Annotated in this window: 39 protein-coding genes and 7 pseudogenes (2 of these 46 only partly in view); 16 read left to right on the forward strand and 30 right to left on the reverse strand. The window is 68.6% G+C overall.

What is annotated here, in order from left to right:
- The 3 genes from ACF1BN_RS09120 to ACF1BN_RS09130 all read right to left on the reverse strand — a co-directional run.
- Positions 1-285, reverse strand: partial view of an FG-GAP repeat domain-containing protein gene (locus ACF1BN_RS09120; RefSeq protein ID WP_392330934.1) — the beginning only. It extends 1440 nt beyond the left edge of the window; the window shows 285 of its 1725 coding nt (coding positions 1-285); it begins with the start codon at positions 283-285; its stop codon lies beyond the left edge, outside the window.
- A 389-nt stretch (positions 286-674) separates the two neighbouring features.
- Positions 675-1079, reverse strand: a complete 405-nt coding sequence (locus tag ACF1BN_RS09125; RefSeq protein ID WP_392330935.1) for a RidA family protein — start codon at positions 1077-1079, stop codon at positions 675-677.
- Between the two features lie 660 nt (positions 1080-1739).
- Entirely contained in the window at positions 1740-2426 is a 687-nt protein-coding gene (locus ACF1BN_RS09130; protein ID WP_392330936.1) for a hypothetical protein, read from the reverse strand.
- A gap of 134 nt (positions 2427-2560) precedes the next feature.
- Here ACF1BN_RS09130 and ACF1BN_RS09135 point away from each other — a divergent pair.
- The 4 genes and pseudogenes from ACF1BN_RS09135 to ACF1BN_RS09150 form a co-directional block, all read left to right on the forward strand.
- Positions 2561-3037, forward strand: a pseudogene (locus ACF1BN_RS09135) (flavoprotein); the annotation flags it as partial.
- Positions 3038-3048: 11 nt separating this feature from the next.
- On the forward strand, positions 3049-3174 hold the full coding sequence (locus ACF1BN_RS09140; RefSeq protein ID WP_392331023.1) for a hypothetical protein: 126 nt from the start codon (positions 3049-3051) through the stop codon (positions 3172-3174).
- A gap of 7 nt (positions 3175-3181) precedes the next feature.
- Positions 3182-4333, forward strand: a pseudogene (locus tag ACF1BN_RS09145) (MFS transporter).
- A gap of 82 nt (positions 4334-4415) precedes the next feature.
- A complete protein-coding gene (locus ACF1BN_RS09150; RefSeq protein ID WP_392330937.1) occupies positions 4416-4661 on the forward strand; it encodes a tyrosine-type recombinase/integrase in 246 nt (81 codons plus the stop codon).
- A 168-nt stretch (positions 4662-4829) separates the two neighbouring features.
- On the opposite strand, the gene dgoD is transcribed toward ACF1BN_RS09150, so the two are convergent.
- The 5 genes from dgoD to ACF1BN_RS09175 form a co-directional block, all read right to left on the reverse strand.
- Positions 4830-5975 carry a galactonate dehydratase gene (gene dgoD, locus ACF1BN_RS09155; RefSeq protein WP_392330938.1) on the reverse strand — a complete coding sequence of 382 codons (1146 nt, stop codon included), beginning with the start codon at positions 5973-5975 and terminating at the stop codon, positions 4830-4832.
- A complete protein-coding gene (locus ACF1BN_RS09160; protein WP_392330939.1) occupies positions 5972-6724 on the reverse strand; it encodes an SDR family NAD(P)-dependent oxidoreductase in 753 nt (250 codons plus the stop codon). The genes dgoD and ACF1BN_RS09160 overlap by 4 nt, the downstream gene beginning before the upstream one ends.
- 101 nt (positions 6725-6825) lie before the next feature.
- Positions 6826-7767 carry a sugar kinase gene (locus ACF1BN_RS09165; protein WP_392330940.1) on the reverse strand — a complete coding sequence of 314 codons (942 nt, stop codon included), beginning with the start codon at positions 7765-7767 and terminating at the stop codon, positions 6826-6828.
- A complete protein-coding gene (locus ACF1BN_RS09170; RefSeq protein ID WP_392330941.1) occupies positions 7764-8402 on the reverse strand; it encodes a bifunctional 4-hydroxy-2-oxoglutarate aldolase/2-dehydro-3-deoxy-phosphogluconate aldolase in 639 nt (212 codons plus the stop codon). The genes ACF1BN_RS09165 and ACF1BN_RS09170 overlap by 4 nt, the downstream gene beginning before the upstream one ends.
- Positions 8399-9319: an SMP-30/gluconolactonase/LRE family protein gene (locus ACF1BN_RS09175; protein WP_392330942.1), complete on the reverse strand. Its 921-nt coding sequence runs from the start codon at positions 9317-9319 to the stop codon at positions 8399-8401. Before ACF1BN_RS09175 ends, ACF1BN_RS09170 begins: the two co-directional genes overlap by 4 nt.
- 122 nt (positions 9320-9441) lie before the next feature.
- On the opposite strand from ACF1BN_RS09175, the gene ACF1BN_RS09180 reads away from it, so the two are divergent.
- Together ACF1BN_RS09180 and ACF1BN_RS09185 are read left to right on the forward strand one after the other, a co-directional pair.
- Positions 9442-10701 carry an ROK family protein gene (locus ACF1BN_RS09180; RefSeq protein WP_392330943.1) on the forward strand — a complete coding sequence of 420 codons (1260 nt, stop codon included), beginning with the start codon at positions 9442-9444 and terminating at the stop codon, positions 10699-10701.
- 92 nt (positions 10702-10793) lie between these two features.
- The gene (locus ACF1BN_RS09185; RefSeq protein ID WP_392330944.1) at positions 10794-11720 is read left to right on the forward strand and encodes a hypothetical protein; all 927 of its coding nucleotides are present in this window, start codon (positions 10794-10796) and stop codon (positions 11718-11720) included.
- 282 nt (positions 11721-12002) lie between these two features.
- Here ACF1BN_RS09185 and ACF1BN_RS09190 read toward each other — a convergent pair whose 3' ends face one another.
- The 6 genes from ACF1BN_RS09190 to ACF1BN_RS09215 all read right to left on the reverse strand — a co-directional run bounded on the left by ACF1BN_RS09190 (position 12003) and on the right by ACF1BN_RS09215 (position 22079).
- A complete protein-coding gene (locus ACF1BN_RS09190) occupies positions 12003-13034 on the reverse strand; it encodes a LacI family DNA-binding transcriptional regulator (protein WP_392330945.1) in 1032 nt (343 codons plus the stop codon).
- A 518-nt stretch (positions 13035-13552) separates the two neighbouring features.
- Positions 13553-15190 (reverse strand): DUF5597 domain-containing protein, encoded by a 1638-nt coding sequence (locus ACF1BN_RS09195; protein ID WP_392330946.1) that lies wholly within the window; start codon positions 15188-15190, stop codon positions 13553-13555.
- A gap of 70 nt (positions 15191-15260) precedes the next feature.
- A complete protein-coding gene (locus tag ACF1BN_RS09200) occupies positions 15261-16523 on the reverse strand; it encodes an ABC transporter substrate-binding protein (RefSeq protein WP_392330947.1) in 1263 nt (420 codons plus the stop codon).
- 67 nt (positions 16524-16590) lie between these two features.
- Complete coding sequence (locus tag ACF1BN_RS09205) at positions 16591-17436, reverse strand: carbohydrate ABC transporter permease (protein WP_392330948.1); 846 nt, start codon at positions 17434-17436, stop codon at positions 16591-16593.
- A gap of 5 nt (positions 17437-17441) precedes the next feature.
- On the reverse strand, positions 17442-18365 hold the full coding sequence (locus ACF1BN_RS09210) for a carbohydrate ABC transporter permease (RefSeq protein ID WP_392330949.1): 924 nt from the start codon (positions 18363-18365) through the stop codon (positions 17442-17444).
- Positions 18366-18593: 228 nt separating this feature from the next.
- Positions 18594-22079: a discoidin domain-containing protein gene (locus ACF1BN_RS09215; RefSeq protein ID WP_392330950.1), complete on the reverse strand. Its 3486-nt coding sequence runs from the start codon at positions 22077-22079 to the stop codon at positions 18594-18596.
- 916 nt (positions 22080-22995) lie between these two features.
- Here ACF1BN_RS09215 and ACF1BN_RS09220 point away from each other — a divergent pair.
- Positions 22996-23395, forward strand: a pseudogene (locus ACF1BN_RS09220) (cupin domain-containing protein); the annotation flags it as partial.
- A gap of 248 nt (positions 23396-23643) precedes the next feature.
- Here the strand turns inward: ACF1BN_RS09220 and ACF1BN_RS09225 are convergent.
- Positions 23644-24675, reverse strand: coding sequence for a LacI family DNA-binding transcriptional regulator (locus tag ACF1BN_RS09225; protein ID WP_392330951.1), 1032 nt, complete (start codon positions 24673-24675; stop codon positions 23644-23646).
- Positions 24676-25115: 440 nt separating this feature from the next.
- Between ACF1BN_RS09225 and ACF1BN_RS09230 the strand changes: the two genes are divergently transcribed.
- Positions 25116-25598 (forward strand): ATP-binding protein, encoded by a 483-nt coding sequence (locus ACF1BN_RS09230; protein ID WP_392330952.1) that lies wholly within the window; start codon positions 25116-25118, stop codon positions 25596-25598.
- Between the two features lie 483 nt (positions 25599-26081).
- Here the strand turns inward: ACF1BN_RS09230 and ACF1BN_RS09235 are convergent, their stop codons facing one another.
- A complete protein-coding gene (locus ACF1BN_RS09235) occupies positions 26082-29825 on the reverse strand; it encodes a discoidin domain-containing protein (RefSeq protein WP_392330953.1) in 3744 nt (1247 codons plus the stop codon).
- A gap of 465 nt (positions 29826-30290) precedes the next feature.
- Between ACF1BN_RS09235 and ACF1BN_RS09240 the strand changes: the two are divergent.
- Positions 30291-30875: pseudogene (locus ACF1BN_RS09240) on the forward strand (transposase); the annotation flags it as partial.
- Between the two features lie 221 nt (positions 30876-31096).
- A pseudogene (locus ACF1BN_RS09245) lies at positions 31097-31576 on the forward strand (hypothetical protein); the annotation flags it as partial.
- A gap of 258 nt (positions 31577-31834) precedes the next feature.
- Here ACF1BN_RS09245 and ACF1BN_RS09250 read toward each other — a convergent pair.
- Positions 31835-32098 (reverse strand): annotated as a pseudogene (locus ACF1BN_RS09250) (IS5/IS1182 family transposase); the annotation flags it as partial.
- A gap of 103 nt (positions 32099-32201) precedes the next feature.
- On the opposite strand from ACF1BN_RS09250, the gene ACF1BN_RS09255 reads away from it, so the two are divergent.
- The 3 genes from ACF1BN_RS09255 to ACF1BN_RS09265 all read left to right on the forward strand — a co-directional run bounded on the left by ACF1BN_RS09255 (position 32202) and on the right by ACF1BN_RS09265 (position 37811).
- Positions 32202-32699 (forward strand): helix-turn-helix domain-containing protein, encoded by a 498-nt coding sequence (locus tag ACF1BN_RS09255; protein WP_392331020.1) that lies wholly within the window; start codon positions 32202-32204, stop codon positions 32697-32699.
- Positions 32700-33076: 377 nt separating this feature from the next.
- On the forward strand, positions 33077-34246 hold the full coding sequence (locus ACF1BN_RS09260; protein WP_392331021.1) for a tyrosine-type recombinase/integrase: 1170 nt from the start codon (positions 33077-33079) through the stop codon (positions 34244-34246).
- Positions 34247-34511: 265 nt separating this feature from the next.
- Positions 34512-37811: a hypothetical protein gene (locus ACF1BN_RS09265; RefSeq protein ID WP_392330954.1), complete on the forward strand. Its 3300-nt coding sequence runs from the start codon at positions 34512-34514 to the stop codon at positions 37809-37811.
- 244 nt (positions 37812-38055) lie between these two features.
- Here the strand turns inward: ACF1BN_RS09265 and ACF1BN_RS09270 are convergent.
- Together ACF1BN_RS09270 and ACF1BN_RS09275 are read right to left on the reverse strand one after the other, a co-directional pair.
- A pseudogene (locus ACF1BN_RS09270) lies at positions 38056-38316 on the reverse strand (IclR family transcriptional regulator C-terminal domain-containing protein); the annotation flags it as partial.
- A gap of 7 nt (positions 38317-38323) precedes the next feature.
- Complete coding sequence (locus ACF1BN_RS09275) at positions 38324-38623, reverse strand: hypothetical protein (RefSeq protein ID WP_392331024.1); 300 nt, start codon at positions 38621-38623, stop codon at positions 38324-38326.
- Between the two features lie 1075 nt (positions 38624-39698).
- Between ACF1BN_RS09275 and ACF1BN_RS09280 the strand changes: the two genes are divergently transcribed.
- Positions 39699-41081, forward strand: coding sequence for a flavin monoamine oxidase family protein (locus ACF1BN_RS09280; protein WP_392330955.1), 1383 nt, complete (start codon positions 39699-39701; stop codon positions 41079-41081).
- Between the two features lie 274 nt (positions 41082-41355).
- On the opposite strand, the gene ACF1BN_RS09285 is transcribed toward ACF1BN_RS09280, so the two are convergent.
- A complete protein-coding gene (locus ACF1BN_RS09285) occupies positions 41356-42057 on the reverse strand; it encodes a TetR/AcrR family transcriptional regulator (RefSeq protein WP_392330956.1) in 702 nt (233 codons plus the stop codon).
- Positions 42058-42661: 604 nt separating this feature from the next.
- On the opposite strand from ACF1BN_RS09285, the gene ACF1BN_RS09290 reads away from it, so the two are divergent.
- The gene (locus tag ACF1BN_RS09290) at positions 42662-43351 is read left to right on the forward strand and encodes a DUF1345 domain-containing protein (protein WP_392330957.1); all 690 of its coding nucleotides are present in this window, start codon (positions 42662-42664) and stop codon (positions 43349-43351) included.
- Between the two features lie 85 nt (positions 43352-43436).
- On the opposite strand, the gene ACF1BN_RS09295 is transcribed toward ACF1BN_RS09290, so the two are convergent.
- Positions 43437-44498, reverse strand: coding sequence for a zinc-binding dehydrogenase (locus ACF1BN_RS09295; protein ID WP_392330958.1), 1062 nt, complete (start codon positions 44496-44498; stop codon positions 43437-43439).
- 252 nt (positions 44499-44750) lie between these two features.
- On the opposite strand from ACF1BN_RS09295, the gene ACF1BN_RS09300 reads away from it, so the two are divergent.
- Positions 44751-47966 carry a bifunctional cytochrome P450/NADPH--P450 reductase gene (locus ACF1BN_RS09300; protein WP_392330959.1) on the forward strand — a complete coding sequence of 1072 codons (3216 nt, stop codon included), beginning with the start codon at positions 44751-44753 and terminating at the stop codon, positions 47964-47966.
- Between the two features lie 64 nt (positions 47967-48030).
- Here ACF1BN_RS09300 and ACF1BN_RS09305 read toward each other — a convergent pair whose 3' ends face one another.
- The 9 genes from ACF1BN_RS09305 to ACF1BN_RS09345 all read right to left on the reverse strand — a co-directional run.
- Positions 48031-48675: a TetR/AcrR family transcriptional regulator gene (locus ACF1BN_RS09305; protein ID WP_392330960.1), complete on the reverse strand. Its 645-nt coding sequence runs from the start codon at positions 48673-48675 to the stop codon at positions 48031-48033.
- A 51-nt stretch (positions 48676-48726) separates the two neighbouring features.
- Entirely contained in the window at positions 48727-50916 is a 2190-nt protein-coding gene (locus ACF1BN_RS09310) for a SpoIIE family protein phosphatase (protein ID WP_392330961.1), read from the reverse strand.
- Positions 50917-50964: 48 nt separating this feature from the next.
- On the reverse strand, positions 50965-51831 hold the full coding sequence (locus ACF1BN_RS09315; protein WP_392330962.1) for a phytanoyl-CoA dioxygenase family protein: 867 nt from the start codon (positions 51829-51831) through the stop codon (positions 50965-50967).
- Positions 51832-52083: 252 nt separating this feature from the next.
- Complete coding sequence (locus ACF1BN_RS09320) at positions 52084-53736, reverse strand: transporter (RefSeq protein ID WP_392330963.1); 1653 nt, start codon at positions 53734-53736, stop codon at positions 52084-52086.
- Positions 53733-53966: a hypothetical protein gene (locus tag ACF1BN_RS09325; RefSeq protein ID WP_392330964.1), complete on the reverse strand. Its 234-nt coding sequence runs from the start codon at positions 53964-53966 to the stop codon at positions 53733-53735. Before ACF1BN_RS09325 ends, ACF1BN_RS09320 begins: the two co-directional genes overlap by 4 nt.
- 315 nt (positions 53967-54281) lie before the next feature.
- Complete coding sequence (locus tag ACF1BN_RS09330; protein WP_392330965.1) at positions 54282-55361, reverse strand: phosphotransferase family protein; 1080 nt, start codon at positions 55359-55361, stop codon at positions 54282-54284.
- Positions 55362-55381: 20 nt separating this feature from the next.
- Positions 55382-56620: an acyl-CoA dehydrogenase family protein gene (locus ACF1BN_RS09335; protein WP_392330966.1), complete on the reverse strand. Its 1239-nt coding sequence runs from the start codon at positions 56618-56620 to the stop codon at positions 55382-55384.
- Between the two features lie 29 nt (positions 56621-56649).
- Positions 56650-57426 (reverse strand): SDR family oxidoreductase, encoded by a 777-nt coding sequence (locus ACF1BN_RS09340; protein ID WP_392330967.1) that lies wholly within the window; start codon positions 57424-57426, stop codon positions 56650-56652.
- 3 nt (positions 57427-57429) lie between these two features.
- Positions 57430-57671: the end of a class I adenylate-forming enzyme family protein gene (locus ACF1BN_RS09345; protein WP_392330968.1), read on the reverse strand. It continues 1438 nt past the right edge of the window; 242 of the gene's 1680 nt are visible here — the last part of the coding sequence; the start codon falls outside the window, past its right edge; it ends in the stop codon at positions 57430-57432.

The raw sequence follows: 57671 nt of genomic DNA on the forward strand, positions 1-57671 counted from the left end.
CGTCGGGAAGACGCCGCTGTCGAGCTTGAAGGAGACGCCGGGGCCGAATCCGCCCCTGCCGTCGCCGAGCGCGGCCACCAGGGTGTTCGATCCCTTGACCGCGGTGACGAGGTCGGCCCTGCCGTCGCCGTTCAGGTCGCCGAGCGCGACGGCGGTGCCCTTTCCGGAGCCCGAGGGCAGCGGGACGGCGGTCGCTCCGCCGAAGGAGACGGTGGGATCCGGCGCGGCCTGGGCGGCCGGTGCCAGACACAGCCCGGCCACGAGCGCGACCGCGGAGCCGAGCACGAGCCCGGCTCCGCGTGATGTGGATGTCTTCAACGTACCTGTCCCTTGGGGATGTTGAGGCACGCCGACGGGAGGAGTCGACCTGCGGTGGTGTGAGGGGAGCCAGATGCAGTCAACACCGCCGCAGTGCGCGTGATCAGTGGATGTCCCACCAGTTCCGAGGCCGCTCCACGGGCGTGGCCCGGTGTTTCCTACGACCGCCCGGCCGAACGGGCCGAACTGACGAGGCGAGCCCCTCGTCCCTGGCGTGGCGATTCCACTCACCACACCGGCGACCGAAGGGCCCGGGCCCTGAAGGTTTCCGTGTCCCGACCTGCTCGACGCCCCGCACGAGCTCGTCGAGCAGGTCGCCCGGCCGCTGCACGAACACCACCGGCGCCGCTTCTCACCTACGGCTTCACGTCGAGACGCACGAGCGCGCCGATCTCCACGAGTTGGTCCGGCAGGGCCAGGTCGGAGACCCCCATGACCGTGCTGGTGGGCCGGTGCTCCCCGAAGTACTCGGCGTGAAGACGTGCTGTCGTGTCGAAGTTCTCCCGCAGGCTCCTCACCAGAACCGTGGTCTCCACTATCTGGCTGCGCTCGGCTCCGAACTGCCTCAGCACCAGGTCCAGATTCTCCAGTGTGGTGCGGACCTGCAGTTCGAAGTCACCGGCACCCACGAAGTCGCCGTGACGGTCATGAGACAGCTGCCCCGATACGTAGACCGTGTCACCGACCTGGGTGGCCTGGCTGTACCCGTACAACGACTCCCACGGCATGCCGAACCCGAATACCTTCACCTGAGAACTCATGACCCACTCCCTTGATTCAGCGCGGGACCGTAGTCGCACGCAGGCCTCTTGCCTGGAGAAGTTATGGGTCCGTGCAAGGCGGTGCTTGTCCGGTAGCGCCGCCCGAGTGCTCTCTGCGCGCACGAAATCCGCCGCAGCCGTACCAGTGCGTACCCGTGTGTCGCGCACCGGGCGTCGGCTCTCGGGGGCCTCGCTCTCGTACGATCACGCTCTGTTCTCCGCCCCTCGGCGGGGCGAGCGGTTGCCCCCGGATGCGCGAGGGCTCTCCACCGTCAAGGTGGAGGACAACCCGACCCACGTCGCGGCGGCGCTCCTGGTGCTGGACCTCGCGCCCGACATCGTGACGGTCACTCCGAGCTGAGCTGGGCTCACGAAGACGGCGCCGCGGTCGGCACGCCGGGCAGCGTCGCCGAGGATCGGCCCTGGACCGGTCGTCGGACCAGGGCGCCGTCTTGCGTCGACTGGCGCGACACCGGTGCCGACAGGTCCGTGGTGTGTGGACGGGCGGAGAAGCTCGATCAGTGGACGAGCAGATAAATTCCCGTGGTTGACGGATCGTCAGGTAGGTCGCCCTGCGGTCGGCACGAGCCGCAGGGCGTTCCCGGAGAACCGCCCGGACAGCCGTCGGTGACGGCGCAGGGGGGGCGAGGGCGCCCGTTCTCAGGCGAGGACGTTGACGGCGCGGGCGACCACCAGGCCGAGGATGAGCAGCGAGACGAGCGACTGAACGCCCATGGCGATCTTGGCCCAGGGTGCCAGGGGCATCACGTCGGTGGGGCTGAACGCGGTGGCGTTGGTCAGCCCGAGGTAGAGGTAGTCGACGTAGCGCGGGCGCCAGTGGGCGCTCGCCAGCTCGGGGTTGAGCTGCTGGGGGAAGGCGAGCGCGGGCGCGCGGGGGAGCCGGTGGGCGCGGGCGGCGGCCCCGCCGCCGTCGAGTTCGAAGTACAGCAGCGAGAAGGCCAGGACGGTGCAGGCCCACACGGTGCCGCCCGACTGCAGCAGACTGGTGGCGGAGGCGGTCTCCTCGCCGTTCCCGAGGATGTCGTCGACCAGTTGCCCCGTGGACCAGACGGCGCTGAGCGCGAGCACGCCCACCAAGGCGATCGACAACGTGCGCAAGGCCGTCGACCGCCGGTCGATCCTGCCGGGGTCGCCGGCGATGAGCGCGAGCAGCAGCAGGCCCTCGACGGCCGGGATCAACCAGCGGGGCGCCAGACGGAGGGCGTCGGGGAGCAGGACGGTCAGCACCATGGCGGTGACGACGGCCATCGCCATCGGCCAGCGGGCCTCGCCGAGGGGCTCCGGCCCGTTCGGGCCCTCGGCGGGTTCGGGGGTGTGTCCGGTCACGGTGGAGAGCCCCTCACGTCGGGTGCGGAAGGGCGTCACGGCCCTGCTCCCGAAAGCTATAACCGGCCGGTGCGCGAACGGCGGATCTCACGCTCCGCGCCGTGCCCCGGGGCGCCGCCGCCCCGTCCGGCCGCGTCCTGGTCGCCGAGGACGGCCGTCGGCTCGACCCCGTCGACGAGGTCATCGTCCTGACCGGCTTCCGTCCCGACCCGACGTTCCTCGACGAACTGCGCCCGGCGCTCGACGAGCGGCTCCAGACCCCCGTCGAGCCGGCCCCGCTCATCGACCCGAACCAGCACTCCTGAGGCACCGCCCACCCGCACGGCGTGGAGGAGTCGACGCACCCGGAGGAGGGCCTCTACCTCGTCGGCATGAAGTCCTACGGCCGCGCTCCGTCCTTCCTCGCCCTCACCGGCCACGAGCAGGTCCGCTCCGTCGTCGCCGCCGTCGCCGGTGACCGTTAGTCCGCCGAGCGCGTCGAGCCCGTCCTCCCCGAGATCGGGGTCTGCGGCGGCGCCGGCCTCTTCGGCCAGCCCGCCGACACCACGACCGACGGCTGCTGCTGCGCGCCCCCGACGGCGCTCCGGATCGGCGTCGGAGCCCCGGCCGCGAACCACGGGAGGTGTACGTCGTCAACGCCGACGCCGACACCCTGCCCAAGCAACAGGGCAGCACCTGTTGCGCCGACCCGGCCCCCACCACCGACAGCGAGGCGGGTGAACCGGTCGCCGCCGGCGGATGCCGCTGACCTCTCGATGACCGAACTCCACGCCTGCGGAGCTGCGACCGGAGCAGAGGACCGGTCGCGGCCCCGCGCCGTCCCGCCCGCGCTCTGCGCCACCCAGATCACCAGCCGGGGCATCGTCCACTACGCCTTCCCCGTCCTGAACCCGCAGATCACCGCCGACAGCGGCTGGTCCACCGGCGCCACCACGGCCGCGTCCTCACTCGCCCTGGTCGTCTCCGGCCTCACCGGAATCCGGGTCGGCCGGATCATCGACCGCCGCGGCCCCCGCAGGGTCATGACGGCAGGCTCCATGGCCGGGGTCCTGAGCCTGACGATCGTGGCTCTGGCACCGAACCTGCCGGTGTCCTCCGTCGGCCGGCTGCTGGGCTGCTTCGCCATGGCGGCCACCTTCTACCAGCCCGCGTTCGCCGCCGCCCTGGCTGCCCACCTGTCGTGGCGCGAGACCTACCTCGTGCTGGCGGTGATCCTCGCCGCCGGCACGATCCCGGTCCACGCGATCGCCCTCAAAGCTCCCTGGCCCCCGGCAGCACCCTCATCCGTCGATACCGCCGAGAGCCCGAGAGCCCGAGAGCCCGAGAGCCCGAGAGCCCAGGCGCCGTAGCCCGAAGCCGACCGTTACTCCTGCTCACGATCGCGTTCACGCTCTCGGCCTTCGCGATGTGCGCCGTCGTCACTCTTGTCCCGCTCCTCCTCGAACGCGGCTACACCCCAACCCAAGCGGCCTGGGTTCTCGGCCCCGGCGGCGCGGGCCGAACCCTCGGCCGCACCCTCTACGCGCCACTGGCCCGCCACCCAGGCACGACAGCCCCGCACCACGACCCTCATCGCCCTCGGCGCCCTGACCACCGCTGCCCTCGCCGTCACACCTGGCCCCTACAGCCTGGTGGCCGCGGTGTCGATCGCGGCCGGCATGGTCCGCGGCAACCTCACCCTCCTCCAGGCCACCGTCATCACCGACCGCCGGGGCACACAGCACTACGGCCGGCTCTCCGCCCTCCTCAGCGCCCCCGCCATGACAGCCTCCGCTCTCGCGCCCTTCGCGGCAGCCACCCTCGCCTCAATCCTGGGCGGCTACCCGGAGTTGTTCGGAGTGCTTGCCGGCCTCGCGGTGGCGTCCGCGATCGTGGCAACGGCGAGATCCGTACGAGAAAGGAAGTGATTCCGATTGTCGAGGCCGACGATCTCGGCACAGTGTCGGCGTCTTTGCCCGCCTCGCTCGTGAGTCCCACGCCACCAAGGGCATGGAGCGGCGCCGGGTGAAGCGGCTCTTCGAGAACCTGCCGCCGGAGACCGGTGTGGGGATGTACGGCTTCCGGCACTACTTCGCCTTGAACGCCCGTGGCAACGGGATCCCGATCACCGACGTGGCGGAGTGGATGGGCCACAAGTCCATCGAGGAGACGTACCGGACCTACCGGCACCTGATGCCGGGCAGCATCACCAAAGCCGCCCGGATCCTCGACGCCGTCCTCTGGCAAGCAGCCTGATTGCGCCTCGGGGAGAGCCGTAGGGGGTGAGGCATCCGCGTAGCGTGAAGAACGGTCCATGAGCCGTCTCCGTTGGGTGGCCGGTAGGGGACTGCGGTGCCGCCGGTATGGGCACCGGCGGCTTGAAGGTCCTGTTGCCGACGAACGGAGCCTTTCGCGGGCCTGGCGTCACCACTCCGCGAAGGAGCCGTCCTTGTGACGCCAGACCGGGTTGCGCCAGCGGTGGCCGGTCTCGGCGGCCCGTTCCACGGCCTTCGTGTCGACCTCGATGCCGAGGCCGGGTGCTGTGAGGAGTGCGACGTGCCCGTCCTCGTAGCGGAAGACGGAGGGGTCGACGAGGTAGTCGAGGAGGTCGGAGCCGGTGTTGTAGTGGATACCGAGGCTCTGCTCCTGGATGAGCAGGTTGGGCGTGGCGAAGCCGACCTGGAGGCAGGAGGCGAGGGCGATGGGCCCGAGGGGACAGTGAGGGGCGAGGGAGACGTCGTACGCCTCGGCCATGGCGGCGATCCGGCGGGTCTCGGAGATGCCGCCCGCATGGGAGAGGTCGGGTTGGGCGACGGCGATGCCGGACGTCAGCACGGACTTGAAGTCCCAGCGGGAGTAGAGGCGTTCGCCGGTGGCAATGGGGATCGAGGTGGAGCGGGTGATCTCGCCGATGTGGTCGCTCAGCTCCGGGACGACGGGCTCCTCCACGAAGAAGGGCAGGTGGGGCTCCAGGAGGGGCAGCACGCGACGGGCCATGGGGATGGTCAGTCGGCCGTGGAAGTCGACCGCGATGTCGAAGTCGTCGCCCACCGCCTCCCGGATGCTGGCGACCCGTTCGACGATGCCGTGCACGGCCGCGGGGGTGTCGATGAACTCCAGCTGTGGCGATGCGTTCATCTTGATCGCGGTGAAGCCCTCGGCCTTCCTGGCGAGCGCCTGCTCCACGACGTCCTCGGGGCGGTCGCCGCCGATCCAGCTGTAGACGCGCACGCGGTCGCGGACGTTGCCGCCGAGGAGCTGCCAGACGGGGACGCCGAGGGCCTTGCCCTTGATGTCCCACAGGGCCTGGTCGATGCCGGCGACGGCGCTGGAGAGGACGGGGCCGCCCCGGTAGAAGCCACCCTTGGTGAGGACCTGCCAATGGTCCTCGATCCGCATCGGGTCCTGGCCGACCAGGTGGTCCGAGAGCTCGTCGACGGCGGCGGCGACGGTGTGGGCGCGGCCCTCGACGACGGGCTCGCCCCAGCCGGTGATCCCCTCGTCGGTGTCGATCCGCAGGAAGCACCAGCGGGGAGCGACGAGGTACGTGCGCAGAGAGGTGATCTTCACTTCGACTCCTTCTTGACCGACCAGCCGCCGTCGACGACGAGTTCGGTACCGGTGATGTAGGCGGCGTCCGACGAAGCGAGGAAGGCCACCGCGGAGGCGACCTCGTCCGCCGCGCCGAGACGGCGCAGCGCGGTGGCGTTCGCGGAGAGCCGTCGGTCCTCCTCGGACACGGTGTCCCACACCTCGGTGAGGATCGGGCCGGGAAGGACGGAGTTGAACCGCACGTCGGGTCCGTACTCGACGGCGAGCTGACGCATCAGCGCGCACGCCCCGCCCTTGGACGCCGCGTACGCGGGGTACCCGGGCAGGCCGAAGTGGGCGTGCACGCTGGAGGTGGCGACGAACGCGCCGTTAGTCTCGCGCAGGTCGTCCAGGAAGGTGCGGACGGCGAGGAACAGCGCCTTCAGGTTGACGGCGAGTTCGCGGTCCCACCCGTAGCCGTCCAGTTCCTGTGCCGCGGCGTCACGGTGCATGAAGGCGTTGCTGTGCAGGATGCCGACCTGGCTGGGGACGGCCCGGGTCCGCTCACGCAGCCGGAGCCAGTCCGTCTCCGAGGAGACGTCGCAGTGGACGTAGAGGGCGGAGCCGCCCGACCGGCGGATGCCGTCGGCGACCTCTTCTCCGGCGTCGTCGGAGATGTCGGCCAGGACGACCGTGGCGCCCTCGGAGGCCAGTCGGCGCGCGCTGGCCGCGCCGATGCCGGAGGCGGCGCCGGTCACGACCGCGGTGGTGCCTGCGAAGCGTTGCATGGGATGGTCCTTTCTGGTTCCGGACCGGGGCGGACGGAAGGCTCCGTCAGCCCATGGGATGGTCCTTTCTGGTTCCGGACCGGGGCGGACGGATGGCTCCGTCAGCGCCGGATGTCGTCTCCCGTGAGGAGGGAGCCCTCCGCGCGGCGGGGGAGCCCCTCCCAGTCGCCGGGCACGGATACGGAGAACGCGCCGCAGATCGCGGCGGTACGCAGCCTCTCGGTCGGGTCGGCGCCGTCCAGGAGCCCCGACAGGTAGCCGGCGACGAAGGAGTCGCCCGCTCCGATGGGGTCCACGGCCGTGACCGGGACGGCTGCCTGGACGAAGACCTCGTCGTCGACGAGGGCGAGGGCGCCGTCGGCGCCGAGCTTGATCACGCACTGCCGTGGGCCGAGCTCCGCGAGCGCCCGGGCGGTGTGGGCGGCGCCCGCGGCGTCCACCAGCAGCCCTGCCTCGTCGAGACCGGCGAAGACGAGGTCCGCCTCCTGTGCGAGCGGCCGGAGGGCCGCTGTGGCTTCTGCGGGAGACCACAGCATGCCGCGGTAGTTGACGTCCAGCGAGACAGTGGTCCCCGCGGCCCGGGCGACGGCCACCGCATGGCGGACCGCTTCCAGCGGGCCGGGTCCCAACGCCGGCGTGATGCCGGTGACGTGCAGGATCCGGGCGTCGGCGATGAGGTCCGGGTCGATGTCGTCGGGGCCCAGGCCGACTCCGGCCTGGCCCTTGCGGTAGTAGGAGGCCAGGATGCGGTCGGAGGTGCGGCGCTGGCGGAGCATCAGACCGGTGGGCAAGGAGGTGTCGACGCGCGCGCGGCTGGCGTCGACGCCCTCGGCGCGCAGGGCGGTGAGGATCATCGTCCCTGCCGCGTCCGCGCCGACGACGCCGGTCCAGGCGGCGCGGTGGCCCTGGCGGCAGACGCCGATGGCCACGGTCGCCTCGGCCCCGGCGAACGACAGGCGAGCGGACGCTCCGGGGAAGAGGGGGCCCGCTTCGCTGAGGGAGACGGCGAGCATCGCCTCTCCCAGAGTCACGAGGTCGGTCATCGCCGGGCTCCCGCGAGGGACGAGACGAGGCGGGCGGCGCGCTCCCGCAGGGCGTCGAGTCCGCCGCCCTCGCAGGCGTCGCCCACGAGGGGGCTGCCCATGCCGACGGCCTGGGCGCCGGCCGCGATGTAGGCGGGCGCCTCCTCGACCGATATGCCCCCGGTGGGCACGAGCGGTACGTGGGGCAGCGGAGCCCGGAGAGCGCGGATGTACGCGGGGCCGCCGGTGGAGGAGGCCGGGAAGAGCTTGACCATCGTGGCGCCCTCCTGCCAGGCGCCGAGTATCTCCGTCGGGGTGACGGCTCCCGGGAGGACCGGTACACCGAGGTGGCGGGCCTCCCTGATGACGTCGGCGGAGACGGTGGGGGTGATGAGATAGCGGGCGCCGGCGGCGACGGCCTGTTCGGCCTGCCGGGGTGTGGTGACGGTGCCGGCCCCCAGGGCGAGTCCCTCGGGGAGGTCCTGGGTGAACTCCCGCAGCACGTCCAGGACGCCCGGGGTCGTGAGGGTGAATTCCACGGCCCGCACGCCTTGTGCGCACAGGACTTCGGCGACTTCCGGGAAGCGGGCGGCGGAACCGGACCGGAGGATCGCGACCACGGGAGTCGTGGCGAGGGCGGTCGTGAGCGAGGTCATGGGGTGTGCTCCGTCGTGAGGTCTTCGTACAGGTGCGGGGTCTGCCCGACGGCACCCGGCCGGCAGACGAAGAGGCGTCCGGCGTCCCGCTGTGCGCGCAGTTGGTCCGGAGAGAGTTCCTCCCGCGCGGTGGTGATCACGAGAACGTCCAGCCCGGGTCCGGCGAAGGCACAGCTGGAGACGTTCGAGGCGGGGACCTCGACCACCGTGAGGAGGGCACCGTCCGGGGCGAAAGCACGGACCTCACCGGCACCCCAGACCGCCACCCAGACGTTTCCGCGGGCGTCGACGGTCAGCCCGTCGGGCACACCGCGGTCGAGATGTGCGAACGGCCGGCGGTTCGAGGGGGTACCCGTGACGAGGTCGTAGTCGTACACGTCCACCCGGCGGGTCGGGCTGTCGGCGTAGTAGAGGAGCCGGCCGTCGGGGCTCCACCCCAGACCGTTGGAGATCGTGACCGGGTCGACGACGGGGGTGAGTCCGGTCCGGTCGAGGCGGTAGAGCGTCCCCGCGCCGGGGTCGGCGCTCAGTGCCATGGTTCCGGCGAAGAGCCGGCCCAAGGGGTCGCAGGCGGCGTCGTTGAAGCGCCGCCGGACGTGGTCTGTGCGTTCCGGCAGCGTGGCGATCGTCGCGGTCCCCTCCGGCCCCACGTCGAGGATCGAGGCGCCGGCCGGGGCGAGCAGCGAGCCGTTCCAGGAGGGAAGGACGGCGCCCACGGTGACGCCGAGGTCGAGGGAGGCGCGGACAGCGATGTCCGGCAGACCACTGTCGTCGCCCCGCTGCGTGAGGACCCCGCGGTGGACGAGCCCGGCGGTGATGTCGACCCAGAGGAGTTCTTGCGAGCGGTGGTCCCAGACCGGGCCCTCGGACAGCCGTCCGGGGGCGGGGGCGCAGGGCAGGGCTGTTGTTCGGTGCATGTGAGGAGTCCCTTCTGCAGGAAAAGCTAACGGTTCCTCTAACTGTTGTAAATAATGGATGGAGTACATTGTGCAACCGTTGCAGGAAGGCCACGAGGGCGTGGCCCCGGAGAGGGAGGGTCGTGGCCAACCGCAGTGCTCAGGACATCAGACGCCGCAACCGATTCGAGGTGCTGCGCCGGTTCCACGCCTCCAGTGGGCCTCGGACGCGGCAGGACCTGGCCTCCGAGACGGCACTCTCGTTCGCGACCGTCTCCAATCTCACCTCCGAGCTGATCGGCGAGGGCGTACTGGTCGAGGCGGGACACGCGCAGTCCGGCGGTGGCCGCCCGCGTGCGCTGCTCACCCTCAACGCGGGGCGGGGCACGCTCATCGGCGTGGACGTCGGCGAGACCTCCGTCCGCACCGAGCTGTTCGACCTGGCGCTCGGGAAGATGGCCGTCGACGAAAGGCCCGTCACTTCCGAGGACGTGACCCCCGATCAGATCGCCGATCTGATCGAGGCGGGCGTGGGCGCCGTCCTCGCCGCTGCGGAGTCCCCCCGCTCCCATGTCCTGGGGGTCGGCATCAGCCTCCCCGGGCTCGTCGAGCGGGAGCGAGGAGTCTCGACCTACTCCCCCTACTGGGCCTGGCGGGACGTGCCGATGCGGGACCGTCTGGCTGAACGCCTCGAACTCCCGGTCCACCTGGACAACCCGCTCAAGGCCAGCGCCCTCGCCGAGATGTGGTTCGGCGCCGGGCGAGACGTCGACAACCTTGTCGTCGTCATGCTCCGCTCCGGAGTCGGGGCAGGTCTCGCCCTGGACGGCACGCTCTACCGCGGCGCCACGAACAGCGCAGGCGAGTGGGGGCACAGCTGCCTGGTCTTCGAGGGCCGACGGTGCCGCTGCGGCAACCTCGGCTGTGTCGAGGCGTACGTGGGGACCGCGGGCATCGCCGAGACCCTCCGTGCGCTGGCCCCCGACGACCCCCTCCTCGCCCAGGCCGACGGCGTCGCGGCGGCACTGCTCACCGGCCTCGCCGCCCGGGCGGCCGAGGGTGATCCGATCGCTCTCGCCGTGATCGGGCGGACCGCCGCCTATCTAGGGGCGGCACTCGGCAACCTGGTGAACCTCCTCAACCCCGAGACCCTCGTCCTCGGCGACCAGGTGGCCGCGCACCTCGGTGAACGTCTCCTCGCCGAGACGAGGGCGACTCTGGCCGGCCACACCCTCGCCCAGCCCCTCCGTGCCGTCACGCTTCGGCTCAGCTCGTTGCCGCACGACGCGGTGAGCCGGGGCGCGGCCGCCCTGGCCTTCGAGGGTTTCCTCAACGACCGTGAGGTCTTCGGCCCGGTGAGCCGCGCCCGTGGGGCCAAAGCCCGCGCCGAGGCGCGCGGGTGACGGGCGGGCTCCCGGCCGCTCCCGCCGACGCCACCCGGCGTCGGCGGGGCGTGCCACGGCCTCCGGCTTGAGGTGCACACCACCGGCGTCCGATGGCGGCGGCCGTCCTGGGACTGACCACCGTCCTCGCGCTGGCGTCCTGTTCCAGCGGCCGGCAGGAGGCGGGTCCGGGCGGCGGCGGGGACGTCGCCGAGGTCGACGGCAAGATCGCCCTGACGTACCTTCAGAAGCAGGGCGACCAGGAGTACTTCGTCGGGGAGGCGGCCGGCGCCAAGGCCAGGGCGGACGAGCTCGGCATCGACCTGAAGGTCGTCAACCTCGGCACCGACGCCAACAAGACCATCAGCGAGGCCCAGTCGGCGATCTCGCAGAAGAGCAACGGCCTGATCGTCGTCGTCCCCGACCCGGCCGTCGGCCCCCAGGTCGCCCAGATCGCCAAGGACGCCAAGGTCGCCCTGCTCACCTCCGACGACCAGATCTGCACGACCGGACCGGACCCGTCCACCTGTTCTCCCGACGCTCTCGTGCCCCGGGTCGGCTTCAGCGGAGCCCAGATGGGAGGCGAGGTCGGCAAGCGCGCCGCCGCCGAGTTCAAGAAGGCCGGCTGGAACGCGGCGGAGACCCGCACCATCTCCGCCTGGACGAGAACGTCCAGGCGAGGTGACCGCGCTGGAGAACGCCGGCTTCACGGGCGACGACGTCATCGGCGTGGGCCTCGGTGCCTACCTCGCCTGCAAGAACTGGAGCTCGGGCAAGCCGTCCGGAATGAAGGCCGCGCTGTTCATCGACGGCGAGGACGTCGGCGCCCCGGCCGAGACGAAGAAGGCCCCGCCGGCGGCGCGCAAGCACTCCCCGCCCCGCTGGCCGCCCTCGGCGGGCAGAACCTCAGCCTCATCGGTCCGCTCGTCGTCGTCCCTGCTCATCCGGGGTCAGAGCCTCGGGGTCCACTGCAACGAGGGGTCCGATCTCCTCGACCACCTGGCGGATCGCACGGTGCTCCAGTCACGTCATGTTGTTGACCGAACCCGGCCTCGGGATCCAGGTCGACGAGAGGGCTGTGTAACGGGCGGCGGAGTCCGCCGCAGTCGCGCGTCGCGCAGCCCGATGAGTTCCTCGGTCGTCCGCAGCCGAGCGGTCCCGCACCCGGCGGGGCCGTTTCGGTCCTGCCGGTCCACGTGGGGGACCACCGGGCCGAGCGCCGCCGCCGACACCAGGAGCAAGCGCCACTCCCTCTTGCGACCCCTTGCCCAAGCCCTGCCTCAAGGCTTTTACGTGCCGAAGCGGAGCTCGGGCGGCCCTGGTCAAGTGGACCTTCGGATCACGAGTTCGTGTGCCGCGTATTTGCGTAGCTGGGGGAGCGGTCCGTCCGTCGGAGCGTCGTACATCTGCCTGACGCTGTCGAAGGCCATCTGCACGAAGGCTGCGAAGTCCAGCCGCAGCGTGGTGAGTTCGGGTTCGACGAAAGCTCCGATCTTCAGGCCGTCGATGCCTACGACAGCGCACATGTCCGGCACGCTGACCCCACGCACCTTCAGCTCCTTGAGGGCGCCGAACGCCGACAGGTCGTTGAACGCGATGATGGCATCGGGCGGGTTCGGTGCGTCCAGAGCGATCTCCACCGCGCAACGCCCGACGGAGAGGTCGTCGTCCTTCGACTCGATGGTGATCACATGTGGCTCCAGGCCGCGTTCGCGCATCAAGCGGGTGTAGACCGCGTTCCGCACCGACTTGCCCATGGGGTAGGCGATGTCGACGAGCGAGATTCTCGAACGACCGCCGGCGACGAGGTGGTCGATGGCCTGTGCCAGACCGGGTTCGAGGTCGATGCTGAGGGCACTGCGCGGGTGCGCGGGGGACAGCGCGTCCAGAGTCTGCTCGAACGTGTCGAGCAGGACGAGCGGGAGGCTGCCGAAGACGCTGTCGATGTCCGGCGCGGTGAGGTCGGCGTAGGCGATGACCGCGTCGACCTGGCCGGCGAGGGCCCGGAGCTCCCTCTTGCCCGCCTCGGGACCCGGGTGCTTCTCCATCACGATCAAGGACCAGCCATTCGCTGCCGAAATCTTTGCCACTTCGGATGCAAGTTCCGAAAAGTAGGGATTTGCGAGATCAGATACGACAAGGCCGAGTGACCGTGTGGACTGCTGGACCAATTCGCGACCGAATCTGCTCGGCCTGTAGCGCAATTTCTCTGCGGCCTCGAGCACCCGTTTCTTGGTCTCCGCGCTGATCCCCGGCATGTCGTTCATCGCCCGGGTCACTGTTTGGCGGGAGACGCCCGCTAGTTCCGCTACTTCGATAATGCTGGCCCGCTTGGCTGCTACCCGCTTTTCCACGGGGTCAGGATACATGAGTGGTTCAAGCGTGTTGCCAGGACTTTCGTAGGCGCTTCCCCGGCATACGTCTGCCGGAGGGCGCGGTCCGGGGGTGCAGGCTTTTGGTGTCGATGCTCCGCTGGCGCCGGAGATGAACCCGCCTGTGGCGGTACGTACGGGCTTAGTTGGACGGTAAGGGTGAGTGCGGTGAGGAGTACTGCCAAGAAACAGGGAGGCGGGAACATTTCAGTGGTGCGTGCGGGAAGCGATGGCGCTCCTCTCTTTCGCCTGCTTGCTTGTTTCGATATCACTGAGATTGTTTTCGTGCCGCGAATAACGAACTGCCGTCGGGCATGAGGAGAGGAGACGCCACGACCGCCCCGGAGCGGTCGTGGCTGGTCCGGGGCGGAGCCGTGCGCGTGGCCGAGGGAGGACGAAGTCCGGCAGTTCCCTGGGCCACGTCTCCGTCTGCGCGTCACCGATACCACGCGAACGTCCCGTACCGGTCGGGCCCGCAGAAGCAGGACCCCGAATCACGCTCAGCGACGGTGCTGAGCCGTCACAGGGACGCTGCTGGTCCGTGCGGCCGTCGCCGCCGTCCGGGAGTACAAGGAGAAGCGGACGACGCCGGACAGGGTTCCGGTGGTGAGCATGAAGCCGTGCATCGGCGCAGGCGTCTCCGCGACCCTGATGCGGGTGCCCGCGAACGTCTCGTCGCCGTTGAGCCGTCGCTGCGGCGACAGTCGACCGTCCCCGATCACGAGGTCCTCGGCCCGGAGGATGGCCACGGGGTGTCCGGCGCGCGGCAGCGGATCCACGGTGAAGTTGTGGCCGGCGGCGATGAAGGTGTCGTCGTCGAGTTGGATGAGGAGGCCATGGCCGGAGGGCTCACCGGCGTCCCGCTCCGTATGGACGCGGACGGCGAACTCGTACGGGGCCAGGCAGACGGTCTGCTCCTCGCCCGGCATCACCCGGAAGCCGCAGACGCGCCCCCGGGCCTGGGCGATCAGGACCTCCGACTCGAGAGCCGCGAGCTGGCCGTAGACGCGGCGCAGGTCGAGAGTGCCGCTCTCGGGCAGGGAGTCGAAGCCGAACGGGGCGACTCCGATGGCGCCGTGTCCGCCGATCGCGAGGAAGGCGTGGGAGACGCCGTGGCCGTCGGCCCTCATCTCGGGTACGAAGAGAGTGCGATTGGTGTCGGCATAGGCCTGGAACGGGATGCCGAAGTCTCCGAAGTACACGTCCGGGGCGAGGAACGAGATCGACGGCGCGGCGAGCTTCCAGGCGATGTCGACGTGCGGCAGGGGACCGCCGCTCGGGTACACACCGGGCACCTGGCCGCCGGCGACCGCCGCGTCGGAGGCCCCGGCCTCGTCCGGCACGATCGAGTCCAGCCACGCGTTGACGAACAGCGGGACGTCGTGATGGGCTCGGCCGGCGGCGGCGACGTGCTGGACGTAGGCCGCGTAGTGCCAGGCCATGAAGAGCTCGGCCTTGCGGTCGGCGTCGCCGACGAGTTCGTCCCAGCTCGGGGACGTGGTGTGGCCGGGGGCGGAGACGTGGGGGGATCCCCCGTCGCGGAGGGCTCCCACGAGCACGGCCGGTACGGGAGCCTCCCAGGCGGCGAGGGCGTCCGCTCCGTAGGACCTGGCGGCACCGAGAAGACCGACCTCGTTCTCCACCTGCACCATGATCACCGTTCCGTCACGGCGGTCCACGATCGACAGGTGCTCCATGAACGCGGCGAACGCGGCGGTGTCCGCGTCGCGGTTGGTGTCGCTGAACGGGCTGAGGTTGTCCAGCGGGGTGCCGGACGCGTCGGTCTGGAGCGGGAAGCGTTCGGGATCGAGTTTGACCCAGGAGGGCGTGTAGCTCGACGAACCGTTCTTCCAGCTGCCGAACCAGAGGAGGACCAGCTTCAGACCGTGCCGGCGCGCGCCGGCGAGCATCGCGTCCACGAGGCCGAAGTCGAAGGTCCCCTCCTGCGGTTCCGCGAGTTCCCAGCTGACCGGGGCGAGCACGGTGTTGACTCCGGCGTCGACGAAACGCCGCCACAGCGGCTGGAGGTACTCCGCGCTGGACGAGGTGGAGTTGTGCAGTTCGATGCCGCGGATCAGGTATGGGCTGCCGTGGACGTGCAGCTGTCCGGAGGCGTCATCGATGTAATGCTGAGTCAAGGGTCTGTTCCCATCAATGTTCCGGGCCGGGACGACTGACCCGTCGCCCCCGGCCCGGCCCTGGTGTGTGTTACTTGCCGAACTGCTGGGTGGCCTTGTCGACCGCGCTGTTGTATGCTTTCGAGGCGTCCGCGCCGTTGCTCGCGGCGTCACGGATCGCCTGCTGGAAGATCGCGTTGATCGAGTCGGTGTCGGGTCCCTTCACGATCTTCGGCGCCTTCTTGGAGATCCCGGCGAGAACGGACGCGGCGGGCTGGCCGCCGTAGAAGGGCTGCGGCGCGGTGAACTCGGGCGCGACGTACGCGCCGAGCGCCGACGGGAAGAGACCGTTCTTCACGTACCCGTTCGCCTGGTTCGTGGCGTTCGTCAGCCAGATCGCGACCTTCGTGGCGAGCTCCGGGTCGGTCGAGGTCTTGGGGACCATCAGCATGGAGCCGTCGGCGGAGGCGTATCCATCCGGGGTCGCCGTGGCGACGCGCCACTGGCCCGACTGCGCCTTGACGGCGGTCTGGAGAGAGCCGCTGCCGACCCACGGCGGCTGGAGGAACCCGATGAGGGTGCCGCGGTTCAGCGCGGAGTTCCAGTCGTTGGTCGAGGACGGGACGTTCAGACACAGGCCGCTGGTCTGGAAGTCCATCGCCCGGTCGAACGCGGTCCTGCCGATGGTGTTGTCGATGTCGGGGACGAGCTTGTCACCGTCCTTCTTGTAGAACCCGAACGCCTTCGACCAGGTCTCGTAGTAGAACAGCTGCGCCGGGTCGTCACAGGCGAACTTGCCCTTGTCCTTGGCCTTCTGTGCGAGCGACTTGTAGCCGTCCCAGGTCGACACGAGCTTGCCGACGGTCTCGGGGTCGGTGGGGAGGCCGGCCGCCGCGAAGGCCTCGGCGTTGTAGTAGTACGCCAGGGGGCCCACGTCGATCGGGACGCCGAGCTGTGCGCCGGAGTCCGTCTTGCCCAGCTCGACCTTCCACGGGAGGTAGTCGGCGGCGACGCCGGCGGTGAAACCGGTCTTGCTCACATCGGTGAACTTGTTCCCCACCGGGGCGTAGCGGATCGGGTCCGCGGTGACGATGGACGGCAGGTCCTTGCCGGTGCGGAGCGCCGCCCCCAGCTTGGTGTCCACGTCGGCCGTCTTGACGAGCTTGATCTTCGCGTCGGGGAACGCCTCCTGCACCCCGTCCACCGCGCTGTCGGCCAGCGAGCCGGGACGGTAGAGGACGGTGACCTCGTCGGAGGAGCCGTCAGTCGAGCCGTCGCCGCCTCCGCAGGCGGTGACGGTGGCGAGTACGCCCGTGGCGAGGGCGGACGCGAGGATCTTCGTGGTTCTGTTCATCGTGTTCCTGTTCGCGAGCAGGGAGAGGTGGGGAAGAGGGGTCGAGGGACGGAGAAGGAAATCCGTGTCAGCCCTTGAGCGCTCCGTCGGCGGCGTTCTCGAGGACGACACGTCGCAGGAAGAGGAAGAGGACCAGCAGGGGGAGGGTGGCGACCAGGGTTCCGGCCATGACCACGGAGTAGTCGGTCCGGCCGTAATTGCCGGTCAGCTGCTGGAGGGCGACCGGCAGGGTGAACATGCCCGGGTCGTTCAGTACGAGCAGGGGCCACAGGTAGTCGTTCCAGGTCCACATGACCTGGAAGATCCCGAAGGCCACCAGCGCCGGTCGCATGCAGGGCAGCGCCACGTTCCAGAACGTTCGGAGGAAGCCGGCGCCGTCCACCCGGGCCGCGTCGACCAGTTCGTCCGGCACGTTCATCTCCGCCGCCTGCCGCATCCAGAAGATGCCGAAGGCGGTGACCGCGTTCGGGACGATCAGTGGGAAGAAGGTGTTGATCCAGCCGAGATCGGAGTAGATCTGGAAGCTCGGCACGATCGACACGCCCGTCGGGATGATCAGGGTGGCGAGCAGGCCGGAGAACAGGGCGTTGCGGCCGGGGAAGTCGCGCTTGGCGAAGACGTACCCGGCCAGGGCCGCCAGGAACAGCTGGATCGCACAGGTGACGGTGGTGAGCACGAGCGAGTTGAAGAACGCCCGGACGAACTCGGAACCTGCGGTGACCTTGTCGAAGTTCTCGAAGAAACGGTCACCGGGCACGAGCCGGGGCGGACTCGCGAGGATGTCCGAGGTCGAGTTGGTCGCCATCACCAGGAGCCAGTAGAAGGGGAAGGCGAAGACGACCACACCGAGGGCGAGGACCGCGTGGTTGGCGATGCGTGCCGCGCGGACGCGGCGGGGGGAGTGACTGGTCACGGGGCTCACCTGTCTCCGAAGGACCTGCGGAGCAGGCGGTTGTTGAGGAGGGCGAGAAGGACGAGCGCGAGGAAGATGACCCATCCGATGACCGCGGCGAAGCCGAGGTCCGGCTTGACCAGCTGGTTGGTGCCGGAGCTTCCGATGCCTCCCAGATACTCGTACTGCAGGAGCATCATCGTCAGGCCGCCGTTGTTGGGGCCGCCGGCGGAGCCGGTCTGGGCGAAGAGGACCTGGGGTTCGGTGAAGATCTGCACGCCCGCGATGGCCCCGGTCAGGGTCACGAAGACCATCGTCGGCGCCAGGAGCGGCAGGATGATCGACCAGAAGCTGCGGACCGGACCGGCGCCGTCGATCTGTGCGGCCTCGAGGACGGACCGGTCGATCGCACTGATGCCGGCCATGAACAGAAGGAGAAAGTACCCGAAACCGCGCCAGATCACCATCAGTGCGATGACGAGCTTCATCTTCCAGGGGTCACTGAGCCATTCCTGAGTCGACAGCCCGAGCGTGCTGAGGATGTTGTTCACGAACCCGTACTGGTTCGCGAACAGCGACTGGAAGACGATCGTGACGGCGACGACCGAGGTCACCTGGGGGAGGAAGAAGGCAGTCTGGTACAGGCCGCGGAACCGCAGGCGGGGGCGCGACAGGAGCGTCGCGGCGATGAGGGCTCCGACGACCACCGGGATCTGTCCGAGGAGGAAGACGAGCGTCGTGTTGCCGGCCGCCGTGAACACTTCGGTGGTGTCGAAGAGCCGCGCCCACTGGTCCAGGCCGACGAACTCCGGTTCGGTGAGGCCGTCCCAGCGTTGGGTGCTCAAATAGAGGGCGTAGACCAGCGGGATGACGCCGAAGGCCGCGAACAGGACGAAGAACGGTGCGATCGACACGTACTCGCGCCAGTGGGAGAGCAGGGCCTCCTTCACGCGCCGAGCCGGCGGGCGGCCGGTGTTCTCCGGTGGAGCTCCCGGGCTCGGTCCGGGATCGGGAGCCGATTCCGGTGTCGTGGATCCAGATGTAGACATGAGCGAGTGGTTCCTCATCGTTTCCGCGCACCTGGCAGGACGGGGTGCGGATGTTCACGGATTCGGTTGACGGGTCGGGCGTCGTGCCCCTCGGACGGGTGAGGGGCACGACGCGGATCGGTGGGGGCGTTACTTCAGCTGTTCGACGGCGAGCTTCAGCCGCCGGGTCGCGGTGGTCATCTCCGCGTGGGTCGTCGCGCGGGCCAGGGCTTCCTGCGCCGCGTCGACCGCGGTCGAGAGCTTTGCGACCGCCTTGGGGTCACGGCGCTCGTTCTTCCCGCCGGAGACCGCCCTGTCCACCGAGATCCGTGCTTCGGCGATCGCCGTCTCCAGAGGTGTCCTGTCAGGCGCGTAGGTGATTCCGAGCTTCTTCAGACCGTTGATCACGTGCGCGTTCTGCATGAAGAGCCTCCAGACGAGGCCGCTTCTGTTGTTCTCGATCGCGAGAAGGGCGATGCCCTTGTCTAGGGCGAGCTCGTCGTTGCAGTACCAGACCGGCTCCAGATCGAGGTTGACGGCGTTGAGGAAGCCGTACTTGCCCCAGGAAGAGGGATGGTTGTAGTAGAAGTTGTCCAGCACCCGGGTGGCGTACTCGGGATCCATCGGGACCGACCCGGCGGCGCCATCGGGAGTGAGGGTGCCGTCGTTCTCATGAGCCGTGTTGCCATTCGCGGAGGGCGGCGCGCCGTACGTCGAGACGTATGTGGTCTCGCCCCTGTCGTTCCACCGGTTCTTCGTCATACAGGCGGCCATGCCCCACGCGTCCGGCCCGAAGGTGAGGAAGTTCTCGGCTTCGGCCGTCGCGTACGCCCGGTTCGTCTTCGCGGCCAGGACGGCGTTGCGCCACCAGTCGGTCCCCTTCTCGTCCAGCGAGTTCCGGAAGTCGACGAGGTTCTCCGCGAACTGGTAGGTGAACAGCGAGCCGAACCAGGTGAGGATGAACTTCGGGTGAGCACCGTAAGTGCCGAGTTCCCGTGTGAACGCGTAGAACATGCTCTTGTCCACCGGGTGGTCGGTCGAGCCGGCTCCGAGCACGTACATGAGCTTGGCCTCGGACGACCGGTCCCAGGAGTACTTGAACTCCTCGGTGTCGGTGAACCAGCTCATGTGGAAGTGGTTGGTCGCCGGGTTCCGGAAGGCGTTCCAGTCCACTCCCGCGTAGATCTCGTCCGCTCTCCTCTTGACCTCGCCGCCGAAGTACTCGCCGACCAGGATGACCCCGTTGAGCATGAGCTGGGTGTCGATGAGACCGACTTCGCTGAGGCCGGCGCCGGGCTCCTTCCAATCCCACACCTCGCCGGTGGACCAGTCGTAGTAGTGGCGGAAGACGCCGAAGACGCGATCCAACTTGAGCAGGCTTTCGAGGGTTCCGAGGGCCCTCTCGTAGGCGTCTCCCCTCGACACCCATCCCCTTTCGACGCCGACCGGGAGTGCGGCCAGTCCGAAGCCCGTTCCCGAGGAGCTGGAGAACCTGCGCTCGTCTCCCGCGTTCTCGAGGACGAGACCGTAGCCCTTGCTGCCCGGGGCGACGGTGGTGTTGGCGAGGTCCCAGAAGTAGTCGAAGCTCCTGCGTGCCTCCTGTTCAAGGACGGTCTCGTCCCTGGTGATCCGGCCCATGATCCGAAGCCGCTTGACCTCAGCGGCCCTGTCGGTCCCGGACTTCGGAGCGGTGACCCGCAGGAAGCGGATGCCGCGCACGCTCAGGCGGTGCACCGTGTCCTCGTCCAGTCCCTCACGCTGGAAGTTCCCCGCGGGCACCCAGGTGTGGTCGTCCGAGGACACCTCGATCGTGTACGAGTCGGCCCGCTTCGGGCGCCGCCACGTGATCGTGACCCCCTCGACCTCGGCCAGGCCGGGGAAGTCGACCTTCCACCACCGACGGTCGCCGTCCAGGCCCTGCCGGACCTCCCGGCCGGCCCCTAGGTTCGTAGCGGGGGGACGGTCGGCGAGGACTCTGAAGTGCCGGACGCCCGAGTGGTAGCTGGCGCCGGTGGAGGGGATCAGTACCCTCACGAAGCGCATCCTCTGGGCGGTGCCGCGTTCCTTGGTCACCCTTTTGGCGGTGCTCTTGCGGAAGGAGGTCCACTGCCTGGCGTCCCGGGAGACCTGGATCTCGTAGGGATCACTCGTTCCGAAGCCGTCCCATTCGATCTCGACGGCCTTGATGTTCACGGGCCCGAGCAGATCGACCCGGTACTCGTACGGTGCTCCGTAGTTCTGGAACCGGAAGTGCGTGGACGGTTCTCCGTCGTTGCCCCGGGGGGAATCCCCGTGGGACTTCGGATCGTTCGAGTACGCCGGCTTGCCGCGTGCGAGGTCGCCGTCGTTCTGGCCACCGGCACTCGGTGCACCGAGGAGTTCACAGGTACGCAGCGCCGCCCACCACCCGTCCGCGTTGAGGAAGCTCACCCTGACGTAACGGACTTCGGTCGCGGCGACCGGGTCGTCATACGGCTGCTGGGTGATCGTGTCGGCCGAGTGGTCGACGATCCGGGTCCAGTTCTGCGCGTCGGCCGAAGCCTCGACGGTGAATCGGTACGGAACGTCGTTCTTCTCCCACGTGGTGCGCACGGTGTTCAGGTCATGCGGTGTACCGAGGTCGACCTGCCACCAGTGCGGTCCGCCGTCGGCGGCGATCCAGTAGGTGTCGGCGTTTCCGTCATTGGCCTTGGTGGCGGAGTCCCCCGACGAGGCGGTGGCCGCCTTGCCCAGCGCGGCGTCATTGTCCGGAGAGATGTCCCCGAACACCTTGAATGCGGCGAAGCCGGCTTTCTCCTTGTCGCCCGCCTGGATCATCCTGAGTCGGACGAACCTCACACCGCGTTCACTGAACACCATCGTCTGCGTACGTGAGAGCTCGTTGTTACGGGAGCGGTCGATCGCCGTCTTCCAAGTCGATCCGTCCGGGGACACGTCGACCGCGTACCGGTACACCGTGCCGTCGGACATCCAGGTGACCTCGGCGCCGGTGACGGAATACCTGCCGGTCAAGTCGACGCGCCAGTACAGACCTTCGGGATGCCAGCTTGTCGTGGTGGAGCCGTCGACGGCGTTCGCCGCCATCTTCCCGGATGAGGCGTACGCGATCTTCGCGAGCGCGACATCACTTCCCGCGTGCGGGTGTCCGAAGGCCTTGAAATCGGAGAAGCCGGCGGGCTTGCCCCCGCGGAGGGACCGTACGGTGACGCGGACGAACCGTACGTTCGTCGAGTGGAGGACGTCCTCCCTGACCCGAGTGCTCAGGTCGTCGTCCACTCCGTCGACGACCTTCTTCCAGGTGACGTCGTCGGTGGAGACCTCGATGAAGTAGGCGTATGTGCTTCGCTCGGCGGCCCAGGTGATCCGGGTTCCCTTGAGATCGAAGTAACCCTGCAGGTCGACCTTCCACCACTTCGAGGAGTTCGTGCCGTCCGCCTGCCACGCGCTGGACGGATAGGAGTCGTTCCCGTTGAACGGGACGTCCTCGCCGGCCACGAAGCTGTCCGAGGAAGACGGCTTGCCCGCCGCCAGGTCCGGGAAGGGGGACGAGTCGACCTTGATGTTCGGGGAGTACGAGTAGTACGGGGGAGGGCCGAGGGGAGCGGGTGGTGGTGGTTCGGCGGCGAGTGTCGACACGGCGGCTGAGGGCGTTGTTCCGAGTCCTGCAGCAGCGGCGACGATGAGTGAGGTACCGCCTCGGAGGATGTTGCGCCGCGAGAGTGGATCGCGGGGGAGCGGCGTGTCCAAGATCGACCTCCAGGACTTTGTTGCCGAGCTGTTGTCTTGATCTGAAGAGCTCGTGAACGTTCACGGCCCGGTTGTTGCGGGACTTTATGCGGGCCGCCAGGGGGTGTCAACACACTCCGCGGGGGCCCTGGCAGGAGGCGCTTCTCGCTTTAGCACAGGTCGGAGTGGGCGGTGCGGATGCGTCGCATGACCTTCGGCGGCGTGGCGGGGCCGTCGCCGCTTCGTGGGCGCCTGTCGGCCGTGTCGGAAGCCGGGAATGTTTTTCGCCATGCTCCACTCGCTTGCTGCGAGGCGCCGGCGCCGGCGTGCGGCCTGTGGAGCTCGGTTCCGCTCGGCGCCGCTCATGTATCGTGACCGCGTTCGGGGAGTGGAGGGCAGGGGTGCCGTCATCCCGGACCGGTACGGCTTATCGGCGCCCCGCCCCGGTCCCTCGCGCGCGATGTGGGGGCATGTCGTGCGCCGGCGCGACAGGCAGGAGGATGATCCCTGGTGCGGCCGAGCGGGTGCGCTGCCGGTCGCCCTCCAGGTGGAGGTCGAGGGGCGCGACCCTGGTGTTCTTCGTGGTCAGGTATGGCGCCATCACGTGGCGATCGATGGGGTGCGCTCTCGGTCTGCCTCTGCTCGGCCGAGGCCGGAGTTCCGGCTCGGCGGACCGGAGCTTTTGCTCGCGTGACGGAGGAGGCGGGCGAAAACGTTTTCCCGGAGCGGCTCGTCGGTGGGGGCGGTCCGTTGACCCGTCGGTCCCCAAGGGTTTGGCTGCCCGAGAGAGAGCGCTTTCTGCAGGGAGCATGGGTGTTGTCACACCATGGCTCCATACGACGACGAGTTGCCCGGTGGCGTGGCCATCTCGCGTCTGTCGGTATACGACTGGCCTGCCGATGAGGAGGATTGCGGCGGCACCCCTCGTATGCACCTGGCGTGCTCGGAGGCCTACGTCGTCATCGGTGGACGTGGGATCGTGCAGACGCTCACCGCGTCCGGGTTCGAGGCCACCCCGCTCCGGCCCGGCACGGTCACCTGGTTGACACCGGGCACCATCCACCGCCTCGTCAACCAGGGTGACCTGCGGATCACCGTTCTGGTGCAGAACAGCGGCTTGCCGGAGGCGGGGGACGCGGTTCCCGCACTGCCTCCGGAGTACCTGACCCGAGGAGGAACGGGCCCGCATCGCCCGTGCCCGGGGGGGCCTCGCCATGGAGGGTTACAGAACGTCGCCCAGGGCGCCCTGCTCGTGGCCGCCGTGGTCATCCAGCAGCGCCGCATCGGCGAACGGGCCGTCGGACTGCCCAACTGAGGGACCTCCACCACGACGTCACATGCCGGCACGCGGGGTGGATCGGACCGGTGAGCCGTCCGGCCCGCCTTGGCCCGTGAGCCGCCACCGGGCCGACCTGCCGAAGTACTGCCGGGCCTTCCGGGTCCGGCAGTCGGCGCGTGTCGTTCCGCGGCGCGGTCAGCCGGACTGCCGGACCACCAATTCGTGGGAGACGCGTTTTCTGACCTGGATCAGCGGAGTGTCCAAACCCGCTGCGTGCATCCGTACGGCCTCGTCGAATGCCATCTGCGCGAACGCCGCGAAGTCCAGCTGGAGCGTCGTGAGCTCGGGTTCGACGTACAGTCCGATCCTCAGGCCGTCGATACCGATCACACCACAGGAGTCGGGTACGGAGAGTCCGCGCGTCCTCAGCTCCTTCATCACACCGAACGCCGACATGTCGTTGAACGCGATGATCGCATCAGGAGGCTCGGCAGAGCTGAACGCCGTCTCCACGGCTCGACGCCCCACCTGGAGATCGTTCTCACCGGCTTCGACCCTGATCACCACAGGCTCCTGACCTCTCTCGCGCATCAGATTCCTGTAGATGTCGCACCGCAATGATTCGTCCGCGGAATACATGATGTCGACGAGCGCTATCCTCGTTCGCCCACGGGCCAGGAGATGATCCACCGCATCTGCCAAGCCCGGTTCGATATCGATGTTGACGGCGCCGCGCGGACGTGAGGACGACAGGGCTGCCAGGGTCTGCTCGGACGTATCGAGCAGGACCAGAGGGAGGTTGCCGAAGACGCTGTCGATGTCGTGCGGGGCGAGATCCATGTAGGCGATGACCGCGTCGACCTGGCCGGCCAGTGAGCGCAGTGCGCCCCGTCCCGTCTCCGGACCCGGGGGCTTCTCCGCGACGACCAGCCCCCACCCGTTCGCCGTCGCGATCTTGGCCATGTGGGAGGCGAGCTCCGAGAAATACGGATTAGCGATGTCGGAGACGACGAGCCCCAGCGACCGGGTGGATTGCTGGACCAGTTCCCGCCCGAATCTGGACGGCCGGTAACGCAGTGTTTCAGCGGCTTCGAGGACCCGCTTCTTCGTCTCGGCGCTGATTCCGGGCATGTCGTTCATGGCGCGCGTGACTGTCTGGCGCGAGACGCCTGCGAGCTGTGCGACCTCGACAATTCCTATACGCCGTGATCCTCTCCGGTTCGCCACGCGTCAAGGCTACCTGTGCCGTTCTTCGACTGCTGTCCGTGGATTGCACCCGGGCGTCGAGGTCGTAGCACGGCGTGATCGACCCGATCCTGTTCCTTGCACACTCTTGACACTCCGTAGTAGGGGGGAATATCGTCTCACTCAGGAGCCGTGAACGTTCACGGTAGATCGTGAAGAAGTTATCGGAGAAGGCTCTTGAGGAGTCGCAAATAATCCGCGATGGCGTGATCGTTGTCGCGGATGCGGAGATCTGATCGCGCCGTCGAACTGCGTTGAAGAATCTTGGCGCTTTCCAGGTTTCTTATTCCGTAAATCCCATTCGCTTTATTCGAGAGGTGCTCGGGTAATTCCTCTTGCCGGCTGTCGTGGTGGCTCTTGGCGAAAGGGGTGCCGGGTTCCCCAGCAAGAGCGTGCCGCACCAGCACACTGCGGAGACCGACATGACTGCTCTCACTCTCACCGCGTCGAGCCGGGTGGAATCGGAAGCACGCGTCACCTTTACTCATGCGGCTTGCAGCGCTGTCACCAGCAACGCGTGCGTACCGGTGCTGAGGCGTTTCGTGGTGCACTGTGTCCGGCGCCTCGGTCTGTCGGAGGACCTCCGCGACGCGGCGGGCCTGGTCTCCAGCGAACTGATCACCAATGCCGTCCTGCACAGTGGCAGCCACTCCGTGGCGGTTCTGGTCAGTCTGGAAGGGCACAGCCTGGTCATCACGGTTCGTGACGAGGGTGGCTGGCGTACGAGGATCGAACCCCGGCGCAGTCTTGCTGACGACGATGCCCCCTGTGGTCGAGGCCTGAGCCTGGTCGAGATGCTCACCAAGTGCCTGTCGATCACGACGGGGCCCCGGGGGACCGTCGTCAAGGCGTCCCTGCACGTGGACGCGTCGGTGTCGGACGAAGGGGCGCCTTGCGACGTCTGAATGCATCACCCCGAGCGCCGCCCGGACAAGCCGCCTTCATGAGCGTCGCCCACACCCGCATCCGCTCTTGTGGGTTGACCGATCGGGTCCGGTAGCGGGCGAGCGGTGCGGACGCCGCATGACCCAGCGCCTGATGACGTGCGGGGCCATGCTCCACCGCCGCCGCCCCGGCCGCCACAGGTATCCGGGATGTCCGTCGACCCGGGGGCCGAAAAGGGGATTCGCATCGGACCTCCGCCGGTCGACCGCACGCGGCCGGGCCGGCTGTTCGCCGCCTCGGCCGCAGCCACGACAAGCACCCACACCTGCTTCGGACTCGCGGCATTACACCGAAGATGTCCCGCGAGGGGCACCGCCCACGGATCCGGACCCGGGCCGGACCACCAGGTCGGCCGACAGCCGAAAGCCCGGAAAGGATCTGCTGCCGATGATGTGTATGGGCGCTCGAGCGGTATGCGAGAGCGCCCCGGACCGTCTCACGCCCTACTGGGAGAACCAGTCCGTCACTGTCTTCAGGTCCGTTGTCGCCCGAGTCACCTCTTCCGGCGTCGCCGCGTCGAGCCGGGCGTCTTGCGCCGTGCGGATCGCGTCGGAAAGTCCTTGGACGCCGAGGCCGGGCGGCGTGGTGGCTGACATCCGGTCCACGAGGATCCGCGCCTCCGTGATCGCCACGTCGAGGGGGGTGGTGTTCGCCGTGTACTTGATCTCGCACTTCTCGAGTCCGGCGAGTACGTTGCCGTTCTGCATGAACAGCCTCCAGAGGAGGCCGCTTCGGTGGTTCTCGATCGACACCAGAGCGGCTCCCTTGTCGAGTGCGAACTCCTCGTCCGAGATCCAGTCGGGCTCCTCGAAGTTCAGCGCGTTCAGGAAGCCGTACGCCCCCCACGTCCCCGGGTAGTTGTAGTAGCAGTTGTTCAGCACGCGGGTGACCGCCTCGGGGTCCATCGCGAGTGACCCGCCGGCGCCGTCCGGGGAGACCGTACCGTCATTCTCGTGGCTGGCGTTGGCGTAACCGGAGGGTGGCGCGCCGACCTTCGAGCTGTACTTACCGGTGGGCGTCATACACGCGCTCATGCCCCACATGTCCGGGCCGAACGTCAGGAACTTGTGCTCCCGGGCGGCGTACTCCTTGTGCGTCTTGGTGGCCAGGACGGCGTTTCTCCACCAGTCGACGCCCTGCCTGTCCTTCGAGTGGCGGAAGTCAGCGAAGATCTCCGCGAACTGGTACGTGAACAGCGATCCGAACCAGGTGTTGATGAGGGGCGGGAAGGTGTCGCCATAGGCGGCCTCGTGGCGCTCGAAGTCGTAGAACATCTCCTTGCCGACCTCGTGGCCCGGTGTCGGCGAGCCGGCGCCGAGCACATACATCAGCTTGGCCTCGGACGAGAACGTCCAGTGGTACTTGAAGCCGGCGATGTCGTCGAAGTAACTCATGTGGTACTGGTTTCTGCTCGCGTCGACGAACGAGGCCCAGTTGATCCTGCCGTAGAGCTCGTCGGCCTTCGCCTTGACCTCACCACCGAAGTACTCGCCGGCGACGATCACGCCGTTGAGCATCAATTGCGTGTCGATGAGGCCGACTTCGCTCCGGCCCGCGTCCTCCCAGTGCCACACCGCACCGCTGTTTCGATCGTAGTAGTGGTACAGAACGCCGAACCGGTGCTCCAGTTGCAGCAGCGTGTTCAGTGTCGCGAGCGCGCGCGCCTCGGCCTCCGCGCGCGTCTTCCACCCCCGTTCGGCACCGACGACCAGCGCGGCCAGGCCGAACCCGGTGCCCGAGGTGCTGGTGGGCTCGGGAGCGGTCGGGTTGTTGGGGTCGTGCCTGCTGGTCGCCTCACTGACGAGGCCGAAGCCTCTGCTCCCCTGCTGGGTGTTGGCCAGTTCCCAAAAGTAGTCGAAGCTCTTCCTCGCCTCCAACTCCAGCACCGTCTCGTCCCGCGTGACCGTGCCTCTGACGTCCAGGGCGACCGCCCTTCCGGTCCCTCTGGGAACGGTCACGCGAACGAACCGGACATGGTGCGCGCGCAGCCGTTGCTGGGTCCCGGACTGCGAGGCCGGTCCACGAAACCTCACGGCCGGCACCCAGGCCTGGCCGTCCGAGGACACCTCGACGGTGTACTCCCGCACGATTCCCGGATCCTGCCAGGTGATCCGGACGCTCTGGAGTGCCGTCAGGCCGACGAACTCCACGCTCCACCACGACGGGACCGCGGCGTCCTCGACCGACAAGGTACGGCCGGAGGCGAGGTTCTTCGGTGCGCAGAGGGTTCCGAGCACCTTCAGCCGCTTGATGCTCGATCTGAAGCTCTCATGCGTCGACGGCATGGTCAGACGGACGAAGCGCACCGTCCTCTCGCTGACCGTGTGCGTGTCGACGCCCTGAGCGCTGGCGGTGGCCACGGACCTCCAGTGCTCATTGTCAGGTGAGACCTCGACGGTGTACGGCTCGCGTGTGCCGAAGGTGCTCCATGCGATCTCCACGCCACTGATGTCGAAGTCCTGCAGCAGATCGACCTTATATACGTAGGGGTCGCCGTAGCCCAGGAACTCGAAGGCCGTGGAACCCGAGCCGTCATTGCCCTTCGCGCGGTCGCCGTAGGCCTTCGCGTCGTTCGTGGACGCCGGCTTCGCCCATGCCACCTCGGTCGTGGACGGCTGTCCGAGTACTTCGCAGGCGCGCAGACCCGCCCACCAGCCCCCCGCGCCGATGAAGTTCACCCGGACATAGCGCACGCCGGTCACCGTGACGGCGTCGGTGTACGACTGGGCCGTGGTGGTGTTGGTGGAACGGTTCACGATCCGTGTCCACGTCTGCTGGTCGGCGGAGGCCTCCACCGTGAACCGATAGGCGGCGTTCGCCTCCCAACGGGTGCGGATCGCGTTCAGGTCGTGGGGCGCGCCGAGGTCCACCATCCACCAGTGCGGATCACTCTTGGCGGCGATCCAGGTGGACGACTGGTCTCCGTCGTTGGCGAGGGCCGCCGCGGAGCCGTTCGACGAGGCGGAGGCCGGCTTGTTCAGGGCGACATCGATTCGCGCGGACGGCCGCCCGAGGACCTGGCAGGCGAGCAGACCCGCCCACCAGCCTCCCGCGCCGAGGAAGTTCACCCGGACATAGCGCACACCGGTCGCCGCGACGGCGTCGGAGTACAGCGGGGACTTCCAGTCGTTGGTGGAACGGTCCACGATCCGCGTCCACGTCTGCTGGTCGGCGGAGGCGTCCACCGTGAACCGGTAGGCGGCCTCGTCGGTCTCCCACCGGGTGCGGATCAGGTCCAGGTCGTGCGGCGCGCCGAGGTCCACCATCCACCAGTGCGGATCACCATTGGCGGCGATCCAGCCGGACCTGTGGTCGGTGTCGTTGGCGCGGGCCGCCGTGGCGGTGTTCGAGGAGGCGGAGGCCGGCTTGTCGAGGGCGACGTCGATCTTCGTCGCGAAGACCTTGAACTCGCTGAAGCGCGGCGCGTGGCCGTCCTCCACGCCGACCATCTTCAGTCGCACGAACCGCACATCCGACTCGGCGAACAAGGCCGACTGCACCTTCGAGCGCGCCGTGTTCACGGACCGGTCGACCACGGTCTTCCACGCCGACTTGTCGGCCGACACCTCGACGACGTAGTCGTACCGCACGCCGTCTTCGGCCCAGGTCACCTCGAAGCCCGTGACGTCGTGCTCGATCAGGAGGTCGACGCGCCAGTGCAGCCCGTCGGCAGTCCACCGGGTGGCCTCCGAGCCGTCGATGGCGTACTCGGCCTGAGCTCCGCTGGAGGCGTACGCGATCTTCGCCAGCGCGACATCGCCCCCCGTGTGCAATTGACCGAAGGCCTTGAAGTCGCAGAAACCGAGGGCCGCGGCGCTGCTCACGTTCAGGATGGTGACACGGATGAACCGAACGTTCTGCACGTCGAACGCATCCAGCCCGATTCTCGTGGCCGCCGCGTCGTGCACCCGGTCGAAGAGCGTCCGCCACGTCGTGCCGTCGGCCGAGACCTCGATGCGGTAGCCGTAGCTGACCCCCTTCGACGGCCAGACGATCTGAGTGCCCGACAGGTCGTAATACCCCTCCAAGTCGACTTGCCACCAGTGCGGGAACTGACCGCCCGAGGGCGTCCACCGGCTGGAGTCGTAGCCGTCGTTACCGTTGTACGAGGTGTACTCCCTGAGGGAACTGCTCGCGCGTGTCGGTCTTTCCGCGGCGACGTTCGGGAGGGTGGAGGCGTCGACCATGACGTTCGGCCGGTACGAGTAGGGGATAGGGCCGACGGGGCCCCCCGCCGATGAAGCCGCGCTCGCGACCCGAGCGCCCGTCCCTAGGCCGAGAGCTGACAGCAGAGCCAGCGAGCCGCCGCCGCGAAGGATGCTTCTTCGTGATATGGGGGAGTGGGGAAACGGTGTGTTCATGATCGACCTCCAGGACGCCTTTGCCTCTGGGCTGTCTCATTCTCGACTGCTTCGTGAACGTTCACGGCCGGGCGCAGCGGACATTATGTTCGCGACACTTGGGTGTCAAGGGATCGCGCAAGGCGGGAGGGAGTTTCGTCGCTTCCATGGTGTGCAGCAGGTCAGGCGGTATTGGCGAGTCGTCGTCGCGTAAGCGGAGGCCGGGCCTCCTGTGGTCTGGAGGCGCCGTCGTCGCGTGGCAGCCTGTTCTTCAAGGTCATCTCATTTGGCTGTCTCGTTAGGCTGGCGGCCATGGTGGGGATCGTTGAGCGGCTGGTGCCGGATGAGCTGTGGGAGCTGTTCCAGCAGGTGGTGCCGGAGACACCGTCGCGTCCTCAGGGCGGTGGGCGGCGGCGGTACGGTGACCGGGAGGTACTGGCCGCGATCGTGTTCGTGGCCACGTCGGGTTGTGCGTGGCGGCAGTTGCCCGCCGCTTCGTTCGGCCCGTCGGGGGCGACGGCCCATCGGCGTTTCATCGAGTGGAGCAGGGCCCGGGTGTGGACGAAGCTCCACCAGGTCGTGCTCGACGAGCTCGGCGCTCGCGGCGAGCCGGACTGGACCTGCTGCGTGGTCGACTCGGTGAACGCGCGGGCGACGGGAAGGGGGAACTGACGGGTCCGTCCCCTGTCGACCGGGGCAAGCGCGGGTCGGACAGCCCGCCCGTCAACTCTCGCTGTGATCGCCGCCGACGCGGGCCCGTCAATCTGTACGCGAACCAGGGTCATGCCCCGTACCGTCCTGCGGGAGCGGCCGCGTGAGCGCGGTGTCGAACGCCGTGTTGCCCATGGGACTACCGAACCGCCAAACCGTTTCGGCCGCCATCGCCGGCTCGTCGGATGAACCGTGTCCTGGCTGCCGGGTCGCCGATGTCTCCATCGCCGCCCGAGCAAGGGCTGCCACCTCCCAGCTGTCACAGCATCGCCGTAGCCCTCATCTGCTACCGCGGACTCGCCGAATGAGATGACTCCTCGGAGTAGATTCTGCGTGGCTGGTTGTCCGTTGTTCCGGTCATGGGAAACGGAGGTGCGGCCGGTTGGCGGGCCGGGCAGCGTGGCGGGATGGCCAGGCTGCTGTGGGATGACGTGAAGTGTCCCTTCGGCCCGGACCTGATGGGGTCGTTGCCGGGCGTACGTGTCCCGGACGCCTGGGCGGAGGACCGGCGGGCGGTCCTCGGTCGCGGAGAAGGACTGGAAGTGCCGGCACTCCGAAGGGGAATGGATGTTTCCGGTGCCCCGGACGAAGGCCGTTCTGTGCCGTCCGGCAGATGCCGAGTGTGCTGACCTGTGGGTCTGGCCGTCTGCCAATGTGTTGACGATCTCCCGTTTCCATGCCGACGATGAAATCGACTCCGGCGTCGATCCGCGGGAGTCGCAGGGCCAGGAGCGACTCCATCTGTTCTGGGGCTTCCTTCGGGAGATCGCTCGGCGGCTCTGGGCAAGTCGACTCCGATGACCCCGGAGGGCGACTCCGGCCATCCGGTGCTCGGCCTCGATGTCGAGGCCGATCGAGTCGTTCTCTTCGCAGACCCGCGGGTCAGGCGACTGAGGCTGACGGCTGCGGTTCGTAGAAGGTTCCATCGGGGAGCATCGCGAACGAGTCCAGCAGCGCGAGGACGGCCAGGTGCCACAGCCGCGGCGCTGGGGAGCGGAAAGTCGTGGGAGCCGTGGTCGGAGGCAGGCGAGGGGGTTTGCCGCACGATCGGGTGACATCTGAAGTGGCTTGCCCTGTGGGGCAGGCGGGAAGGATGTCGCTGTGCCCAAGCCCTGTCCGGAGGAGTTCCGCCAGGACGTCGTGCGGGCGGTGGCCTCGTGCATGCGGCCTGGCCGCAGGGCGTCGGTCCACAGGGTACGACCGGGGTGGTCGGCGATCGGTGACCTTCATCGTGTCCTGCTTCTTGCCCGACATGAACGCCCGCCGCCCGCCCCGGCTCGCAATGGGCCTGCGGACCTGGACCTCGGTGGCGTCCAGCCGCAACCGAACCCCTTCGGCCTGGGCATAGGCGAAGCCGTCTTCCCGGCCCACCGTCGCAAGCCGGGTCGTTCCAGGACGGCAGATGCTCTCCTGGTCACCCGACTCGGATCCGACCGACGATTCGCCCCCTCCGCCGACGGCGAGCTGATCGACGCCCTCACGAAGGACCGTGTCGGCGTACGTCGGTTCGTCATCAACACCCTCGGGCCGCCGGCCGTAGCCGACACGGCCCTACGACAGGCACTTCTCACCTACGTGCAGTGTGGCTTCAACACGATCCGGGTGGCGGCCAACCTCTACGCGCACCGCAACATTGTCGAGCGGCGGGTCTCGCGTGCCAACGAGATCTCGGCCGTCAAGGTGGAGGAGAACCCGACTCACGTGGCGGTGGCACTCCTGCTCCTGGACCTCGCGCCCGACATCGGGTCTACCGATCCGAGCTGGGCCCACACCACGGGGCTACGGTCTCGCGAGGCCGTCGGGAGCGAAGCCGTCGCCCAAGAGTTCCACGCTGCTGAAGGGCGTCGGGCGGGGCGGCAGGCAGCGATCCGGTTTCCGGGCGGTCGAGCGTCGACCGGCCGATGGTCAAAGGGCCGTTTCCATGAACCAGAGCGACGCAGGCGCCCCATGGATCGGCGGTGCATGGACGCACTTCGCCCGTGTGTGCAGAGTGGTCTTCCGCATTCTTGATGGCTCATCAGCCAAGTCGGCGTCCGGTCAGCATGAGTCCCCGCACGTTTCGAGGCGATCGCCCCCACAGGGGCCGGCGCGAAGGGAACCCTCCGGCGGGAAGTCGTCCCGCCGGACCGGAGCGATGTTCCTCACAAGCACCGTCCGTCACGCGCCGGTGTAGAGTCGCGACCGCCCTTGACCTGCACGAAGCAGGCAGGGAGCCGTCTCACAGGAGTCCAACATGCTGCGTACTCTGTTCAAGTCCAAGATCTGACTATTTGGCGTCGCCGCAGGTCAGGGGCATCATGTGCCCCCCTCAGGTCAGCAAACGGTCAGCATGCGTCCGCATGGTGTCCCCGCTTGCTGACCTCCGACCTGCGATGCGGTGCTTGAGCATGATTCTTGGGCTGGAACGGATGGTGCGTGACATGGCCCGACAGCTCGCCCGCGGCATGGGGTCCTTCTTCAAGGACTGCGGCTGCGTGAAGCCCACCCGCTGCCCCCACCCCTACTCGATCCGTTTCCGCGACGCGCTCGGCAAACAGCGTGAGGAATCCGGATACGACACGCAGGACGACGCGATCGAACGGCTCACGCAGCTGTATGCGGAGAAGAAGACCACGGCGCCGTCGGTGGCGGCGGCCCGCCGTGAGCTGGGTCAGCTGACGGTCGAGGAGTACGCGAAGCAGTGGCGGCCCCGGCAGCGCCGGATGACGGACTACTCCACCGGTGAGCACGTCGACAGCTCGATCAACGTGCACATCGTCCCGCGCCTGGGAGCGCGGAAGCTGAACTCGGTCACGCCGATGGTGGTCGAACGGTTCCTGGACGAGATGGAGAGCGACGGGGTCGGCCGGGGAAACCAGGTGAACATTTTCCGGGTCCTGAAGACGATCCTGCGGGACGCGTATGCCAAGGGGGCGATGGCGGACGACCCGGTGAAGGGAGTCCAGGAACCGGAATACGTGCGGGGAGCGGTCGCCATCCCGTCCCTCGCCTATGTAAAAAAGGCGCTAAAGGTTGCCGACGAGGACCTTGCGCTGGAGATCGTCATGATGACGAGATGCGGCCTGCGCAACGGTGAGGCGCGGGCGGTGAACATCAACAATGTCGTGGCGCAGGACGTGTACCGGGTGTGCGAGCAGATCCATTCCAACACGTTGAAGCCGGCGAAGCTGAAGCACCGCAAGGCGGGGGAGTTCCGGGAGGTGCCTCTGCCGCGATCGGTGCGGGAGGCGATCGAGCGGCATGCGGAGAAGCGCGGCACCACGAAGGACGGCTACCTGCTGCGCGGCCCGGGTGGCTACTTCACCGAAGGTATGGAGCGACGCAGGGTGAAGCGGCTCTTCGCGGACCTTCCTCCTGAGGAGGGTGTGGGGATGTACGGCTTTCGGCACTACTTCGCCTCGAACGCTCTCGGGAACGGCATCCCGATTACCGACGTGGCGGAGTGGATGGGCCACAAGTCCATCGAGGAGACGTACCGGACCTACCGGCACCTGATGCCGGGCAGCATTACCAAGGCCGCCCGGATCCTCGACGCTGGCCTCTGGCAAGCAGCCTGATTCTCCACATCCGAGGCACAGCAGGCTCTTCGCTTGTCGGTGGTACGAGCGAGGCAGCCCTCTGGCCAGCAAGATGATGGTCCAGTGCGTTGATTCTGGGGTGCTGGGCCGCGTATGGTCCGGATCATGGTGAGGGACGGTGCCGAGCAGTTTGGTGCGTGAGTGGGGGCCCGGTGCGTCATTGGCCGGATCGGGGTGATCGCAGGCTGCCGTGGGGACGGAGCTTGAGGAGAGGGCTTACCCAGCGCGTGGGACACTTCTGACCGTGGCTCAGCACGACCTTCCTCACTCCGTCCCCGGGGCAACACCCCAAACTGCCGGCGATGGCACCGCCGTGGACCGTTGGCTGCCCGTCTCGGGGGATCCTGATCTCGGTCATCCACCCAGCGCGGGTGCCACCGGCAAGAGGCCGCCCGGCGAGGATCTCGACTTGGCGATCGGGTGGGACCGTTTCGAGAAGTTGATGCTCGCGGTTTCGAGTCGCGTCCTCGCCATCCGAGGGATCAGGTTTCGCCGCTACGGCGTGCAGGGGCAGGTTCAGCACGGCATCGACCTTGCCGGCCGGGATGTGGACGGTCGATTCGTCGTCGTCCAATGCAAGGACTACCAGGAGTTCACTGCGGGGGACCTGCGGAAGGCCGTCGAGACGTTCACGGGCGGAAGGCGACCGTTCGGCGCCGGTCATTTGATCATCGCCACTTCTGCGCCCACGGAGCGCACTCAGCTTGCCGACGAACTGGCTGCTCTCCAAGGGGAGCACGAGGACCTTGAGCTGGACCTGTGGGGTGCTGAGCAGATCAACGACTTTCTCCGCTACCAGGCGGACATCGTTGCCCGGTTCTGGACTCGTGAGACGGCGGCAGTGTTCTGTACCGGGGCGCCCCCTCCGGGTGTACCCGCTCCTCCGCTCGACCGTCAGGAGCAGGCGGATCGCATCCTCGTCGGACCTCTCAAAACGAGTGACGTGAAGCCGATCCTGCGCGAAGCGGAAGCCGAGCGAGCGGCCGCGCCTGGTCGCTCCGCCAGTAAGTACGGCGAACTCTCCTCGCGTCTGGAGGAAGCCGGCTTCCGAGGGCATGCGAGCGTCCTGAGCGGCAGGCAGCTGGAGGCGCTCAGGGAAGCGGGCCTGTTCAACGAAGCTGCGGAGCTCGCCGGCCGCCTTGCCGCCACCGCCCTCCACAACGGTGACAGATTCGAGCCCAGACGGCTCGCACGGCTACTGGACGGTCTGACCCGCAGCGATGCGTCGGCGGAGACGGAGCATGCGGCGGCGATCAGACAACATGCACGGCTCATTCGCGCAGCCGTCGACGCCGTCCTTCATCCCCTCGGTGCCGCGTCCGACAAGTTTGCCGACGTCCTGGACGAAGCACGCGGCGAGCCGATGACCTACCAACCTCTCCTGGTCCTCCACTTCGTCGAGCGGCAGTTTGCGGTGGAGACTGATTCACTGGAGGCGAAGAGTGCTCTTATCGACAGTGCCATTGCGCAGGCCGAGCAGCAGGCCAGGGACGATTACGGCGACGACATCGTCATGAGGCTTCGTCTCGTGCGAGCCGAGTACGACGGTGCCGAGCGTCGGGCACTCCTTGCTGCCGCCCGACAGCATGCCGTCCCGGGGAGGCACGCCGCGCTGATCAAATCGCGCGAGGCACGCAGGCACTGCCTCGAAGGGCGTGCCGAGGAAGCCACGGATGCCTGGAGGGAAGCTGTCCACGATGCGATTTACGCAGGATTGACCGAAGAGGCAGCTCACTGGCTGTACTCCATTCGTGCCGTGAACGTTCAGTACGGTCCATTGACCGCGGAAATCGACGACGAACACCGTCTGGCTCAAGCGCTGCGTGCGACGGGAGCGAGCCGCGTATTGGATCGCGTGCGGGATCCGAGGGAGCAGGCCATGTCTTCCTTGGTGCGCAAGAAGCCCATCGAGGCAGTCCTCTCCGCCCGGTGCTGGCTCACGGACAGCGTAGTAACCGGCAGCTGGGCCTATGAAACCGAGGCAGCTGACCTTCTCGGAGACCTGTACGCCGACAATGGCGAAGCCCCATTGGCCACCTCGTACTATCAGCGTGCGGGCAAGTCGAAGAAGCTCGTAGCTCTCGCCAAGTCGGCGGGGGACCGTCTGCTGCCCATGGGACCTCTCCATGACGGGCCATGGTGGGTGCTCCACGCTCGGGCCGCACAGGCGGCAGCGCAGGCCGACCTAATCCCGGACGATGCTGCAGCCCGGCTGCTCGACGACTTGACCGACCTCGCGACAAAGGGCCTTGCAGGTGAATTGGCCGACTCGCCGACGCAGAGTCTGACCATCCAGGCAGTAAAGAGCGCCTGTGCGCTCGCCTCCCGCGGTACTCAGGAACAAGCCGGCCATCTGCTCGACCTCTTGGCCCAGGAAGTCCCCCGCGAACGCGGCCACTACCGCCACATCGACGACGAGCACGCGGCCGCCTGCGCCGATATCGCCTCCACACACGCGGAACTGGCCGCCGCCGCCTTCACCCGTTTGTTCAACCTTGCCGGCCAGGGTGTGCAGAAGGCATCGAACCTCATCACAGAGGACACGGTCCTCAGACTCCTGGGAGCTGGTTCACATCTGGACGCCAGCGCCGACCAGGCGCTCGTGCCGAGTCCCCTGACCGAAGAACAACGCGGGGAGCTGCGCAACAAAGCAGCGGACCTTGTGACGGAGAAGCACCATCTCGCCGACGTCATCCTCGCCGAACTCGACCCCGACCACCCGAGTGTCCGTGAACAAGCGGCTCACGCGCGCGACCGAATCATCGGGCGTCCTGACCCGGACCCTCACCGCGTCGGGTTCGGCACGCGCCTGGTTTCCGATTCCTTCCTGGCCGGCTTCCTTGACGAGGAAGACCGACAGAAGTGCCTCGCCAAGCTCTTGGAAGTCGCGGGTGACTCGCGCGAAGCAGCCTTCAACCGACAGGACGCGCTCACCGGGGCCCGCAATCTCGTGATTCGGCTGCCCGCAGAGGAGAAAGCTGTGACGTTCCAGTTCAGCAAGGCCTTTGTGCATGGTGAACGCGACGGGAGCCACCTTGACGCCCAGGTGACAGGCAGACCTCATCCACTGAGCTCGTTCCAGATCAGTTCGGCATCGGCATCCCTGCGCGGACACGGCATGTACCTGGCTGCGGCTTCAGCCACCGTTCTCGCGGAGAGGGAGTGGGTCCGTGACAGAGCGCTGGATTTCCTGCACAGCGATGACGGATCCATGGTGCAGGCGGCCGCCGTCACGCTCAGTGCGATCGGAGGCGATGTGACGGGCGGCCTTGACCTCAACCTCCTCGCGACGCACCAGCACATCGGCGTTCGGCAAGCCTGTGCCGTCCTGTGCATGCAGCACCTGGAACGCCATCAGGAGCTCGCAGTGAGACTGGCCCACGACAGTGACGTACGGGTACGGCGGACCTTGGCGGAGGCCGCCGCCGACGTGGCGCCGGAGCGGGCCGCGTCGGCAGCCGCGATCCTGGAAATCCTTCGCGAGGATGTGCGGCACAGTGTCCGAGCCGCAGCAATCCCGCGATATTCATCGTTGGCCACCTGACGCTCAGCTGTATGCCCTTGACCTGGTGCCCAGGCGGTACGGGCAGAGGAGCGTTTCCGCGCCGCGTCTGGGTCCCGCGTAGCGCACGCCAGGGTCGTGAACGCTCCAAGCCCCCACTGCCACCGGCAGTGGGGCGGGGGCGGCGGCTGGCCGCATTAGCACCCACCTTGCCCCGTCAATCGCGCCCTCCATCCCCTGCAAGCGGTTCCGCAAGGACGCCATGCTGATCGTGGACGGCCCGAGTCCCAGGGCGGGAGACGGCTTCGGTGAGTCGGTCGGCCGCGTAGACGGCGGCCTGTGCGAGCTGCGTGCCGGGGTGCCGGGTGAGGCGTTGGGTTGGGCCTGTGACCGTGACGGCGGCGACCACCCGGTCGGAGGGGTCGCGAACGGGCGCCGAAACTGGGGCTGTGCCGGGTTTGCCCTCGCTGATCGACTGAGCCCAGCCACGGCGCCGCACGCCGCTGAGGGTGGCGGCTGTGAAGCGAGAGCCCTGCAGGCCCTGGTGGGAAGCATCAGTATTTGGCAGGGCAGGATCTGGGCGTAGGTCTCGAACGGTCGCAGGAGCCGGCCGCGTCGAGGCGCCGCTGTGCGGCGCCGAGGAGCTCGTCGGCGACGCGCTCGATGACCGGGACGGCTGCGGCGACGCGCTGGGCGTTGAAGAACCGGGTGACCACGCGCCGTAGACCGTGGTGGCTGTCCGTTCCGTTATTGGCGAGCGCGGGCGGAAGCCCGAAGCCGGCTCGGGCCAGTATCCGCAGCACGCCGATGGGCAGCGGGGTGACGGCGTCCTGCGCGTTGTCAGGGCGGAACACCGCCGGGTCCAGCAGGACGCGCCGGATGTCGTCGTACCGGCTGACCAGCTACAGGCCGGTGCCAGGGTCCTGACACACGGGGGCATCGGCCCGCAACGCGTCCAGTTAGGGGTAGGGGTCGCGGACGAACTCATCTCCGAGCAGGTCGAGCCGGGACATCGCGTCAGGCGAGGGCAGGTCGAGGTCCTGGGGAGTCACGGCCGGACGCTAACACGCACGTGATTCGGCGTTCCCAGGGTGTGCGCGGCGTCACGGCGGGCGGAGGCCAGGCTCGGTGCAAGGGTTCGCTTCTCGGCGGGTGATCTTCTCGGACGTCTCCAGCAAGAGACGGCCGACGAGATGATCGCGGTGAATCCCGCCCTGTCATGGATGTTCGTGACCCTGCGGTCTTGCGGTCGTACGTGAGCGGGAAGCGGCAATGCGCCTCTTCCTGCCTGGTTGTCGCCGTGCCGACCCTGTCCGAGGGAGCGTCCGAGACGGACCGATCAACTGAAAAACAACCGGTCGGATGCCTTCCACTGGCTGGTGTGCTCAACCGTAATCGTGCCCATGACCTGCATTGACGCGAGGTCGAAAAGGCTTGCTGTCGGGCGAACGGTGGATTGTGGTGATGGCCCAGGAGTCGACGCCGTTACGGGCACCGTCGGCCACGGCCAGGAGGCCCCGGCGCTCGCAGATGCGAATGAAGCAATCGGTGCGGGCCCGTGGTCAGATCTTGAACGCGGCGGGGCGGGGCCAGTGTCCTCAGAAGTCGGCCCTCTCCCATGGCCGCCCGCCGGCAGGCGTGTGCTCGGCAGTCACGGCGAGCGCCGCTTCAGGTAGTCATGCTTCGGTTTGCCGGTGTCGGCCAGGCGCGTCGACGTCGGTCAGATGGTCCCCGTCCTTACTGTCGAGGCCCATGGGGTGCAGGCCCACGGTATAAGGACCCGCCTGGTGGCGGCGTCAACAGCTGTTGATGGTGCAGGCGCGCCGCCCGTCCTCGCCAAGGGAAGCCAGTGGCTGCTTCTGCCGCTTTACTGTTTCCATACAGCGTATGGTTACGATGGGGAGACGCCTCCAAGTGAAGGAGAGAACCGTGACAGAGGAAATCAAGGGCGGCTCCGGAGCCGCGTCGGTGGACGTCGTGATCGTCGGTGCGGGTTTCGCTGGCTTGACTGCCGGGGAGCGGCTCGTGGACATGGGCGTATCCGTCCTGGTCCTTGAAGGCCGGGACCGGGTCGGTGGCCGTTCGTTCTCAGGTGAGGTGGCCGGGGTCAAGGTCGACCTCGGGGCCACGTGGGTCGCCGAGCGCCACACCGCGGTCCTCGACCTCATGAAGCGGCTGGGGTGCTCCACGACCAGCCAGTTCCACGAAGGTGACAACGTCCTGTGGATGGCCGGGCAGCGTCGCACCTGGACGGGCACCATGCCGACGGTCGACCCCGTCGACCTGGAGGACCTGGGTCGCGTCCAGGTGGCGATGGACGAGCTCCTGGCGACCATCGACGTCGACGCCGCCTGGAAGTCCCCCAACGCCGAGAAGCTCGACTCGATCTCGTTCGGCGAGTGGCTCGACCAGCAGCAGGCGGCGACCGGCACCCGTGCACTGATGACCATCGCCAGCAAGGTGCAATGGGGCTGCAACCCGGGAGAGGTGTCGCTGCTGCACGTACTGCGCTACGTCCAGGCCGTCGGGGGGCTCGACCACATGCTCGCCGTCGAAGGCGGGCAGCAGCAGGACCGCATCACCGAGACCACTCAGGAGATCGCCAACCGGCTCGCCGAGAAGCTCGGCGACAGGGTTGTTCTGGACACCCGTGTCCGCCAGATCTCCCAGGACGACGACGGTGCCACGGTCCACACCGACGCGGCGGTCATCAGCGCCAAGTACGTCATCGTCACCGCGGCCCCCGAGCACCGTTCCTACATCGAGTTCCTCCCGGCCCTGCCGGAGAAGACCCAGGGGCTCACCAGGACGTGGCCCATGGGCAAGCTGAGCAAGGCGTTCGTCGCCTACGACAAGCCCTTCTGGCGGGCCGAGGGCCTCTCGGGTGAGGCGCTGATGGACACCGGGACGGCGTTCATCACCTTCGACGTGTCGCCGGACAATGGGCCGGGCATCCTGATGGTCTTCTGCGCCCCCCGTATGTACGACGGCTTCGACGAGGAAACCCGACGCAGCCGAGTCATCCAGCAGATGGTCGACCTGTACGGTCCCCAGGCGAGCACCCCCATCGACTACGTGGACCACTGCTGGGGCACCGAGCCGTTCGCCCCCGGCGGCCCCCACCCCGCCGTGGGCCCCTACGCGGTCACGAGCTATGGCAACGCCCTCACCGAGCCCCACGGGCGCGTCCACTGGTCTGGCACCGAAACCGCAGGCGAGTGGGTCGGAACCCTGAACGGTGCCGTCCTGACAGGCCTGCGCACCGCCAAGCAGGTCGCTCAGCGACTCGGCGTCGACGAAGCCTCCAAGTAAGCCTCCCCGGCTCCTCGGAGGACTGCCTCCACGTTGGCGGCCGCCCTGTGACGTACGCCGGATGCACCTGCATCCGGCGTACGTCACCCGGTCACGGCGCGTGCCAGCTGCCAGCTGCCAGGGGCGAGAGCGGCAGTCGCCGCGTGGCGACGATCAGGTGCCGCTGTCCCGGCCCGGGCATGTTGCCTCGCGCTCGTGGCAGCAGTGCTCGGTGGCGTGGCCGCTTCGCCCGACTGTGGGACATCTCAAGGGCCGACCTCCGGAAGGATCTGGCTCACGCGCCGGCGTCCCAGCCGTTGTGGTCGCTGTGGAAGCGGCTTTCCAGACCTGCGATCAACGTGTCCATCATGAGACGGAACATGCGCTCCTGGTCAGGGCCACAGGAGGCCGCATCCGCAGAGTCAGGGGCTGCATCCCCAGCTCTGTCTTCGAAATCGTCGAAGTCGCGCGGCTGGAGGGACGACCACCGGTGGAGCGAACCGTTGAGCTCGGCGGAAAGGACACCGATGACAGCGGCGACCAACAGCGCCGCGATCTTCGAGACTTCCGACTGCGGAACACCGGCATCCTCCACGGATTCGGTGAGCGCGGTCCAGAACGGGTCGTCGGAGTGGAGGAATTCGGGCTGGCGGCTGAACGAGTAGGCCATCAATTTGGGGTGACGGTGCGCCAATGCCCGGAGGTTCGCTGCGAGCACGCGGAGACGCTCCTGCCAAGGATCGTCCTCGGGCGTGAAGGTGCGGAACTGGGCGCCGACCACTCTGGTCACGCCGCGCATGACGGCTTCCTTGTTCGGCACGTGGTGGTACAGCGACATCGGGTTCGCGTCGAGCTCGGCGGCGAGTCTGCGCATGGTGAGCGCCTCGACACCATCCGCGTCGATCAGCCGCAGGGCGGCCGAATAAATCCCGAACTCGCTCAGAGGCACGTCCCTCTTCTTCGTCCCCCGTGGAGGGCGCCTCGTCTTCTTCTCCATACGTCGTATGGTACTCATACCCCGTATGACGTGGGTTTTCCTACGGTGCCGCATCCGGCCGGCTGGGCGTCGTAGTTTCTCACTGTCGACAGGCGTGTGTTCTCACCGGTGCAGTGCCCTTATGCGGTGAGGTAGACGAATCCCCATCACACAGCGGGTTATGGCAAAGCCGAGGAAGACTGGATAGTCAACAGGTTGTTGGGGCTGCACCCGCAGCCGCAGTGGTATTGCAGGCGCGTCCAACAACCTGATGTCGGCCGAGGCTCGCACACCTGGAAAGTACAGGTGATGTGACGAGGACGGTGATACGACGCCGCCCAGGTGCGTGACGGTGACAAGACGTGATGAGCGTCAGCTTCATGCAACCGACGCCATGTGATCGACCTTCGGCGGTGGGCTGTCGAGCGAGGCCGTGTCAGTGCCGGCATCCGGGTGAAGCGCATGCGCGGCGGAACATGAAGTGTGGGCGTACCAGCGCGGCGTTAGGTGGACGGCGGCCATTGATGTCCGCCCCTTCGTACGATCACGTTCTGTTCCATGTTCCTTCGCGGGTCCGGGCGATTGTCGTTGGAGGCGCGGGGATGTTCGAGAGGAGGCACTGCCGGTGCATTCATGGCTCTCCGAGCGCCGCCGGTCCGCGGTGAGTACGGTCTTCGGGGCCTGTGTCGCCGTGCTCCTCGGCCTGCTGGGGGTTCTCGCGCCGGTGTCCGTGTCCGCCTCCAGTGCCGATCTGGGCGTGGTGGCACTGTTCGCCTACCTGATCTGCTACCTGGTGGTCACGCTGAGAGCCTTTTCGGCCGCGCCGCCGGAACGGATCCGCTTCTGGGCCAAGAGGGAGGAGCGTGGGACGGTGCTGCAGCGCTACCTTCTGGGGACCGCGCCGGGCCCCGGCGTGTCGGTCCTCATCGCGTCGGCGGCGCTCGTGGTGTCGGCGGTGTGGCGTCCCGGGCATCTGGGTTCCGCCTTCCCGGCGGGCGCGCGGGTTCTGATGGCGCTCGGTCTTGTCGTCGTCGCCTGGATCTGCGTTCTGGTCGCCTTCGCGGTCGCGTTCCATGCCGACAACCTCGTGGAGGACGAGGCGGCGCTGGACTTCCCGGGTGGGGAGACGGCGGCTTGGGCTGACTACGTGTACTTCGCCCTATCGGTCATGACGACATTCGGGACGACGGACGTCACGGTGATGTCGAGGGAGATGCGTCGGACGGTGGCGGCCAACTCGACCATCGCGTTCGTCTTCAACACGGTGATCGTGGCCGGTATGGTCGCAGCACTGGACAGTGGGCAGGGCGTCTGACAGGTGCCGTCGGCCCTCGGGCGATGGTGGGGCGGTGGCCGGTTCGTCCGCGCATGCGGAGTGAGCCGGCCACCGCCCTTCGTGCTCAGGGGGTGAGCACGAGGCGGATCGGGTCCCCGATCTTCTTCTCCAGCCGGGCGACGGCCTCCGCGGCTTCCGCCAGCGGGACGTGGGCGCTGACGGAGGGGCCGAGGTCGATCCGTCCGGCGGCGGCCAGGCCGACGAGTTGTTCCACGTGCTCCGGCTCGGAGCCGTAGTGTCCGCGGACCTGGTTGACGTTGAAGCAGAAGCCGATGCTGTCGGCGATCGTGACCGGCTCCGGGGTGAGTCCGGCGAGGACGAGCGAACCGAAGGGACCGAGGACCGACGCGGCCTGGGTGCGGGCGGCGCCCACGCCGGCGAAGTCGAAGGCGACGTCGAGGCCGCGCCCGGCCGTGGCCTCCCGCACCGCCTCCGCGAAGTCCGGGGCGAGAGGGTCGAGGGCGACGTCCGCGCCGAAGAGGAGGGCCCGCTCGCGGGCCGAGGGCAGCGGGTCGATCGCGAGGATCGGGGCCGCGCCGACCATCCGGGCGAGCCGCACGGCGTGGGCGCCGAGGCCGCCCGCGCCCCAGATGCCGACCGACTGGGCGGGGCGGACCGCGCCGGTGCCCACGATCGCGGCGTACGGGGTGGAGACCGCGTCGGGGATGATCGCGGCCTGGTCGAAGGGCAGGTCGTCCGGGATGGGCAGCAACGTGCCCTCGCGGGCGATCGCGTACTGCGCCCAGCCGCCGTCGTAGTCGAGGCCGCGGGTGATCGGCCGGTGGCACGTCATCCGTCGCAGGCAGCCGCCGCAGTCGCCGCAGGCCTCGCCGGCCTGGAGGACCACGCGCTGTCCGGGCGTCCAGTCGCCCTTCACGTCCGGGCCGAGGGTGTGGACGACTCCGGCGACCTCGTGGCCGAGGGTGACGGCGCCCGCCTTCGTGACGGCGTCGGTGGGGAAGAAGGGGCTCAGGCTGCCGTCGATCAGATGGATGTCGGACAGGCAGACGCCGGCGGCCCGCACCTCCACGAGGACCTCGCCCGGGCCGGGGACCGGGATCGGGACCTCTTCGACGGCGAAGGTACGGGTGTCCAGGCGCAGCCGCCCGGCCAGCATGGTGTTCATGCGGAGACCTCGATGTGCTCGATGAAGGAAGCGCGTGCGTAGCTCAGGCGCTCGACATGGTCGACTGACCATGTCGGTTAACCGTGTCTACTGACGGTGTCATCTGTCAAGCCGCTCCCGCCGGACGTTCGCGGTGTGCTCCGAGTTCCGTCCTGCGACTGTGTCATTAAGTACAGTCGTACGACATGTTCACTCGACAAAGTCGCATGTATGTTGGCTGGTGACTGCTGGAGTGCAACGAAAGGCACGCTCATGACTCAGGTGTCCGTAGGCGCGGCGCGGGCGATCCCCGAGCGCCCCCCGCTGCCCCTCGTAGGCCACGCGTTCAACGTTCCGGCGGGCGCGGACTTCCTGGCCTACCTGCTGAAGGAGTTCAGGGAATTCGGGCCCGTGTACCGGCTGCGGCTCTTCGGGAGGGACACCGTCATGGTCGGCGGTCTGGACCTCGTGACCGAGCTGTCGGACGAGACCCGCTTCCGCAAGCACGTGCACGCCGACCTGGTCGAGGTCCGGGCTCTGGCCGGGGACGGTCTGTTCACCGCCTACAACCACGAACCGAACTGGCGCAAGGCCCACGACATCCTGATGCCCGCGTTCTCACTCGGCTCGATGCGCAGCTACCACGCCCCCATGCTTCAGGTCGCCCGGTCGCTGATCGGCAAGTGGGACCGGCTGGCCGGGGTGCAGACGGTGGACGTGCCCGACGAGATGACCCGGCTGACCTTCGACACGATCGGCCTGTGCGGCTTCGGCTACGACTTCCAGTCCTTCCGTCGCGACGACCTGCACCCGTTCGTCGAGGCGATGTCCCGGGCCCTCGTCTTCGCCCAGGAGAAGGGCGAGTCCATCCCGGGCTCCGAACTGTTCAAGAGGAAGAAGGTCGAGCAGTTCCGCGCGGACATCGACCTGATGACGGATCTCGTCGACGACGTGATCAGGGAGCGCCGTGCCTCCGGCGACACCAGCACGGACGATCTGATGGGGCTGATGCTGCACACGAAGGACCCCGTCACCGGCGAGCTCCTGGACGACGTCAACATCCGGCACCAGGTGATCACCTTCCTGATCGCCGGCCACGAGACCACGAGTAGTGCGCTCTCCTTCGCCCTGTACTACCTGACCAAGCATCCGGAGGTGCTCGCCCGGGCCCAGGCCGAGGTGGACGCCCTGTGGGGAGACACCGAGTCCCCGGACCCCCAGTACGGCGACATCGGCAAGCTCACCTACATCCGCCAGGTGCTCAACGAGAGTCTGCGGCTGTGGCCGACGGCGCCCGCGTACGCCGTCGAGCCGATCGAGGACACCGTCATCGGCGGCAAGTACCCCGTACGCAAGGGCGAGTCGCTGATGGTGATCGCCTCGGCGCTGCACCGCGACGCGGCCTGGGGAGAGAACGTCGAGCTGTTCGACCCCGAGCGCTTCACTCCCGAGCGGGAGGCGGCCCGTTCGGTCCACGCCTTCAAGCCGTTCGGCAGCGGTGAGCGGGCCTGCATCGGGCGCCAGTTCGCGCTGCACGAGGCCACCCTGCTGCTCGGCCTGCTGGTGCACCGCTACCGCCTGATCGACCACACCGACTACCAGATGAAGATCAAGTCGACGCTGACGATCAAGCCCGACGGGTTCAGCCTGAGGCTCGCCCGCCGCACCAGCGACGAACGGCGCCTGCCCGTCGCCGCGGCGGTGGACACTGCCGCGGGCCGGACCACGGCCGTGACGCGCCGGGCGAGCGGGACCGCGCTGACGCTGCTCCACGGCTCCAACCTCGGCACCTGCGCCGGCATCGCCCGCGACCTCGGCACGGACGGCGAGGAGCACGGCTTCGCCTCGGCCGTCTCCCCCCTCGACGCGTACACGGAAAGGCTGGCCGGCTCCAAGGGCCCCGTCGTCATCGTCGCCGCCTCCTACAACGGCCGGCCGACCGACGACGCCGCCGAGTTCGTCGCCTCCCTGGAGGACCTCGCCCCCGGTTCGCTCACCGGGCTGCGGTACGCCGTCCTCGGTGTCGGCGACCGCAACTGGGCGGCCACCTACCAGCGGATTCCCACCCTGATCGACGAGCGCCTGGCCGCCGCCGGCGCCGTCCCGCTCCTGGAGCGCGGCAGCGCCGACGCCTCCGGCGACTTCGGCGGAGCGGTCGACCAGTGGACGGAAGACCTGTGGAAGGCGCTCCTGGAGGAGTACGGCGAGGCGGTCGCCGGTGAAGCGGCCGCCCCCGCACATGAGGTGGAGGGGGAAGGGCTGTACGAGCTGGAGGACACCTCGGAGTCGGTCCTCGGAGGTCTCGCCGAGCGCCACGGCGTCCAGCCGATGGAGGTCCTCGAAGCGTACGAACTCGTCGACACCGACCACGAACTGGGCCGCTCCAAGCGGTTCCTGCGGCTCCGGCTGCCCGAGGGTGTCACCTACCGCACCGCCGACCACCTGGCCGTCCTGCCCAGCAACCCCGAGGATCTCGTCCGGCGCGTGGCCGACCGCTTCGGCCTCGACCTGGACCGCACCGTCCGGCTGCGCGCCCGCCGCCGGAGCCGGGGCGCCCTGCCGGTGGACCGGCCGCTGACCCTGCGCCGCCTGCTCACCGACTTCGTCGAGCTCCAGGACGCGGCCACCCAGGAGCAGGTCGCCGTGCTCGCCGAGCACACCGACTGCCCGCCCGAGAAGCAGCCGCTCACCGCCCTCGCCGCCGCCGATCCCGAGACCTTCCGGGAGCAGGTGACCGTCGCGGGGCTCAGTGTCCTGGACCTCCTGGAGCGCTACCGCGCGTGCGAGCTGCCCTTCGAGCGCTTCCTGGAGCTGCTGCCGGTACTGCGTCCCCGGCACTACTCGATCTCGTCGTCCGCCGCGGCCCGGCCCGGCGAGGCCGACCTGATGGTGTCGCTGCTCGCAGCGCCCCACAGGACGGGCGAGGGCACCTTCCGGGGCATCGCCTCGCACTTCCTGCAGACCGTGAACGCGGGCGACGTGATCCAGGCCCGGGTCCTGCCGTGCAGCGAGTCCTTCCGCCTCCCCGAGGACACCTCCGTACCGGTGATCCTGGTCAGCGCGGGTACCGGCCTCGCGCCCTTCCGCGGCGCGGTCCTGGACCGCCACCACGCGGGCTCGACCGGCACCCTGCTCTGCTACTTCGGCTGCGACCACCCGGACGTGGACTTCCTGCACCGGGAGGAGTTCGAGGCGGCGGAGGCCGCCGGCGCCGTCAGCATGCGTCCCACCTTCATGCACGCGCCCGAGAACGGAGCCCGTTTCGTCCAGGAGCGCATCGCCCGCGAGAGCGAGGAGGTGTGGTCGGTCCTGGAAGCCGGTGGGCGCGTCTACATCTGCGGCGACGGCCGTCGCATGGCACCCGCCGTACGGGAGGCGTTCATGGCGATCTACCGCGAACGGACCGGTGAGAGTGACGAGCGGGCCGTGGCCTGGCTCGCCGCGCTCGTCGGGTCGGGACGCTACGTCGAGGACGTCTGGGCTGGCTGATCCTCACGCAGAAACGGTGGTGGGCGCACCCGGAAGGTGCGCCCACCACCGTTTCCGCGTCGCGTCAGGCCATCGGTACGTCAGGGGACATCGGTACGTCAGGCAGGTCGAGGTCCCCCTTGGCCAGCGCCACGCTCGCGCCCACGAGCGCCCTGAGCCCCGTCCGCTCGGTGGCCTCGTCCGGCAGGCACTGGAGGACCTGCATGGTGAGTCCGTCGAAGCCGGAGAGGAAGAACCGGGCCACCGTCTCCGGAGACTCGGCCAGTTCCTGCCCCGTCCTCTCGGCCGTCTCCGCGATCACCCGCGCGGTCACCTCTATGACCTGCCGGTAGTGGCTCTGCCGGGCCTCGTTGAGGCCGGGCACGCGCAGGGCGAACATGGTCAGCTCGCTGAGCAGCTGGTGGTGCGACGACGGCTCGCGCACCGTGCCCCACAGGGCACCCGCCAGCGCGCTGAAGGTCTCCTCGAAGCCCGCGTCCTCCGGCGCCGCCCGCCGCACCTGCGTCACCAGCTCGTCGGTGATCTGGTCCATGACGGCTCGGTACAGGTCCTCCTTCGTGCCGAAGGTGTAGTGGACGGTGGCCTGCGCGACACCGAGCTCCGCGGCGATGGCGCGGGTACTCCCCGCGGCGACGCCCTCCCGGGTCATGAGGTCGATGGCCGCCTTGATCAACTGAGGGCGGCGCTCCGCCGCGGAAATATGAGCCATACGCCCACTATATCGACTTAGTCGATCGATCAAGTCGGTCCGGATCAGGCGTTACGTCACCTCGGCAGTCGACGCGCTGTCCGCGGGAAGGGCCTGCTCGGCCCAGATGACCTTTCCCTCGCGACCGTGCCGCGTCCCCCAGCGCTCCGCGCACTGGGCCACGAGGAGCAGGCCGCGCCCGCCTTCGTCGAAGATGCGGGCGCGGCGCAGATGCGGGGCGGTGCTGCTGGCGTCGGAGACCTCGCAGGTGAGCGTCGACTGGAGGATCAGTCGCAGCTGGACGGGGCTCTTGCCGTAGCGGATCGCGTTCGTGACCAGTTCGCTGACGACCAGCTCCGTGGTGAAGGAGAGATCTTCCAGCCCCCAGGTCGCCAGAACGTCGGAGGCGAAGCGGCGGGCCCCGGACACGGCCGCCGGATCGGACGGGAGGTCCATCGTGGCCACGTGGTCCGGGTCGAGGGCATGGGTCCGAGCGACGAGCAGGGCGACGTCGTCGGCGGGGCGGCCGGGCAGCAGTGCGGCCAGGAGTCGGTCGCAGATCTCCTCCAGCGAGTCCGGCGCCGAGGTGAGGACGTCATGCAGAGTGGCGAGTCCTTGGTCCACGTCACGCGTGCGGCCGGCGATCAGCCCGTCGGTGTGCAGGACCAGCAGGCTGTCCTCCGGCAGCTCGAACTCCGCGGTTTCGAAGGGGAGTCCACCCAGGCCGAGAGGCGGTCCGATCGGTACCTCCGGCAAGGCCTCGCTGATCTTCGCGGGGGTTACGACGGTCGGCGGGACATGGCCGGCACTGGCCAGGGAGCACCGGCGGGAGACGGGGTCGTAGATCGCGTACAGGCACGTGGCGCTGGTCTCGCCCTCGTCCGCCGACTCCTCGCGCTGCATGCGGATGACCACGTCGTCCAGATGTGTGAGGAGTTCATCGGGCATGAGGTCGATGTCGGCGAAGGCGCGGACGGCCGTGCGGAGCCGGCCCATGGTGGCGGCGGCGTGCAGGCCGCGACCGACCACGTCGCCGACGACCAGCGCCACACGGGCCCCGGACAAGGGAATGACGTCGTACCAGTCACCGCCCACGCCGGCGCGGGATCCGGCTGGCAGGTAACGCGAGGCCGTTTCGACGGCCGACTGTTGCACCGTGTGCCGCGGCAGCAGGGTCCGCTGGAGGGTGAGCGCGGTGGAACGCTCATGGGTGTACCGGCGGGCGTTGTCGATGGACACCGCCGCCCTGGAGACGATCTCCTGCGCCAGCAGGAGATCGTCGTCGTCGAAGGGGGGCGAGGTGCGATGGCGTACGAACTGCACCAGGCCGAGGGTCTCCCCACGGGCGTGCAAAGGCACGAGGAGTACGGAGTGAAGACCGAGGTCGCGCAGTACCCGGCCGCGGGACTCCGACGGCGCCACCCACGTGGGCATCTCGGTCCCCGCGATGTGGTGCAGGACGGATCGTCCGGTGGTCAGTGCGCGAACCGGTTCCGAGTCGTCGGGATAGGCGTGGGTCTCACCGACGCGGAGCGGGGACTCCGGACAGCCGTCGAGGACGGAGCGCTGGGCGACGCGGCGCTGCGTCAGGGCCTCCGGCGGATCGGTGCCGGTCTCGTCGAGTGCGGAGTCGAAGAGGTCGACGGTGACGAGGTCGGCGAAGTCCTCGGTGCAGACCTCCGTCAGCTCCTCCGCGGTGCGGGAGATGTCGAGCGTGGTCCCGATCCGCTTGCTCGCCCGGTCGGTGAGGGCGAGCCGACGCTGCAGCAGACGGTCGCGTTCCTCCTGGTAGGCGGCGACGACCTCTTCCGAGGATCGGTCCACGTAGTCGAAACCGATCGCGACCAGCCTCATCGTGGCCTGGTTGATCATGTGCCAGTCGCTGGTGAGGCGGGGAGCTTCGGCCTGCAGGTGTTCGAGCAAGCTGAGATGGTCGAGCCGGTAGGCACGGAGGAGTCGGCTTACGGGGATTCCCCGCCGGGCGTAGAGGCGGGCGATGTCCAAGGCGGCCGGAGGAGTCTTGGACGTGCTCGCGCCGGGGCGGGCCTCCAGGAGATCAAGGAGGGCGGTGACGTGCTGGGCCGTCTCCTCCAGGGTCAGAGCCGCGATGTCCGGGTCTTCCCACAGCTCGGGGAGTTCGCCGTTCAGGCGCTGGAGCAGCAGGCCGGACAGCTTCTCCACCTGTGGTACGAGGTGGCGGGCCAGCTGACCAAGGAACGCATCGACCTCGGTTCCCATAGTGCGAATGTACGGGAAAGCCATGGCGTGCGCTCCTCGGACAGCTGTGGCGGCCTCTGATCGACCCGGATCTCAGAGGCCGAGGTGGTCGCCCAGGTCGGCGTAGTCGACCTGCCACAGACCGGGAGAGCCCGTGGGGTACTGGGAGCGGAAGCCGAGCATGCGCTGGACACGCGGCGAGAGCGTCTTGGCGAGCTCCCTGTCGACCAGGAAGGGGTACGCCTCCTCACCGGTGAGGAAGCCCGCGTTGAACGCGAAGGCGAGGCCGCGCCGGTACTCGTCGCCGGTCCGGTTCGCTCCGCCGCCGTGCGCGGTCTTGCCGCTGAAGAGAAGGACGTCCCCGGCGTTCATGACGGCGGGGATCGTCTGCTCGGGGGTCCCGCGGTCCTCGAAGTCGCTCCAGTGGTTGCTTCCGGGGATGACGCGGGTGGCGCCGTTCTCCTCCGTGAAGTCGGTCAGGGCGACCAGGAAGTTGATGGTGACTTCCGGCCCGCTGGGCCCCATGCCGATGAACGGGAACCAGTTCTCCAGGTCACGGTGGAGCATCTGCGCCTTGTTGCCGGGGCCGATCTCGATCACCTGGGCGGTGGTCATCCAGTACGTGCCCGACTCCTGGAGGAAGACCAGGTCGCTGATCTCGTGGACCAGGGGATGGTCGATGACCTCGCTGCGGAACGTGGCGCTGTGCGTCACCAGGTTCGTGAGGCGCTTGGTGTTGCTGCCGTGGAACGCGGCCACGATCTCGTCCTCGTGGAGGGACCCCGGGGCGAGCGCCCGCAGCGGCTGCTCGATCTCGGCGTTGAAACGGACGATCTGCTCCTGCGTCAGGAAGCCCTTGATGATGACGCCGCCGTCACGCGTCACGATCTCGAGGATCTCCTCCGCCGGCGTGTCGTTCGCCACGGACGCCAGCGCCTGGGTCTTCTTCTGGGTCGTCATGCGTGTCCTCTTCCTCGATCCGAAGCGCGGTTGATCGGCCGTTCGATCAGCTGCGGACGTTCCGTCGTCCGGGGACTCCCGCGCGGCGTCCTCGCGACGATCAGGTGGGTCCGGTGGTCGGGCGTTTCCGCGTTGTTCCTGTGGTGGTCGTCTCACTGTCGCCAGCCGGTACCGCAGGCGAGAACGACGGCGGGCACCTGCTTCGCCCGGGCCCGGTGCACGATGCACCGTCCGGTCGCGGGCACGGCGGAGCTATCCGCTCACGGGGTCCTTGCCTGAGTCGACGCGAGCTGCGGGGACGCTACGGGCAGAAGCGGGTCCCGGCGCCGTGTGCCGGGGGTGTGCGGTCCGCTCCCAGGGACGCGTGCTGCCGAGCCATCCGAGGAGGAAGGCCGCCGGTACGGAGATCAGGCCGGGGGTGTGGAGCGGGAACAGGTTGAAGTCCTGCTCCGGCAGCAGCGCGTATCTCGTCCCGGACACAGCGGGGGAGGCGAGGGTCAGGAGGGTGCACAGGGACAGCCCTCCGTAGACGAGCCACAGCAGCCCGTGGCGGTTGAAGCCGGTCCAGAAGAAGGAGTAGACGACCGCGGGGAACACACATGTGGCCGCGAGGCTCAGCGAGAAGGCGAGGAGGAACTCGATGGGATAGCGGTGTACGGCGGTGGTGAGGAGAAGGCTCACGACGCAGAGCACGACGACGGACAGCCGCAGGACCGCCGGCTCTCCGATCCCGATCCGGGCACGGGCCTTCCGCCCGAGCAGGTCGCGGGTCACGGAGACGGCGGCGGCGAAGGTCACGCTCGCCACGGCCGTGAGCACGGCGAGGAAGGCGACACAGGCCACGAGGGTGATGAGCACGACCCGCCCGGTGGAGTGGTGGGGGAGCACCTCCGACGCCAGGAGGATCGGGGCTCCCTGCCCCTTCGCGTCGACCGCTCCGATCCGTCCGCTGCCCACCACCGCGGCCGCGGCGAAGCCGGTCGTGATCAGCAGCAGGTAGAAGAGGCCGGTCAGCCCGACGGCGACGCTCAGTGAGCGCCGGGCGGCGGGCACGTTCCGGCTGGCGCTGACGCGCAGGAGCAGGTGGGGCATCATCGCGGTTCCGAGGATGACGACGACGTGGTCACTGAGCGTGCCGAGCGGTCCGCCTCCGGCGGAGTGCTCCCACAGTCCGGGGCTGAGGTATCCGCCCGGTGACACGCTCGTGTCCATGGCCGCCGACAGCAGCGATCCGGGACTCCAGTCGAAGAAGCGGAGCGCCAGCAGAGTCACCGTGGCGAGCGTCACCAGGGCCACGGGCACTTTGGCGACCTGCACGAAACTGGTGCCGCGCAGATCGGCCACCCCTGCGAAGCACGTGACCAGGAATCCCATCAGCACCGTGCACACCACCTGGGCCCGCTCGCTCGGCATGCCGATCAGAAGGGCGGTGGTGATGCCGCCGGCCCGTAGTTGCACCATGAGCAGGGGCACGGCGATGCACAGTGTCACCACGGCGCCGGCGATCCGTACTCCCGGCCCCTCGGCGCGCAGGGAGAACAGCTCGCCCAGGGTGTAGCGGCGGGTCGCGCGAATCCTGGAGGCGAGGAGCAGGAAGACGCCGAGTGCGAGGGCGCTGTCGACGGCGGTCGAAACTCCGTCGTAGCCGAAGAGGGCGATCGCTCCCGGCAGCGAGACCAGGATGATGACCGTGATCTGTTCCCCCGCCATCGCGACGCCGTTGAAGACGGGCGGGAGGGACCGGCCGGCGACGTAGAGGCGTTCCGGGTCGTCGTCCTGCGTGGCGAGCGTGAAGACCCACAGGAGACAGAGGCCGATGAAGACGAGGAAGGCGCTGATGACCGCGCCCCTCGCGGCGGTGCCGATGAGATCGGGCGAGCCGACGCTCAGGAGGTGCGTCGTCACCACGCGCCCCCGGCCGAACGGGAGGCGGCAGTCGTCGCCGAGGCCGGTTCGAAGGAGGACATGGCCCGGTTCCCGTACCACCAGGTCCCGCCGACGAGGACGACCAGCTGGGTGAATGCCCACGTGATGGCGAGGGTGAGACGGCCGTACACGGAGATCTCTCCGAGAGTCGTGGAGCAGGAGAGCAGGACGCCGACGGCGAGCGGCAGCGCGTTGACGGTGACCAGCATCCGTGTGTCACGGGGGGAATGCCGGGAGGAATCGGAGGGCACGGGACCTCTCTCTGGAAGGACAGGGAAGACGGACTCGATGCGAGGGGGCGGGGGACGGTCGCAGCCGTTGAGGATGGGCGAGGGAGCCGGGCAGCCGTGCTCCGTACCGGTCCGGAAGCCATGCCTGTGACCGCCGGGGTTCGACGGTGGCGCGGCGTCCGCGGGGAAGGCGCAACAGTTCTACGGCGAACGACGGCCTCGGCGTGACGTCAGAGCACGACGGCCCGGCCGCGGTGAGGCCGGTGAAGCGCCTCGCACCGCGGGCGTCGGGCGTCAGCGGCGGCTGGTCGCGGTTAGGCCGGCGTAGTGCCCGGCCCGCTCCAGGAGCCGGGGGACGCCTGTTTCGAGCGACGGTCCGAAGACCGTGTCATGAGGACGCTCGCCCCGCTGCCAGCGGGTGTAGATGGCCTCGCAGAAGATCGCCGCCTTCCAGAGGGCGAGGGCCTGGTACCAGGGGAGCGGGGTGAGATCGAGGGCCGTGCGGCGCTGGTAGCGCTCTGCCAGTTGGCGCTGGGTGAGGTAGCCGGGTGAACGGGTCACCTTGGTGAGTTCGAGCGGCGTGGCAGGGCTGCCGGCCTCGGACCAGGTGGCGGTGAGGTACCCCAGGTCCGCGAGCGGGTCGCCGAGCGTGGCCATCTCCCAGTCGAGGATCGCGAGGACCTCGGCCGGGGCCCGCGGGGCGAACATGAGGTTGCCCATGCGGTAGTCGCCGTGCACCACCGACGCCGCCTGGCTCGTCGGCAGGTTCTGGGCGAGCCAGTCCGCGATGCGCTCCACCGCGGGCAGGCTGCGGGTGGTGTTGACCTCCCAGAGGCCGCGGAACCGCTCGACCTGCCGCCGGAGGTACCCCTCGGGCCGGCCCAGGGAGGCGAGCTCCCCCCGGGTGACGTCGATGCCGTGCAGAGTGACAAGGGTGTCGACGACCGCCTCGCTGGTCAGCCGGCGCTGTTCGGCGGGGGAGAGGTGGGGCGGGATCGTGTCGGTGACGATCGTGCCGTCGAGTCGGGACATGAGGTAGAACGGCACGCCCAGAACGTCCTCGTCCTCGCAGACGGCGAGGATCTCCGGCACCGGCACCCCGTGCCCGTGGAGGATCTTCTGGATGCGTGCCTCGCGCACCATGTCGTGCGTCGACTTCGGCAGCGGCGGGCGCGGGCCGCGGCGCAGGACCACGGACTCGCCGCCGCGTTCGATCAGGTAGGTGACGTTGGAGTGGCCGTCGCCGATGCGTTGCCACGCGATCGGCCCGCTGCCGATGCCGTGGGCGTCGAGAAAACCAGTGACCGCGTCGAGGACCAGGAGGGGAGGGCTGTCGAGGTGACGGGACCGCTCGCGGCTTGCGACGACTTCCACGCCGTCGGGGACGGTGTGCATCACGCGCCCCCGTCCCGGCCGACGACGGCGTCGCCCAGGTATCGCTCACCGGCCTGGACGGTGGCCCGCCGACCGGCCGAGGCACGGCGTGCGATGGCCCACCGGTGGGTCTCGTTCGAGCCGTCGTAGATGCGGAACGGACGTACCTCGTTGAGGTACTGGGCGAGGGGGAGCCCGTCGGAGACCCCGTCTCCGCCGCAGATCTGGATGGCGCGGTCGATCACCCGGAAGATCGCCTCCGAGCAGTGGACCTTGGCGACCGAGGACATCGCCGAGCCCGCCTTCGGGTCGCTGTGCAGGAGGGCCGCGGTCTTGGTGATGATCGCGTCGGAGGTCTCGATGTCGATCACGGACTCGGCGATCAGGTGCTGGGCCAGGCCGAGGGAGTCGATCGGACCGCCGAACAGCTCTCTCTTCGCGGCCCGGTCCAACGCGATGTCGTGCGCCCGGCGCGCCAGTCCCAGCCACCGCATGCAGTGGGTGAGCCGCGCGGGGCCGAGCCGTACCTGCGCGTACCGGAAGCCGAGTCCGACCTCGCCGAGGACCGCGTCGTCGGAGACGAAGCAGTCCTCGAGGTACAGGTGCGGGTGGCCGCCGTCGATAGCGCGGTCGACGGTGTGGATCGCCTCGCCGACCCGGATGCCGGGGTTCGTCAGGTCGACGAGGAACATGGTGGCCCCCTCGGGGGAGCCGTCGACGGCCGGGGTGCGCGCCATGACGATGCAGAACGCGGCACCGACGGCTCCGCTGGTGAACCGCTTGTGGCCGTCGATGATCCAGCCGCCGTCGGTGCGTACGGCGGTGGTCCGCAGCGCCGCCGGGTCGGATCCCGCTCCGGGGTGGGGCTCGGTCATGCCGAAGCACGACCGGACGTCGCCGGCCGCCAGAGGCGCGAGGTAGCGCTTCTTCTGCTCCTCGGTGGCGATGAGGTTGAGCATGTGCATGTTGCCCTCGTCGGGGGCCATGCAGTTGAGCACGCTGGGGCCGATCGGCGAGTAGCCGGCCTCCTGGAGGACCGGCGACCAGTGCTCGATGGGCAGTCCCTGCCCGCCGTACTCCTTCGGCACGAGCGGCGCGAAGACACCGGCCTCCTTCGCGGCGGTCTGGAGCCGGTCGCGGGTGGCCTGGTCGAGACGTCCGCCGGGGGCGGGTTCGGCGTCGATGACGGTCTCGCGGATGAACCGGCGCGTGCGCTCACGCAGCTCCGCGAACTCCGGCGGAAGGTCAGGGGTAGTCATGGCTGTCCTTAGTGAGAGGAGCGAGGTCGTTACGCGGTGCCGCCGGCGACCGTGAGGCCGCCGTCGACGGTGAGGACGTGGCCGGTGACCCAGGAGGCGTCTTCCGAGGCCAGGTACGCCACGGCGGAGGCGATGTCGGAGGGCACGCCCAGACGCCGCAGGGGGTAGTCGGCGGCCACCTCGGCTTCCCTGCCCTCGTACAGGGCTTCGGCGAACCGGGTCTTCACCACGGCGGGGGCCACCGCGTTGACCCGTATCTCCGGGCCGAGCTCGATGGCCAGGGTCCGGGTCAGGTGGGACACCGCCGCCTTGCTGACTCCGTAGAGGCCGATGCCGGGTGACGGGGTGTCACCGGTGACGGAGGAGAGGTTCACGACGGCGCCCCGACGTGCGGTGAAACCGAGCTTCGGGTGGGCCACGGCGTCCTGCACCCAGGCGAGGGGGGCGAGGACGTTGACCTCCAGCACCTTGCGGGCGACATCGAGCTCCAGGCCGACGACGGGGCCGTAGGCGGGATTGATGCCCGCGTTGTTCACCAGGACGTCCAGCCCGCCGAACTCCCGCGCAACGGTGTCGAAGACCTCGCGACGGTGGTCGGGATCATCGGCCTTCCCGGCGACGGTGACGACGCTGCCCGGGGGGAGGGAGGCCGCCGCCTCTTCGAGGGGACCGGCCTTGCGCGCGGTCAGGCACACGCGCGCCCCTTCGGTGACGAGCCGTTCGGCGACGGCGAGACCGATGCCCCGGCTCGCTCCCGTCACGACGGCGGTGCGGCCCGAGAATCGGCCGGTGTGGTTCTTGCTCATGGATCAGTCCTTCGGGGGGCGCGCCGGCCCGGTGCCGTCCGCGTCGCGGAGTTCGGCCCGCCGGATCTTGCCGCTCTGGGTCTTGGGCAGGTCGGACAGGAAATGGACCGTGCGGGGGCACTTGTAGGCCGCCAGCCGGTCGCGGGAGAAGGCGATCAGCTCCTCCGCGGATGCGGTCAGACCCGCTTTAAGCGAGACGTAGGCGACGACGGTCTCGCCGCGGTACGCGTCCGGCTGCCCGACGA

The sequence above is a fragment of the Streptomyces sp. NPDC014861 genome, assembly GCF_043081625.1.
Lineage (GTDB): Bacteria > Actinomycetota > Actinomycetes > Streptomycetales > Streptomycetaceae > Streptomyces.

Coding starts and splice junctions, on each gene's coding strand:
- ACF1BN_RS09125 (WP_392330935.1), bottom strand. CDS start 1,079: ATGAGTTCTCAGGTGAAGGTATTCGGGTTCGGCATGCCGTGGGAGTCG.
- ACF1BN_RS09150 (WP_392330937.1), top strand. CDS start 4,416: ATGGAGCGGCGCCGGGTGAAGCGGCTCTTCGAGAACCTGCCGCCGGAG.
- ACF1BN_RS09160 (WP_392330939.1), bottom strand. CDS start 6,724: ATGCAACGCTTCGCAGGCACCACCGCGGTCGTGACCGGCGCCGCCTCC.
- ACF1BN_RS09165 (WP_392330940.1), bottom strand. CDS start 7,767: ATGACCGACCTCGTGACTCTGGGAGAGGCGATGCTCGCCGTCTCCCTC.
- ACF1BN_RS09170 (WP_392330941.1), bottom strand. CDS start 8,402: ATGACCTCGCTCACGACCGCCCTCGCCACGACTCCCGTGGTCGCGATC.
- ACF1BN_RS09175 (WP_392330942.1), bottom strand. CDS start 9,319: ATGCACCGAACAACAGCCCTGCCCTGCGCCCCCGCCCCCGGACGGCTG.
- ACF1BN_RS09185 (WP_392330944.1), top strand. CDS start 10,794: ATGGCGGCGGCCGTCCTGGGACTGACCACCGTCCTCGCGCTGGCGTCC.
- ACF1BN_RS09200 (WP_392330947.1), bottom strand. CDS start 16,523: ATGAACAGAACCACGAAGATCCTCGCGTCCGCCCTCGCCACGGGCGTA.
- ACF1BN_RS09230 (WP_392330952.1), top strand. CDS start 25,116: ATGACTGCTCTCACTCTCACCGCGTCGAGCCGGGTGGAATCGGAAGCA.
- ACF1BN_RS09235 (WP_392330953.1), bottom strand. CDS start 29,825: ATGGTCGACGCCTCCACCCTCCCGAACGTCGCCGCGGAAAGACCGACA.
- ACF1BN_RS09260 (WP_392331021.1), top strand. CDS start 33,077: ATGATTCTTGGGCTGGAACGGATGGTGCGTGACATGGCCCGACAGCTC.
- ACF1BN_RS09285 (WP_392330956.1), bottom strand. CDS start 42,057: ATGGAGAAGAAGACGAGGCGCCCTCCACGGGGGACGAAGAAGAGGGAC.
- ACF1BN_RS09295 (WP_392330958.1), bottom strand. CDS start 44,498: ATGAACACCATGCTGGCCGGGCGGCTGCGCCTGGACACCCGTACCTTC.
- ACF1BN_RS09300 (WP_392330959.1), top strand. CDS start 44,751: ATGACTCAGGTGTCCGTAGGCGCGGCGCGGGCGATCCCCGAGCGCCCC.
- ACF1BN_RS09305 (WP_392330960.1), bottom strand. CDS start 48,675: ATGGCTCATATTTCCGCGGCGGAGCGCCGCCCTCAGTTGATCAAGGCG.
- ACF1BN_RS09310 (WP_392330961.1), bottom strand. CDS start 50,916: ATGGCTTTCCCGTACATTCGCACTATGGGAACCGAGGTCGATGCGTTC.
- ACF1BN_RS09315 (WP_392330962.1), bottom strand. CDS start 51,831: ATGACGACCCAGAAGAAGACCCAGGCGCTGGCGTCCGTGGCGAACGAC.
- ACF1BN_RS09325 (WP_392330964.1), bottom strand. CDS start 53,966: ATGCTGGTCACCGTCAACGCGCTGCCGCTCGCCGTCGGCGTCCTGCTC.
- ACF1BN_RS09335 (WP_392330966.1), bottom strand. CDS start 56,620: ATGACTACCCCTGACCTTCCGCCGGAGTTCGCGGAGCTGCGTGAGCGC.
- ACF1BN_RS09340 (WP_392330967.1), bottom strand. CDS start 57,426: ATGAGCAAGAACCACACCGGCCGATTCTCGGGCCGCACCGCCGTCGTG.